Annotated in this window: 31 protein-coding genes and 2 pseudogenes; 22 read left to right on the top strand and 11 right to left on the bottom strand. The window is 71.1% G+C overall.

The window, feature by feature from the left end; translation table 11 throughout:
* Window positions 1–560: 560 nt before the first annotated feature.
* Window positions 561–968: pseudogene (rsgA, locus tag ACZ7HT_RS19735) on the top strand (GTPase RsgA); the annotation flags it as partial.
* 145 nt (window positions 969–1,113) lie between these two features.
* Window positions 1,114–1,290, top strand: a pseudogene (locus tag ACZ7HT_RS19730) (IS256 family transposase); the annotation flags it as partial.
* A 77-nt stretch (window positions 1,291–1,367) separates the two neighbouring features.
* Here the strand turns inward: ACZ7HT_RS19730 and ACZ7HT_RS19725 are convergent.
* Together ACZ7HT_RS19725 and ACZ7HT_RS19720 are read right to left on the bottom strand one after the other, a co-directional pair.
* The gene (locus tag ACZ7HT_RS19725) at window positions 1,368–1,601 is read right to left on the bottom strand and encodes a hypothetical protein (protein WP_471167734.1); all 234 of its coding nucleotides are present in this window, start codon (window positions 1,599–1,601) and stop codon (window positions 1,368–1,370) included.
* A 206-nt stretch (window positions 1,602–1,807) separates the two neighbouring features.
* Entirely contained in the window at window positions 1,808–6,037 is a 4,230-nt protein-coding gene (locus ACZ7HT_RS19720) for a LamG-like jellyroll fold domain-containing protein (protein ID WP_471167245.1), read from the bottom strand.
* A gap of 1,029 nt (window positions 6,038–7,066) precedes the next feature.
* Here ACZ7HT_RS19720 and ACZ7HT_RS19715 point away from each other — a divergent pair.
* The 4 genes from ACZ7HT_RS19715 to ACZ7HT_RS19700 all read left to right on the top strand — a co-directional run bounded on the left by ACZ7HT_RS19715 (window position 7,067) and on the right by ACZ7HT_RS19700 (window position 18,107).
* Window positions 7,067–14,587 carry a ricin-type beta-trefoil lectin domain protein gene (locus ACZ7HT_RS19715; RefSeq protein ID WP_471167242.1) on the top strand — a complete coding sequence of 2,507 codons (7,521 nt, stop codon included), beginning with the start codon at window positions 7,067–7,069 and terminating at the stop codon, window positions 14,585–14,587.
* Window positions 14,572–15,045, top strand: coding sequence for a hypothetical protein (locus tag ACZ7HT_RS19710; protein WP_471167239.1), 474 nt, complete (start codon window positions 14,572–14,574; stop codon window positions 15,043–15,045). The genes ACZ7HT_RS19715 and ACZ7HT_RS19710 overlap by 16 nt, the downstream gene beginning before the upstream one ends.
* Window positions 15,046–15,501: 456 nt before the next feature.
* Window positions 15,502–16,671: a ribosome small subunit-dependent GTPase A gene (rsgA, locus tag ACZ7HT_RS19705; protein ID WP_471167236.1), complete on the top strand. Its 1,170-nt coding sequence runs from the start codon at window positions 15,502–15,504 to the stop codon at window positions 16,669–16,671.
* A gap of 77 nt (window positions 16,672–16,748) precedes the next feature.
* Window positions 16,749–18,107 (top strand): DNA-3-methyladenine glycosylase 2 family protein, encoded by a 1,359-nt coding sequence (locus ACZ7HT_RS19700; protein WP_471167233.1) that lies wholly within the window; start codon window positions 16,749–16,751, stop codon window positions 18,105–18,107.
* Window positions 18,108–18,299: 192 nt separating this feature from the next.
* On the opposite strand, the gene ACZ7HT_RS19695 is transcribed toward ACZ7HT_RS19700, so the two are convergent.
* The 3 genes from ACZ7HT_RS19695 to ACZ7HT_RS19685 all read right to left on the bottom strand — a co-directional run bounded on the left by ACZ7HT_RS19695 (window position 18,300) and on the right by ACZ7HT_RS19685 (window position 20,330).
* Window positions 18,300–18,782, bottom strand: coding sequence for a DUF456 domain-containing protein (locus tag ACZ7HT_RS19695; protein ID WP_471167231.1), 483 nt, complete (start codon window positions 18,780–18,782; stop codon window positions 18,300–18,302).
* 60 nt (window positions 18,783–18,842) lie between these two features.
* Window positions 18,843–19,277, bottom strand: a complete 435-nt coding sequence (locus ACZ7HT_RS19690; protein WP_471167228.1) for a hypothetical protein — start codon at window positions 19,275–19,277, stop codon at window positions 18,843–18,845.
* Window positions 19,278–19,346: 69 nt separating this feature from the next.
* Window positions 19,347–20,330: a helix-turn-helix domain-containing protein gene (locus ACZ7HT_RS19685; protein WP_471167225.1), complete on the bottom strand. Its 984-nt coding sequence runs from the start codon at window positions 20,328–20,330 to the stop codon at window positions 19,347–19,349.
* 232 nt (window positions 20,331–20,562) lie between these two features.
* Between ACZ7HT_RS19685 and ACZ7HT_RS19680 the strand changes: the two genes are divergently transcribed.
* From ACZ7HT_RS19680 to ACZ7HT_RS19665, 4 genes are all read left to right on the top strand, one after another.
* Window positions 20,563–24,333, top strand: coding sequence for a S8 family peptidase (locus ACZ7HT_RS19680; protein ID WP_471167223.1), 3,771 nt, complete (start codon window positions 20,563–20,565; stop codon window positions 24,331–24,333).
* A gap of 123 nt (window positions 24,334–24,456) precedes the next feature.
* The gene (locus ACZ7HT_RS19675; RefSeq protein WP_471167221.1) at window positions 24,457–26,259 is read left to right on the top strand and encodes a protein phosphatase 2C domain-containing protein; all 1,803 of its coding nucleotides are present in this window, start codon (window positions 24,457–24,459) and stop codon (window positions 26,257–26,259) included.
* A gap of 27 nt (window positions 26,260–26,286) precedes the next feature.
* Window positions 26,287–28,029: a pyruvate dehydrogenase gene (locus ACZ7HT_RS19670; RefSeq protein ID WP_471167218.1), complete on the top strand. Its 1,743-nt coding sequence runs from the start codon at window positions 26,287–26,289 to the stop codon at window positions 28,027–28,029.
* 52 nt (window positions 28,030–28,081) lie between these two features.
* Complete coding sequence (locus tag ACZ7HT_RS19665; RefSeq protein WP_471167215.1) at window positions 28,082–28,531, top strand: ATP-binding protein; 450 nt, start codon at window positions 28,082–28,084, stop codon at window positions 28,529–28,531.
* 36 nt (window positions 28,532–28,567) lie between these two features.
* On the opposite strand, the gene ACZ7HT_RS19660 is transcribed toward ACZ7HT_RS19665, so the two are convergent.
* Together ACZ7HT_RS19660 and ACZ7HT_RS19655 are read right to left on the bottom strand one after the other, a co-directional pair.
* A complete protein-coding gene (locus ACZ7HT_RS19660; protein ID WP_471167212.1) occupies window positions 28,568–29,680 on the bottom strand; it encodes a DUF2637 domain-containing protein in 1,113 nt (370 codons plus the stop codon).
* A gap of 213 nt (window positions 29,681–29,893) precedes the next feature.
* Window positions 29,894–30,760 carry a (2Fe-2S)-binding protein gene (locus ACZ7HT_RS19655; protein WP_471167209.1) on the bottom strand — a complete coding sequence of 289 codons (867 nt, stop codon included), beginning with the start codon at window positions 30,758–30,760 and terminating at the stop codon, window positions 29,894–29,896.
* 329 nt (window positions 30,761–31,089) lie between these two features.
* Here ACZ7HT_RS19655 and ACZ7HT_RS19650 point away from each other — a divergent pair, with 329 nt between their 5' ends.
* Both ACZ7HT_RS19650 and ACZ7HT_RS19645 read left to right on the top strand, forming a co-directional pair.
* Window positions 31,090–31,887 (top strand): GntR family transcriptional regulator, encoded by a 798-nt coding sequence (locus tag ACZ7HT_RS19650; protein WP_471167699.1) that lies wholly within the window; start codon window positions 31,090–31,092, stop codon window positions 31,885–31,887.
* Between the two features lie 111 nt (window positions 31,888–31,998).
* On the top strand, window positions 31,999–33,651 hold the full coding sequence (locus tag ACZ7HT_RS19645; protein WP_471167206.1) for a hypothetical protein: 1,653 nt from the start codon (window positions 31,999–32,001) through the stop codon (window positions 33,649–33,651).
* Between the two features lie 92 nt (window positions 33,652–33,743).
* Here ACZ7HT_RS19645 and ACZ7HT_RS19640 read toward each other — a convergent pair whose 3' ends face one another.
* Complete coding sequence (locus ACZ7HT_RS19640; RefSeq protein WP_471167204.1) at window positions 33,744–34,547, bottom strand: hypothetical protein; 804 nt, start codon at window positions 34,545–34,547, stop codon at window positions 33,744–33,746.
* Between the two features lie 354 nt (window positions 34,548–34,901).
* A complete protein-coding gene (locus ACZ7HT_RS19635) occupies window positions 34,902–36,596 on the bottom strand; it encodes a PucR family transcriptional regulator (protein ID WP_471167201.1) in 1,695 nt (564 codons plus the stop codon).
* Window positions 36,597–36,901: 305 nt separating this feature from the next.
* On the opposite strand from ACZ7HT_RS19635, the gene ACZ7HT_RS19630 reads away from it, so the two are divergent.
* The 6 genes from ACZ7HT_RS19630 to ACZ7HT_RS19605 all read left to right on the top strand — a co-directional run bounded on the left by ACZ7HT_RS19630 (window position 36,902) and on the right by ACZ7HT_RS19605 (window position 46,025).
* Entirely contained in the window at window positions 36,902–37,792 is an 891-nt protein-coding gene (locus tag ACZ7HT_RS19630; protein ID WP_471167198.1) for an FAD binding domain-containing protein, read from the top strand.
* 2 nt (window positions 37,793–37,794) lie between these two features.
* A complete protein-coding gene (locus tag ACZ7HT_RS19625) occupies window positions 37,795–38,382 on the top strand; it encodes a (2Fe-2S)-binding protein (protein WP_471167195.1) in 588 nt (195 codons plus the stop codon).
* A 2-nt stretch (window positions 38,383–38,384) separates the two neighbouring features.
* The gene (locus tag ACZ7HT_RS19620; RefSeq protein ID WP_471167192.1) at window positions 38,385–40,772 is read left to right on the top strand and encodes a xanthine dehydrogenase family protein molybdopterin-binding subunit; all 2,388 of its coding nucleotides are present in this window, start codon (window positions 38,385–38,387) and stop codon (window positions 40,770–40,772) included.
* Window positions 40,773–40,974: 202 nt separating this feature from the next.
* Complete coding sequence (locus ACZ7HT_RS19615; protein ID WP_471167189.1) at window positions 40,975–42,447, top strand: NCS2 family permease; 1,473 nt, start codon at window positions 40,975–40,977, stop codon at window positions 42,445–42,447.
* Window positions 42,448–42,486: 39 nt separating this feature from the next.
* Window positions 42,487–43,623 (top strand): XdhC family protein, encoded by a 1,137-nt coding sequence (locus ACZ7HT_RS19610; protein ID WP_471167186.1) that lies wholly within the window; start codon window positions 42,487–42,489, stop codon window positions 43,621–43,623.
* 224 nt (window positions 43,624–43,847) lie between these two features.
* Entirely contained in the window at window positions 43,848–46,025 is a 2,178-nt protein-coding gene (locus ACZ7HT_RS19605) for a discoidin domain-containing protein (protein WP_471167184.1), read from the top strand.
* A gap of 33 nt (window positions 46,026–46,058) precedes the next feature.
* Here the strand turns inward: ACZ7HT_RS19605 and ACZ7HT_RS19600 are convergent, their stop codons facing one another.
* A complete protein-coding gene (locus tag ACZ7HT_RS19600; RefSeq protein ID WP_471167181.1) occupies window positions 46,059–47,369 on the bottom strand; it encodes an ROK family transcriptional regulator in 1,311 nt (436 codons plus the stop codon).
* Window positions 47,370–47,570: 201 nt separating this feature from the next.
* On the opposite strand from ACZ7HT_RS19600, the gene ACZ7HT_RS19595 reads away from it, so the two are divergent.
* From ACZ7HT_RS19595 to ACZ7HT_RS19580, 4 genes are read left to right on the top strand one after another with little or no spacing between them, the layout of a single operon-like run.
* Window positions 47,571–48,881, top strand: coding sequence for an extracellular solute-binding protein (locus ACZ7HT_RS19595; RefSeq protein WP_471167178.1), 1,311 nt, complete (start codon window positions 47,571–47,573; stop codon window positions 48,879–48,881).
* Between the two features lie 14 nt (window positions 48,882–48,895).
* Window positions 48,896–49,903 carry a carbohydrate ABC transporter permease gene (locus ACZ7HT_RS19590; RefSeq protein WP_471167176.1) on the top strand — a complete coding sequence of 336 codons (1,008 nt, stop codon included), beginning with the start codon at window positions 48,896–48,898 and terminating at the stop codon, window positions 49,901–49,903.
* 19 nt (window positions 49,904–49,922) lie between these two features.
* The gene (locus ACZ7HT_RS19585) at window positions 49,923–50,762 is read left to right on the top strand and encodes a carbohydrate ABC transporter permease (RefSeq protein ID WP_471167696.1); all 840 of its coding nucleotides are present in this window, start codon (window positions 49,923–49,925) and stop codon (window positions 50,760–50,762) included.
* Between the two features lie 26 nt (window positions 50,763–50,788).
* Complete coding sequence (locus tag ACZ7HT_RS19580; protein ID WP_471167173.1) at window positions 50,789–52,150, top strand: GH1 family beta-glucosidase; 1,362 nt, start codon at window positions 50,789–50,791, stop codon at window positions 52,148–52,150.
* A gap of 82 nt (window positions 52,151–52,232) precedes the next feature.
* Here the strand turns inward: ACZ7HT_RS19580 and ACZ7HT_RS19575 are convergent, their stop codons facing one another.
* A complete protein-coding gene (locus ACZ7HT_RS19575) occupies window positions 52,233–52,844 on the bottom strand; it encodes a TetR/AcrR family transcriptional regulator (protein WP_471167172.1) in 612 nt (203 codons plus the stop codon).
* Between the last annotated feature and the right edge of the window lie 52 nt (window positions 52,845–52,896).

Below are 52,896 nucleotides of genomic sequence, written 5' to 3'. Positions count from 1 at the left end.
GACGCGACGGATAGGCGTGCCGCCGGCGCCCCCCCCTCCCCCCCCCCCCCCCCCCCCCCCCCCCCCCCCCCCCCCCCCCCCCCCCCCCCCCCCCCGCGTCAGTTTTGTCGCCAACCGCTATCTCAACTGCAAGGTTCCTGAGAAGTGGCGGTTTCGCCGCCAGACCAGCCTCAGCTGCACGAACCGTACGGTGCTGCGCCGCCGGTATGCGCCGGGAGGCTGCGGACGTTGCCGTCGCCGACGAGCCGTCTGAGCAGTCCTTTCGATTTTAATTGGTGGTGACGTGCCCTGGGCGGCGCTATGGTGCTGCTCATCTGCTCCCGAACAGGGGACGGTGTTGGTTCGTTGAGAAGAAGCAGGAGGTGAGGACATTGATGACTGTCACGGTGACGGGCTCTGCCCGCATTCAGGAGTTCATCGTTCCCACCCCTGTGGTCTCCGGCTGACACCCACTCGATCCGCGCGCTCGGAGCGCGCCGCCGGGGCCACCCTTCGAAGGGTCCCCCTTGTTCAACGCTCCGCTCCACCCGTCTTCCTCTTCCGCTGTCCAGCACCAGCACCTGCTCGACGCGCACGGCTGGGACTCCGGCTGGGCCGTCGGCTTCGCGCCCTACGCCGCCCAGGGACTGATCCCGGGGCGGGTCGTCCGCGTCGACCGCGGTCAGTGTGACGTCGCCACCGCCGAGGGCGTCATCCGTGCCGACACGGCGTTCGTGACCCCGCACGACCCGCTGCGGGTCGTCTGCACGGGCGACTGGGCCGCCGTCGACCCCGAGGGCGCGGACCCCCGCTACGTGCGCGCGTGCCTGCCGCGCCGTACGGCCTTCGCGCGGTCCACCTCCTCCAAGCGGTCCGAGGGCCAGATCCTCGCGGCCAACGTCGACCACGCCGTCATCACGGTCTCCCTCGCCGTCGAGCTCGACCTCGGCCGGATCGAACGCTTCCTCGCCCTGGCCTGGGAGTCCGGTACGAACATGCAGCGGAGAGAGATTTCCTCAGAGCGCAACCCAGGCTCGTGCGGACCTCACCTTGTGCGGGCGGGAAGCCGAGATCGAGGCCGGTGACGGTGAAGGACCGCACCGCGCGGGCCTCGTGTCGGCCGTGCCCTGTCTAGCGGTCAAGGCTTGCGGCCACTTCCCCAACGAGCAGGCCGCGTTGAAGAGCGTCTACATTGCGATCATGTCGTTCGACCCCACCAGCAAGGGCCAGGCCCGCTGGACCCTGAACTGGAAGACCGCTCTGAACGCCTTCGATATCACCTTCGATGGCCGTCTCTCCGCAGTCCGCCAATACCCCCACCACCCCGGCTACACCGTTCGCTTGGCAGACCGTCGACCACTCTGCCATTGGGTAAAATTTTCGGGTTGTCAGCCTCGCAGCTTCGAGGTGCGGCGTGCTGCCTTACGGGCCTGCAGGCTTGCCACACGCTCAGGGCTGGAGTTGTACCAGAACGAGTACGTGACCAGCGCGAGCGTTGGGATCGTGAAATAGACAGGGAACGTCCAGCTTCCCGTCTTTATCTTGTGATGCAGAGCGAGCGCGAAGCTGCCGATAACCGGAACGGAGTAGAACCTCAACGCCAGCACGAATTTCGAGGACATGAGGCGGCATTCTACGGAGAGTGCTGTGCCGAGGGAAGTCCCGGGAAGGAATGATTCGAATCATTGCCTGATGGAAGAGTATTGCACAATTGGGGCGCTTTGGTATATTCTCGGTGGCTGCGTTGGCTTCGCTTCTCACGTTACAGAGAACGGATCGCTGATTGCGGTGGGTGGTACGTGGTTGCGCACCATCCACCGCTGCCCGGTCAGTCGAGCTGGGTGATTCCCGGCAACTCACCCGTGGCCGCAGCGTTCGCTGCGGGTAGAGCGGTTGCGTAGATCCGTATGTCGCTCACAGCGCCGTTGGCGTACTCGGCGTATACAGTGCCGGCTACCTTGCGGCCTATCTGCACCGCATTGTCTGCGTTCCAATCGACACCTGTGTACGCTTGCGTCCCGGCGAGACGGCCGTCCACGTACACCAGCATCTCGTTCGCTGCGGCGTCAAAGACGCCGACCAGATGAGTCCAACGCCCAGCCACAACCGGAGCTCCGGACCCGTAAGCGGCGGAGAATGAGGAGGTTGCGGTGCCGTCGGTGTGGCGACCGAAGGCCCACGCCTTCGCGCCGGAGGAGTAGTAGAGCTGGAATCCGCTCACGTTCCCGACGGAGCCCGATTGGGAAACGAAGGTGGAGTTGCTGGTCAGCGATCCGAGTTTGACCCAGGCCGAGACGGTGAAGCTGCCGGCGGTATTCACGGCCGGGCCGGTGGTGGCGGCGTACCCGGTAGTCCCGGAGAGTTGGAGCACCTTCCCGCGCGTGGTGTCGTTCGTCCACGCGTACGCGCCGGCCAAGGTGGCGTTGAGGTTTCCCGGGTCATCGGCTGCGGTGGCGCCCGTGCCCTCGTTGAGGCGCCAGCCGTGGGTGGCGGTATTGCCCACCGCACCCAGCGAGGCGGGAGCGGCGAATGCAGCGACTGTGCCCTGAGGAGCGGTGCCCGGGTACTCCAGGAGCTGACCGGAGTTGTCGACCGCGTACATTTCTGGGTGACCGTCCGGGCCGCCAACAGTGCTGTTGAGGTCTCCTGGGGACATCACCGCTGGATACTTCGCCTCTGGAAGGGTGAGGCCCAGTGGTGTCGCCAGGTTCTTGTCCCACCCGTCGACAGCCCCTGTGGTCCAGTTCTGTGGTGCTCCCCCGTTGCAGGTGAAGATCTGTAGTTGGGTTTCGGCAGTGGTGCTGCCATTCGGGTCATCCAGGCACTTGCCGGATTGCCGATTGACCAGGCTGCCGGAGGGCCCGGCGGTCCACTGCTGGGAGCCGAGGCCGTGACAGGTCCACACCTGGACCTTGGTTCCGTTTGCCGATCCACCGCCATACACGTCGAGGCAGAGATTGCCGCCACCGGGCACGGCCAGGGCGGATGTGAACGTGGTACGCACCGGGGCGTGGAGCAGCGCGGGAGTCAGTGTGTTGAAATCCACGGTGATCGGAAAGGTGAGAACTGCGCCGCTGGTGTCGTCGCGGGCCCACAGGACGCGGGATCCGCCGGTGACGCTGCCGGTGACGTTGCCCTTCTCGTCGACGCTCTTGGTGAGTGTGCCTCCTACCGTTCCTGGTCCGATCAGGGTGTATCCGGACCAGTCGCCGTCGCCGAGCAGCAAGGGGTGCGCGAGTTGCTGCCCACTGTCGATCTGGTAAATCCAAAGCTTCTTGTCCTCGACGGTGATCACCGCCGGGAAGTTGGTGGTGTTGCCGTACAGGTTGCCGGGGATAACGAGCTGTTCGATGTTCCACGCGGTCTTGTCGTATCCGGCACTACGGCAGCGTGTGTCGTCCGCGTAATCCTCCTTTAGCTCGCAGTCTTTTTTGGGTACAGGGGTGGAACGGCCGCCCATGAAGCCGCCGTAGGTGGAGTACTTCGTGCCCGGCCAGCCGCTGCCATCGGCCGGGTCGAGGTCATTTCTGACGATGTACAGCTGGTGGCTCTGCTTGTTGTAGGCGAGCAGGTCGTCCACGTTGGCGCTGTGGAGGTTGCCGCGGTGGGCAATGAGGTAGTTGTTCCATCCCGTGCCGTCTGGGGATTGGGCGGGAGTCGAGACCGTGACCGGGCCCCTGGCCGGCGTGGTGGGCGCGGTTTGCGGGTCGGTCTGCGCCGGCGCCAGGGGCTGTGCCGAGTCTGTGTTGCCGGGCAGCAGGACCAGGTCGCCGGTGCGGGTGGTGGCCAGGAGGTCGGGGATGCCGTCGCCGCCGATGTCACCGGGTGTGATCTTGGTGTCGGGATTCCACGGGACCGTGTATGTGTAACTGGTCGGAGCTTGCGAGAGGTTTCCTGCGTTGTCAACAGCGGCCACGTAGAGGGTGTGCACTCCCCAGGCTGTCATGTGGATCTCGAACGTCGCGGTCGAGGTTCCGGTGGCGTCAGGGTTGCCGGCCGGTACAGAAGTACCAACCTGCGCGGTCGGTTGACTGTCCAGCCGCCAGACGAAGTGGTCGATGCCACTGCTCAGGCAGGCGCTAGGGGCGCAGGTGTCGGCAGGTGCCGTGTCGGTGGCGGAGACGCTGAAAGTGGTTTTGTTTTTTTCGGGGTCAGGTCCAGCGTAGATCACCGGATTGCCAGCGCCTTCGCCGACGGGCGGGAAGGAGGGGTTGACAGCGATGTCCGGAGTTTTGGGTGGGGTGAAGTCCGTCCGGAACCAGCAATGCGCTGAGACGGGGGAGGGCAGGTGGGCTGCCGAGTTGGTCTTGGCGTAGACGTCCCAGCCGTACTCGTGGCCGTCCTTGAGGGTGACCCCTATGGGGACATCGGCGTCGGTACCTGATGCCACGTATGGGCTGGTGGGTGATGCGACGGTAGCGAAGTTGCCGTCGACCAGAACGGTACGGTCCCAGACGTCGTAGATCGCGTTGGCGAGTTCGCCCTGGATCTGGGTCGCGACGGTGGCGTGCAGTTGGAGGTTGCTTCCTGCGGCTGAGTAGGTGGTGGCTCCTACCCAGCCGATTCCGCTGGTGACGCAGGGCCCGGAGGCCCCGGTGGCGGAGGGGGTGGTGTACAGGTTGCCGGGTGTTTTCGGCGGAATGTCGAAGGTTGTGATCAGAGTGATCACGGTGGAAAGCCGTAGGTAGTTGTCGTTGGCGCTGGACAGCGTCTCGTCGCCGTAGAGCCCGACCGTCCACCAGTCCGCGCCCGAGTCGGCGATCTTCTGCGCCTGGGCCGTCACGGTGAAGCTGGCAGTGTGGTTGCTGCAGCTGCTGCCGGGGTTGGCTGCGCTGGGGATGGTGGTTCGCACGGCCGCGTAGGTGCCGTCCTGGGCAGCCGGCTTGCTGTTCCAGTCGGTGGTCGCGTTGATCGCGCCTGTCGTGTGCAGGGTGATGGGCTGGTCTTTGGAGCAGTCCCAGCTCGCGGCGTACGTCGACGGGACGGACATGATGGCCTTGGAGACCATCATCTCGGGTGCGAGACCGGTGGTGTTGATGGCGTAGTACGAGCGTTCCAGACCCACGCCGCAGGCTCCGCCCCAGCGCTGGTAGCCCACGCCTTCACCGTTGCTCTGAGGCTTGTCGTACTGGGGACTGTTGGCGCACTGCGAGCTGGAGTAGACCTCGGTGTAGTGGCCGGAAGTGCTCGAGACCGGGTTGGTGTACGGGTCGATGTAGACCGGGTACACGGTGTTCGGGTCGGCGAGTACGGCCGGGTCCGGGTGCAGCGTGACGGCGGACGACGAGGCAGTCATGGGCACCAGGTCGACCAGGGCGCCCACACCGGGACCCTCGACCGAGGAGACCGCCTCAGGTGTGGTGGCAGGATCGCCCCCGTCGGTTTGGAGAGCCTGGTCGGCACTCGAAGCGGTTAGGCTCGGTGCGGCCGTGGCAGCGGTCGTGGAGACGGTCCCCTCGCTAGGCGACGCGGAGTCCCACATGATGGGGCGAGGTGATACGTAGTCCAGGGACCCGTCTGCAGTCTTCGCCTCCATGCCGCCGGAATCGGTGGGGGTGAGTTCAAGGCCCTGGGTTGCGGCCCCGAGTCGCAGCTCCTTCACGCGGGGATCGGTGGCCGCCGCAGCGTCGTGGACGATCAGGACATCGCTGAATCCGCCTTGGTCCGTAACAGACACTGACAAGTCAACGCCGGGCAGGACCTCGCGATAGAACGCAGTGTCGCCGGAAATTGTCGGAGTCGGCAGCGGGAACGGCGTGGCCAGGGCCAGCGTGGCGCCATCCTCGTGGCTCAGGCGGACCATCGGCCCGGTGCCGCCTCCGGAGAGCGCAACTCCATGGGGGGTTGCCTTCGGCGACCACGTGCCGTCGTCATTCTGACGCAATGTGGCATCGACCGGTACCCAAGCACCGTCCTTGCGGACTCGGACGGGCATGAGGTTCGTGGTGCTTGTGAATGAGCCGTCCGCGTTGGCCACGATTGCAGTGGTCTCGGTGGTGAGCGCATCGACCGGCACCTCCTGGCCCGTAGCCATGGCCTCTTGCTGCGCGCTGAGCATGCTGCTGCCGGCCGTGGGTTCCGGGTCCTGGGCCCACACGGGCGCGGCCGGTGCCGAGAGGGCTGCAGCGATCAGCGCGCAGAGAAGCTTTTGAGGCGGACTCAGACGCTTCCGGTTGTTGGATATCTGGATGGGTTGGTAATGCGTGAGTCAAGTTCCTCGCAAGGGTGAGTGAGTGGAAGAATGGATTCCCCCATGTGTGGCTGAGGTGGCACCACAATGCGCCAGTCTCCAGGGGGAGCGATTTGTGAAAGCAATAGGCCGTTCGTCCTCCGCAAAGCGGGACATAGTGCACCGTTGCGCTCGCCTCGCTTTGGTCGAACTGGCGGGCGAGTCACGGTATTGATTAAGCCCCAACAACATCAATAGCCTCCCGTTGATCATGCACATGGTGTGGTCGTGAGCTGCGGCATCCTGATCGGGCTGCCGGATGTGCGGGGGAGCCAGGTGGCAAGTCGACGTCGAAGGTTTGTAGGCAAGAGACTCCGGCTTTGGGGTGGAAGGCCGCTTCTGGGCATAGCACTTCTCACCACTCTGGCTCTGATTCTGCCGCTGTCGTCCGCTCAGGGGCTCACGCTCAGGCTGCCGGGAGGCGGTGACAGGGACGACTGGGAGGGCCGTGGGGGGCAGGCCGGGCACTACACCTTCAAGGGGCAGGTCTGGAACCCGAAGCCGGTGCCCTTGATTGCCGGAGTGACCGGACATGAACTGTCGAAAGGCCCGACGCCGGGACGCCCAAGTGGCTACCGGCCGTTGAAGCCCTACCAGGCTCCTCGGCCTTCCTGGCCGAAGGCCGGCTCCGTAACAGTTCAGCTCGGTGCCGGCATGGCGCCAAGTAACGGCGCCAAGTCGACTGAGAGCGCAAAAAGGTCCGGGAACGGTCTCATCAAGGCGGGTTCCCTGCCCGTCTGGGTGGCACCCAGCAGAGCTGGGAAGGCCTCCGCGTCTGGTAAGCGCCCCGCATCGCCAGACGGTGTCCGTGTCCGAGTAGCCCCGCACGAGCGAGTCCTCGAAGCCGGCGTCAACGGCATGCTGCTCGCAGTGGCCCCCTCCAAGTCGACGGAAGCATCTGGCGAGGTCCAGGTCGTCATCGACTACAGCACCCTTGCCAAGGCGTACGGCGGCGGATACGGCTCTCGCCTCCAGCTCGTCCAGATGCCTGCCTGTGCTCTTACGACTCCACAGCTGACCCAGTGCCGCACCCGCACCGCGGTCCCGTTCACCAATAGGGCCACGGCAGACCAGCTCACCACCACCATCAGGCTCGATGCGGCCGCCACTGAGGGCGCCGGCACGACGTCGATGACCGCGGCTTCCGCCCAGGCGTCCGAGGGCACAGCCCTTGCGGTGACTTCTGGCAGTGGCGGCTCGCAGGGTGACTACGCAGCCACCTCCCTTAACCCCTCGGGCAGTTGGCAGGCCAGCGGAACCGGATCCTTCACCTACTCGTATCCGATCTCGGTCCCTGCCGGTCTGGGCGGCAACGCGCCCTCCGTAGCACTTTCATACAACTCCCAGGCCGTGGACGGCGAGACCTCGGCCCGCAACTCCCAGTCCTCCTGGATCGGCGACGGCTGGAGCTACGACCCCGGCTTCGTCGAGCGCACCTACCGAGGCTGCGGCAGCCTCCGCGACGGCAACGGCGACAAGATCCTCAAGGGCTCCGCCGACAACTGCTGGACCGGCGCCAACGCCCAGATCTCCTTCGGCCCGCACTCCGGAGTCCTCGTACCGGACACCAAGGATCCGGACGTCCCCGGGCTTCTGCGCCAGTGGAAGCTGGGTGGCGACGACGGCACCATCGTCCAGGAGCTCTCCGGCGCCGCCAACGGTCTTCAGGACGGCACGTACTTCCGTGTCCTGACCACCGACGGCTCGGCCGCTTACTTCGGCTCGAACCATGCGCCCGCAGGCGTGGGCACCGCAGCGGTCCCGCAGTCCGGCACCCCCACGGACGACAGCACCGACTCAGCCTGGGGCGAGCCGGTCTTCCACCCGCAATCGGGTGACCCGTGCTACGACTCGGCCAAGGGCAAGACATCTCGGTGTGCCAAGCCCGAGGGCTGGCGTTGGAACCTCGACTTCGTCGTCTCGCCCAACGGCCTCATCCAGCGATACGACTACTCCACGGAATCCAACTACTACAGCCTCGGCGGAGGTCAGGCAGCCGACGGCGACTTCGGCACGCTGACTTCCTATATCCGGGGAGGCACGCTCACCTCGATTTCGTACGGCTACACGCTCGACGACGCTCTGGCCAAGCGCACCCCCTCGGCCCAGGTTCTCTTCAATTCCAAGCAGCGCTGCCAGCCGACGGATACTTTCACGGACTGCTCCGCCGGAAACCTGAAGGACGAGACGTCTCCGCACTGGCCCGACACGCCATGGGACCTGCACTGCGACTCCACGGACACCACGACGATTCCGGACGGTGCTACGACCGTTCCCAAGGACGTGTGCGTGATCGCGGGTCCGACGTTCTGGTCGACCACCCGTCTGGACAGCATCACCACCCGGGTCCACGTCAAGGACGGCACGACTGACCAGCTGTTGCCGGTCGACTCCTACCAGCTCGGGCACGTTTTTTCCGACGCGGGCGGAACTGCCGACCCGGTCACCGGAACCTCCGTAGACCCGGAGCACTCCGGCTTCCTCCAGGCGGTCATGTGGCTCCAGACGGTCCAGCACACGGGTAAAGACACCTACGGGAACGGCAACAGTGACATCACCTTGAACAAGGTGGCGTTCACGGGTACGGAGATCGACAACCGCGTCAACGACGTGATGCCGTCAGCCCCGCCGCTGTATCACCCCCGCATCTCGAGCATCCAGACGGAGACCGGCGAGTCGATCGCCGTCGACTACAACCTCGCTCCCTGTGCGGGCAAGACGCTGTCCTTCGCCGCTGCGGACTCGAACACCAACTCCTGCTACCCGGTGCCCTGGACCGTTCCGGGCGCCTCGAAGCCGATCGAGGACTGGTTCAACAAGATCACGGTCCGCCAGGTCACCACCTCGGATCTGACGATCGCGTCGACGTACAAGCCGAACGGCACGGCGGCCCCAGCCGGTTCCGCGGCCCGCGTGGCTACCTACAGCTATGCGGGCGCTGCATGGCACCGCGACGATTCGGCCTTCACGGACGACCAGTACCGCACCTGGAACCAGTTCAGAGGCTTCCGCACGGTGACGGTCCAGACCGGCCGGGCCCCCGAGCCCGTCACGCAGACGGTCTCCACATACCTCCAGGGCATGGACGGCGACTACAAGGCTGACGGCACCCGCCGCTCAGTGACCTTGGACGCCAAGGTCGGCGGTGTGGTCGTCCAGACCGTCACCGACGCCGACCAGTTGGCGGGTACCGAGCTCCAGAAGGACATCTACACGGCGGCCGGCGGCTCGATCGCGTCCACGAGCGTGAACGGTCCGTTCACCTCCACCGACACCGCGACCGTTCCCCAGACCGCGTGGAGCGGCTGGGAGCAGACGGAACACCCGGGCGAGACCAAGCCGGCCCTGTCCGCCTTGCCCCCGCTCGTGGCCCGGCGGATGCAGAGCATCCAGAGCCACGGCTACGCGAAGCTCGCGGACGGGACCTGGCGGCACACGCGTACGGACACCACGTACGACGACCAGGGGCGGGTCTCCAGCACGGATGCGCACGGTGACGTGAGCGATCCGAGCCAGGAGAAGTGCTCGACGACGGTGTACGCGAGCGCCCCGTCCACCAATCCCCAGATGCTCTCGTACCCGGCCCAGGTCACCGTGGTCAAGGGGCCCTGCGGCACGGCCGTGGATGCCTCGAACCTGCTGTCCGACCGGAAGATCTACTACAAGGGCGACGGCACCCTCACGGGACTCGGGACGTTTGGCCAGGTTTCGGCCACGGCCGCGGTCACGGGCACGCAGATGGCCACCGGCTTCACTGGCACCACCGAGAACTGGCAGACAACGGCCGCCATGAAGTACGACGGCATCGGCCGGATCACCGACGCCCTCGACGCGACCGGACAGAACACCCACACCGACTTCACCCCGGCGTGGAGCGACGCCGGTAACATCACCAACCCCACCACGGTCAAGACCACCAACAGTCAGAACTGGGTGGTCAGTTCTACGCACTCCCCGCTGCGCGGGCTGGAGACCCAGCACGTCGACGTGAACGGGCGCAAGACCGACGTCACGTACGACGCTCTGGGCCGACGCACCGCTGTGTGGCTACCCGGCCGTGACAAGGGAGCCGGCCAGAGCGCCGACCGCACCTTCAGCTACTCGGTGAACCCGGGCGCCGTCGCGGCCCCTGGTGGCACGGTCACCCAGCCCGGCGCGCCGACCTCGGTGACTACCAAGACCCTGCGCGAGGACGGCACGTACGCCACCAGCATCTCGATTTACGACGGCATGCTCCAGCCGCGTCAGTCGCAGAGCATGCCGCAGGGCGACAACAACACCGGCCGGATCGTGGCCGACACGTTCTACGATTCGCACGGCTGGCCGATCACCTCGTACGCCCCCTACTACGAGCCGACCAGCGGACCCTCCAGCACGCTCTTCGCGGCCAACGAGAACCAGATCCCGGCCGAGAACACCACGACCTACGACGGCCAGGGCCGGTTCATCAGGTCGACCCTGTGGCACCAGGCCATCGAGCAGTGGCACACCTCGACCACCTATCCCGGCGCCGACGAGACGGACAGCGTCCCCTCCGCGGGCGGGCGGTCCACGGCGGCCTTCACCAACGGGCTGGGACAAACAGTCCGCAGCGTGGTCAAGAACACCGGCACGACGGTGATCCTCCGCAGCGGAGACATCATTCCCTCGGGTACCTCGATCGCCTCGAACACCGTGCGCCTGGTCATGCAGGCGGACGGCAACCTGGTGCTGAGCGGTCTGGCCACCGGCAAGACGATCTGGTCCAGCGGCACCGCGGGCAACCCCGGCGCCTACGCCAAGTTTGGCAGCGACGGCAACCTCGCGGTGTACACCACGTCCAACGTCTCGAAGTGGACGACGGGCCTGGTGGCCACGACCGGCTCCACCTTCCGGGTGCGTGCCGACTCCACAGTGGTCGTGGTAGCCAGCGACAGCAGCACCGTGCTGTGGAAGCAGGGCACGGTCAACGCTGTCCCGGCGGCCAACGCGACGACGAACTACACGTACACGCCGGGCGGCCAGGTCGCCACGGTCAAGGACAACGCGGGCAACACCTGGTCCAACACGTACAACTTCCTGGGCCAGAAGGTCTCGCAGACCGACCCCAACACCGGTACCGGAACATTCGACAAGTACGACCTCGCCGGCAACCTGCTCCAGACCACCGACCCGCGCGGCCAGGTGCTGTCCTTCACCTACGACTGGAACAACCGGCGCACCGGCGAGTACTCCGGTGCGTGGCAGGCGACCCCGGACCCGGCCAAGCAGCAGTCGAGCTGGGCGTACGACACCCTGGCTAAGGGCTACCCGACTTCCTCGACCCGCTACGTGGGCGGTGCATCCGGCAAGGCGTACACCAAGGCCGTCACCGGCTACAACACGGCATACCAGCCGACGGGCAACACCCTGACCATCCCCGCGGCGGAGGGCTTCGCAGCCGCGGGGCAGTCCGCCGCACCCGCGAGCGGCACCGTCACATACACGATGGCCGCCGACTACACACCCACGCTCGGCCTGCTGTCCACCACCCACTACCAGGCCGACGGCAACCTGCCGAGGGAAGACGTCGACTACGGATACACCCAACAGGGCAACCTGGACACCTTCGGCGGATACATCAACGCGGCCAACACCCCCGCCTACCTCTCCACGAGCGTCCACGACGCATTCGGCCGCGTCCAGCAGACCAACTACGGTCCTGGTGGCAAGCAGCTGGCCACCTTCGCTCAGTACGACGGCACGACCGGCAGGGTCCTGCAGACCAGCAGCATGGCGCAGACCTCAACCACCGCTCTCGATGTCGTGAATTACCGCTACAACCAGGCCGGCGAGATCACCGCGATCGACGACCTGCAGAACAACACCACGCACGACACGCAGTGCTTCACCTACGACTCCTTCCAGCGCCTGACCCAGGCCTGGACGGACACCGCGGGGATCACCTCGCCATCGGCGGCGCCGGTGGGCGCAGTTGGCGGCTGCAATACCGCCAAGGTCCAGACCACCAGCTCCGGCCAGATCAAGACCACCACGGTCGGCGGCCCGGCGGCGTACTGGCAGACGTACACCTTCGACCAACTCGGTGACCGCACCGGCATGGTCAACCACGACCCGGGCGGCAACGCGCTCGCCGACACCACCCAGTCCATCGCGTACACCGGCGCCGACGGCACCGCGGCCGCCAACCTGCCCAACCAGGCGGGTACCACGGTCAACAACAACCCCGCCACCGGGGCTGCCACCTGGACGAACGGCTTCGCCGACCCGGCGTACGGCAACAAGAACGCCGGCAACACCGTCAGCCGGAAGGTCTCCACGACCGGCCCGCTGACCACCGGCTTCACCCTCACCGGCGGCGGCAAGCTCTGCATCGAGGCCGCGGGCGGCGCCACCGCCCCCGGCACCAAGGTCCAGGTCAACGCCTGCTCGGGCACCAGCACGGCGCAGAAGTGGACCGTCGGCACGGACGGCACCGTCAAGGTGCTCGGCATGTGCCTGGACACAGTGGCCAACGCGACCGCCGCGGGCACCCTCGTGGTGATCGACACCTGCAGTGCGGACGCCACACAGAAGTGGAAGGCAACCACCACCGGCACCCTGGTCAATGCGGCCAACAGCGCGGTCTGCCTGACCGACCCGGCCGCCAGCGCCACCACGGGCACCCAGCTCAAGCTGGACGCCTGCGGCAGCGCCGGCCAGGTGTGGACCACCTCCACCACCGGCGCCGTCCCGGCCGGCCAGACACAGACGCTCACGTACGACGCCGAGGGCCGGACGGCCGCGGTCACCACTCCGACCGGAACCACCAGCAACACCAGCAAGTACCTGTACGACGCCGACGGCCAGCTACTCATCCAGACCAGCACGGCCGGCAGCACCGACAAGGCTCGCATCCTGTACCTCTTCGGCGGCGCCGAGCAGATCACCCTGAACGTCGCGGCCAAGACCTGGACCGGCCTGCGCCACTACTCGGGCCCCGACGGCACCGACATCACACGCAGCAGCTCGGGCAGCGTGACCTACCAGGTCGCCAACGCGCAGGGCACATCAACGACAGCCGTCGACGCAGGCACTCTGCTGGCAACCCGGCGGTACTACGACCCGTACGGCAACGCCCGAGGCCCGAAGCCCACATCATGGGTGTCCCCGGACGAGAACCGCGGATTCCTCGGCCAACCGCTGGACACCTCCACGGGCCTAAACCTGCTCGGTGTCCGCAACTACGACTCCGCCACGGGCCGGTTCCTGAGCCCGGACCCGGTCTTCCAGGCCGGCGACCCCAACCAGATGGGCGGCTACACCTACGCGGCCGACAACCCCGCCAGCGGCAGCGACCCCAGCGGCTTGGACGCCTGGTACACCGACCCGAGCATGAACAAGTGCGTGATCGACTGCGGGGCGTCGACCACGACCACAGCAACCACGACGACGACAACCACAACCACAACCTCGTCCGGTGGCGGAGGTGACGACGACTCTGGGTGGGGCTGGGACGATATCGGCGACATCGTTGAGGATGTCGTGGCCGTCGTTGTCGTGGTCGTCGTTGTGGTCGTCCTTGTTAGCGCTGTAGTTGCCTGCACCGACGGGAGCCTGGGCTTCCTCATGCCAGCATGTGCTGAGGAGGCCGGTGTTGCTTTCGTAGGCACCTGCAGCTATTTCTTTGGCGACTGCGGGCCAGGACCGGAAATCACTTCCCCCAGGGCCGAATTTAGGCGCAATGGTGCCAAGGCTTCGGCGGAGGCTGACATAGCGGGCCCCAAGGGCGCAGCCACAGCGGGCGGCGCGGCCAAGGCCGCTACCGAGGAGGCGGCGGGCGCTAACGCAGCGGCCTCCAAGAGGGGCAGCACTCCCCAGGATGCGGCCGAGTCCACGTCGAGCGCGGCCTCAACTCCAGATGCTCCCGCGACCGGTGCTTCCGGAACGTCCAACCCACAGCGTGGTTCACACGGTTACCGATACGGCGATGCCAAAACCGGCACCCGGGGTCCCCGAGCGGGTTCCATGCCCAACGTGGAGCGTGAGCAGGCATCCGGCAACTGGACCCTCGAACAGCGCCTCGGCGATGCTGCCGCTCTCCGCGACAGCGAGGCAGGGAAGGCCACGGGCGCGGCCAAGGCGGGAACCTGGACGGCCGCGGTTCACCGTGAGACCGGCGAGATCGCTACGAGCTGCTCCGGCCACGGCAGCTGCGCGGAGATCAACATTCTGGAGGTCACCAACTGGGACCCGAACCTTGTAGTTTTCACCCGTGCCATGCGGGTGGAGAACCTCAAGGACGGCATGGGTAAAATCTGGCAGGAGAAGGCCATCTGCGATGTGTGCGAGGTCCTGCTGCCTGAGTCGAGTAAGCTCGAAGGCGCATTGCGGAAGGAACGGCCTTGGCCCCCTGGGTAATCGAAATCGACCGGATCGACTGGGATGCGTACGAATGCCGGTGCGGTGAGCGCGGCCATGTCGGCCAGGACCTGCGTCGGATCATCTCCGCCCGGTCCGCCGCCGAGATGGGCGGGGTGACGCTGGACGGGCATGTCGAAGATCAGGCGATGCTCGCCCCGGTCGCCGCCCCGGCGGCGGGCGTCATCATGGCCGCGCTCCAGGAGGAGCTGTCGGCCGACACCCGCGACGAGCTGATGCTCACGCTGTGGCGTGTCGTGCTCGGCGAGGCAGACGAGAGCGTGAAGACGGAGGTCTACGACCGGGTCCGCGACGGCATCTGGACTCTCTACCAGGAAGCCACCCGCGGCGACACCGAGGCCGCGCTCGACATCCTTGAGTACGTCGAACACGACAGCGCACGCCTGGAGCACTTCCGCAGGGCTGTCGCGCCCCGTCTGGCCAAGCGCACCCGCTAACGCGCCACGGCGAGGCGGCGCCTGAGGGGCGGTTTCACGCTGACACGCTGAGCAAACCGAAGGGGCTGTGACCGGGAAAACCGGTCACAGCCCCTTCGCCGTTTCAATGCTCCCACGCACCGTAGGGAGGAGCACGGGGCAACACTGTGGGTAGTCTGTACGACTCGCGGCGTGACGGCGGAGCGCCCGCAGCCGATGTCGGCGGGTGAGGTCTCGGATTTAATCGGTGGTGCCGTGCCCTGGGGCGGCGCTAGGGTGCTGATCATCCGCTCCCGAGGGGCGGTGTTGGTTTGTTGAGAAGAAGCAGGAGGTGAGGACATTGATGACTGTCACGGTGACGGGCTCTGCCCGCATTCAGGAGTTCATCGTTCCCACCCCTGTGGTCTCCGGCTGACACCCACTCGACTTCCGCGCGCTCGGAGCGCGCCGCCGGGGCCACCCTTCGAAGGGTTCCCCTTGTTCAACGCTCCGCTTCACCCGTCTTCTTCTTCCGCTGTCCAGCACCCGCTCGCCGTCTACGGCTGGGACGAGGGCTGGGAGGCCGAGTTCGCCCCGTACGCCGCGCAGGGTCTGGTCCCGGGCCGGGTCGTCCGGGTCGATCGCGGCCAGTGTGATGTGGCCACCCCTGACGGTGTCATCCGTGCCGACACCGCGTTCGTCGTTCCCCATGACCCGATGAAGGTCGTGTGCACGGGGGACTGGGTCGCCGTCGACCCCGAGGGCAGTGATCCGCGGTACGCGCGGACGATCCTGCCGCGCCGGACCGCGTTCGTGCGGTCGACGTCGTCCAAGCGGTCCGAGGGCCAGGTGCTGGCCACTAACATCGATCACATCGTCATCTGTGTGTCGCTCGCGGTCGAACTCGACCTCGGGCGGATCGAACGCTTCCTCGCGCTTGCGATGTCCAGTTCGAGCGGCGAGGCACTGCTGCGTACGTCGGCTGACTCCTGGGAGTCCGGCGCCCAGCCGACCGTCGTCCTCAGCAAGGCCGACCTCGTGCCCGACCCGGTCGGGCTGTCCTACCTCGTCGAGGACGTGGAGACGGTCGCGCCCGGCGTGCAGGTGCTGCCCGTCAGCTCCGCCAGCGGAGAAGGCGTCGACGTGCTCGCCGCGACGATCGCGGGCGGCACGACCGTGCTGCTCGGCGTCTCCGGCGCCGGCAAGTCGACCCTCGCCAACGCGCTGGTCGGCGAGGACGTGATGGACGTCCAGGCCGCCCGCGACGTCGACGGCAAGGGCCGCCACACGACGACCACCCGCAACCTCTTCGTCCTGCCCGGCGGGGGAGTCCTCATCGACACCCCCGGACTCCGCGGCGTCGGACTCTGGGACGCCGAGACCGGCGTCGGCCAGGTCTTCTCGGAGATCGAGGAGCTGGCCGCGGACTGCCGCTTCCACGACTGCGCCCACGAGTCCGAGCCCGGCTGCGCGGTGGCGGCGGCGATCGAGGACGGCTCGCTGCCCGTGCGCCGCCTGGAGAGCTACCGCAAGCTCATCCGCGAGAACCGGCGGATCGTGGCCAAGACCGACGCCCGCGTCCGCTCCGAGATGCTCAAGGAGTGGAAGCGGATGGGCGCGGGCGGCCGGGCCCAGATGGAGTTCAAGCGCCAGGGCCGGCTCGGCTAGCGCCGGTCCGCCCCACCCCGATCGCGGTGTCCGAAAACCGCGAGCCGGGGTGGGGCGCCTCCCGCACACTGGAAGCCATGAGGGACGACGACACCCGCTACGAGGCGGTCAGCAGCAGGGACGCGCGGTTCGACGGAGAGTTCTTCTTCGCCGTCCGGACCACCGGCATCTACTGCCGGCCCAGCTGCCCCGCCGTCACCCCCAAGCGGCAGAACGTCTCCTTCTACCCGACGGCCGCCGCCGCCCAGGGCCACGGCTTCCGCGCCTGCCGCCGCTGCCGGCCCGACGCCGTGCCCGGCTCCGCCGAGTGGAACGTCCGGGCCGACCTCGTCGGACGCGCCATGCGCATGATCGGCGACGGCGTCGTCGACCGCGAGGGCGTGCCCGGCCTCGCCGGGCGCCTCGGCTACAGCACCCGGCAGGTCCAGCGCCAGCTCACCGCCGAGCTGGGCGCCGGGCCCGTCGCACTCGCCCGCGCCCAGCGGGCGCACACCGCCCGCCTGCTGCTCCAGACCACGGGGCTGCCCGTCACCGAGATCGCCTTCGCGGCCGGGTTCGCCAGCATCCGCCAGTTCAACGAGACGATCCGTGCCGTATACGCCCGTACCCCCACGGCCCTGCGCGCCGAGGCGGGCAGCGGGGCGGGGGCCCGTACCGCGCTCGCCGCCGGGGTGCCGCTGCGGCTCGCCCACCGGGGACCGTACGCGGTCGGCGAGGTCTTCGACCTGCTCGCCGCCGAGGCCGTGCCCCGGGTCGAGGAGGTCGTCGGCGCCCCCGGCGCCCGCACCTACCGGCGCACCCTCCGCCTCCCGTACGGCACCGGCGTCGTCTCCGTCGACGAGCGCTCCGGCGGCCGCTGGCTGGAGGCCCGGATCCACCTCACCGAGCTGCGCGACCTGACCACCGCCGTGCACCGGCTGCGCCGGCTCTTCGACCTCGACGCCGATCCGTACGCGGTCGCCGAGCGCCTCGGGGCGGCCCCCGGGCTCGCCGCCCAGGTGGCCGCGAGGCCGGGCGTGCGCTCCCCGGGCACGGCCGAGCCCGAGGAGTTCGCCCTGCGCACGGTCCTCGGCGCCGAGGAGTCGGCCCGGCTCGTCGAACTCCTCGGCACCCCGCTGGCCACCCCCTGCGGAACCCTCACCCACGTCTTCCCTGAACCCACCGCCCTGACGGACCACCCCGTCGCCGGGCCGCTGGCCCGCGCCCTCGCCGACGGAGCCGTACGCCTCGATCCCGGGGCCGACCGCGACGAGGCCGAGCGCGCCCTGCTCGCCGTCCCCGGCGTGACCCCCGAGGCCGCGGCACTCATCCGGATGCGGGCCCTCGGCGACCCCGACGTGGCCCCCGAGGGCGCCCCGGAGGCGGAGGAGTGGCGTCCCTGGGGCTCGTACGCGGCGCGCTACCTGGGCGTCGGGGTGGGGCCTTCCGGGACGTAGCCTGCTGCGGCGGCCGTACATGGGGCCTTCTGGGACGTAGTCCGCTGTGGCGCCCGTGCGTGCGGTCTACCGGGGTGTAGCCCGCTGCGGCGCCCGTGCGTGCGGCCTTCTGGGGCGTAGCCTGCTCCGGCGCCCGTACGTGGGGCCTACCGGGACGTAGCCCGCGTCGCCGCTCGGTCCGGCACCTGGTCCTCAGCCCCAGAGCACCGCCCCCGCCCACGCGCCCACGATCAGCAGGCAGGCGAAGAGTTCGACGAGCACGCTCGTGCCCGCCGCCCGCATCACCGTCCGTGTCGCCGCCCTGGCCTGGCCGTGGCCGCCGAGGCGGAGCCGCTCCGAGAGGTAGATCCCGCCGACGAAGCCGGGGATCGCGCCGACCACCGGGATCAGGACGAAGCCCAGGACGGCGCCGACCCCCGCGTACGTCACCATGCGCCGGGTGATGCCCACGCCCCGGAAGCGGCGCGGCGGCAGCTGCCAGACGATCACCTGGGTGAGGAGCAGCAGGCCGGTCGAGGCGGCGAGCAGGATCCAGGCCAGGTCCGTGCGCTCGTGCAGCGACCACCAGAGCATCGCCGCCCACACCAGCCACGTCCCCGGCACGCCGGGCGTCAGCACCCCGAACAGGCCGAGCAGCATCACCGTCGCGATCATCAGGAGCTGCCACACACCCACGCTGCCCAGGGTGCCGGACGGCGCGGGTTCGCGCAGGTCGCGGCAGGCGGACGGGGTACGTCAGGGCACGACGGGGAGCGCGGCGGCCACCAGGTCGCGCTCCTTGCGGCCGAGGAGCGCGAAGATGATCTTCAGGCCCTCCCCGCCGGCGGCGGGGGAGACGACGAAGGAGGAGTTGACGAACCGCTCCTTGACCTCCGAGCGGACGAGGCCCGCGCGTGGAACCGTCAGGGTGAGCTCCACCGGCTTCGCGAAGACCGGGTCCGCCCGGTGGATGATGATCCGGCGGTCCGTCATCGTCAGGTACATCGGGACCGGCGTCGGTATCACGGTCATCGCGCCACCGGACGCGATCGCGGAGGCCACCGCGAACGCCGCCGTCCGCCGCACGGACACGCTGCTCAGATTCACGACGGTCGTGACCTCGACCCGCTCCCCCGGCTCCAGCATCGGGGTCACGGTGGCCAGCAGGGCACGACGGCGTCGTCCGTTCATGGGGGCTGAGCTCCAGAAGATCGAAAGTGCAAGCGGAACAGGCCGCTCACCTTCCCATACGCCCCGGAGTCAGCCGCGGGCCACCCACCCCTTCTCGTACGCGTGCCAGCCCAGCTGCAGACGGGTCGTCACCCCGGTCAGCTCCATCAGCCCCTTCACCCGCCGCTGCACCGTCCGCAGCCCCAGGTCCAGCTGCTTGGCCACGCTCGCGTCCGTCATCCCGGCGAGCAGCAGCGACAGGATCTCCAGGTCCATCACGTCCGGGCCCGGCGCCTCGTCCTCGGTGATCTGCGCGCCCGCCCCGAGCCGCAGCGGCAGCGCCTCCCGCCACACCGACTCGAAGAGGCCCATCAGGGACTCCAGGAGCCCGCTCGCGTGCACGACGATCGCCGCCGGCTCGGCGCCCCGGCCGGTCAGCGGCACCATGGCCAGGGACCGGTCGGCGACGACCAGCTTCGTGGGGACCCGGTCGGCGACCCGGATCCTCTCCTCGCGGCTGAGCGCCGCGGACAGTTCGAGCAGTCCCGTCGGGAGGGTGAGCACCTCGCGCTCGATCACCACCCGGTAGCGGACCCCGCGCCCGGCCGCCTGCTCCTCGGCGTCGTTCTCCAGACCGGAGACCGCGATCGGCTTGCCCGTCACCAGGGCGCAGACCTCCTCCTGCGCGCCCAGCTGGAGCTGGAGGAAGCGGTGGGTGACCGCGCTCGCGCCGGTCACCACCTCCACCAGGTCGTGCACGGCGGCCTCCTGCGCCTCCGCCCGGTACTCCTCGGCGAGCAGCTTGGCCGCCAGCTCGGCCTGCTCCAGTTCGTGCCGCTGCTGGGTGAGGAGCGCGCCGAGCGCGACCCCGGGCGGCGCCGCGACCCAGCGGCCGGTGCGGGCCGAGGACTGGGCGGCGAGCCCCTGGGACTCCAGGCGGCGCAGCGCCCGCTCGGTGTCCTGCTCGGGCAGGGCGAGCCGGTGCGCGAGATCGGTGACCTCGGCCGCGCCCAGCGCGACCAGGGCGCGGTACGCGGACTCCTGGCGTTCGTCGAGTCCTATCGCTCCCAGCATGACTGCCCCACCCCTCGCCGCACCTCCGGCGGGCACCCCGGATCTTCCGGGGACGATCGCCGGAGGCTTTCGTTCCGTTGGTGACCTGGCGGGAAACGGCCACGGCGTATTCCCGCCTCTCCCATCATCCCTGTACCGCCCTCACCTCTGCCAATGTGGCGCCACCGCAGCACCAACAGCCTCCGGCGAGGGGCGTCTTATGCCCTTTTTCCGGATTCAGATGGGGAGAGCGATGCGTCCGTTTTCGCGTACGGCCCTGGGGGCGGCGACCGCCGTCGTCCTGGCCGTCACCGCGGTCGCGCCGTCCATGGCCGAAGAGCCGCAGGACGACACGACCGCCAAGCGACCGCTGGTCGGCAGCGAGGCCTGGGCCCGCGAGGGCCACGGCACGAAGAGCGCCACGGTGACCCTGGTCACCGGCGACCGCGTCCTGGTCACCCGGGACGCCGAGGGGAACCCGGCGGCCACGGCCCTGCCCGGCGAAGACGGGACCGTCCCGCTGGTCCAGACCCGCCGCTCCGGCCAGGACCTCTACGTCTACCCCGAGAACGCCACCGCCGCGCTCGCCGCCGGACGCGTCGACGAGGAGCTCTTCAACGTCACCGGCCTGATCCGCCAGGGCTACGACGACTCCGCCACCGCCACACTGCCCCTCATCGCGGTCTACGGCTCCGATCTCGCCCGCTCCGTCCCCGCCGCCCCGCGCGGCGCGAAGCGCGGGCAGGTCCTCAAGGCCGTCGACGGCGTCGCGCTCAAGGCGGACAAGAAGCAGGCCGCCACCTTCTGGTCGGAGATCAGCACCCCGGCCGCCCGCTCCGCCTCCTCCGGCCTGAAGAAGCTGTGGCTCGACCGCAAGGTCGAAGCCACCCTGGAGCGGTCGACGAAGCAGATCCACGCCCCCGAGGCCTGGGCCGCCGGCTACGACGGCAAGGGCACCAAGGTCGCCGTCCTCGACACCGGCGCCGACGCCGAGCACCCCGACCTCAAGGGCCGCATCGTCGCCGCGGAGAACTTCACCGACTCCGAGACCACCGGCGACCGCCAGGGCCACGGCACCCACACCATCTCCACCGTCGGCGGCTCCGGCGCCGCGAGCGACGGCAAGAAGAAGGGCGTCGCCCCCGGCGCGGACCTCCTCAACGGCAAGGTCCTCAACGACTCCGGCTCCGGCGCCGCCTCCTGGATCATCGCCGGCATGGAGTGGGCCGTCGCACAGGGCGCCGACGTCGTCTCCATGAGCCTCGGCAGCTCCGTACCCACCGACTGCACCGACCCGATGAGCGCCGCGGCCGAGGAACTCGCCCGGAACAAGGGCACGTTGTTCGTCATCGCCGCCGGCAACTCGGGCCCCGCCCACAACACGGTCTCCTCGCCCGGCTGCGCGCCGAGCGTGCTCACCGTCGGCGCCACCGACCGCGACGACTCCACCGCCTGGTTCTCCAGCCGCGGCCCGACGATCGTGAACCACACCCTCAAGCCCGAGATAGCCGCCCCCGGCGTCGGCATCTCCGCCGCCGCGGCCGGCGGCCGCGGCGTGTACGCCTACCAGTCCATGTCCGGTACGTCGATGGCCACCCCGCACGTCGCGGGCGCCGCCGCCATCGTGAAGCAGCGCCACCCCGACTGGACCGCCCAGCAGATCAAGTCCGCGCTCGTCGCCTCCGCCGACAGCGCCGTCCCCGGCGACGTCCGCGAGGTCGGCGGCGGCCGCCTCGACGTCAAGGCCGCCATCGACCAGACGGTCCTGAGCGCCCCCGCCGTCCAGGGCGGCAGCTCCTCCTGGCCGCAGGACAAGACCGACCGCACCACGGTCTCCGTCCCGTACACCAACACCTCCGACGCGCCCGTCACCCTGAACCTGGCCGTCGAGAAGGTCACCGGCAACGACGGCTCCGCCGTCACGTCCCCGGTCGCCCGCCTCGGCGAGCACACCGTCACCGTCCCCGCCGGCGCCACCGTCGAGGTCCCGCTCGACCTCGCCCCCGACGCCCGCCTGGAGCGCGCCCAGTACGGCGACGTCACCGGCCGCGTCGTCGCCACCGGCCAGGGCGGCATCCACGTCTCCACCCCGTTCTCGCTGTACGTGGAGCCCGAGACCGTCACCCTGCGCGTCAAGCTGATCGACCGTCAGGGCAAGCCCGCCTCCGGCGCCTCCTCCCTCGACGTCATCGGCACCGACACCGCGAGCGGCGAGCGCCGCTTCAACGACGGGGCCGCCGACCAGGTCTACCGCCTGCGCCCCGGCAGCTACTTCCTCTCCTCCTTCGTCACCACGCCCGACACGGGCGAGGGCGCCACGCTGAACGACTCGCTCAGCTACCTCGGCCGCCCGCAGGTCGAACTGAAGAAGGACACCACCGTCGTCCTCGACGCCCGCAAGGCCCGCCGGCTGTCGGTGAAGACCGACCGGACCACCGAACTCCGCGGTGCCACCCTCGCGTTCTCCCGCTCCTGGGACGACTTCTGGCTGCACGCCGGAACGGCCGCGGGCCCGCGCAGCATCCGCGGCTACTACGCCTCGGTCGAAGGGGCGCCCGAGGACGGCGACTTCGAGTTCGGCAGCTACTGGCGCGCCGCGGCCCCGCAGATCACCTCGCTGCGCACCGGCGACGGACTGGCCCTGCACCCGCTGACCGGCTCCCCCGGCTCCGACAACCTCGACGGCACCGGTTCCGCGCGCCTCGTCGACGCCGGTACGGGCACGCCGGCCGAGCTCGAGGCCGCCGGGGTCCAGGGCCGCATCGCCCTGGTCAGGCTCCCGGACACCGACGACTACGTGGGCACCCTCGCCCGGAACGCCAAGGCCGCGGGCGCCGTCGCCGTCATCACGTACCACTCGACCCCCGGCCGCTGGTACCCGGCGGGCGGCTTCTCCGGCAACGGCCTGCCCGTCCTCTCGGTCCCGTCCACGGAGGCGACCGCGCTCCTCGGCAAGCTCGCGGCCGGCGAGGTCACCCTCGCCTGGAACGCCACCGCGAAGAGCCCGTACCTCTACAACCTCGCCTTCCCCGAGACCGGCGCCCTCCGCGACGACAAGGAGTACCGCGTCCGCGACGCCCAGCTGGGCCGCACGGACTCGGCCTACGGCTCCGCCGGCATCACCACCGACTTCACGGAATTCCCGGCCGCCTACCGTCCGAACGGCGTCGGCGTCGGCTTCGGCTCCCTGGAGACGGTCCCGGCCCCCGGCACCCGCACGGAGTACTACTCCGCCGGTGACACCGCCTGGCTGCAGATGGTCAACAGCAGCTTCCCGTTCGGCGAGATCATGATGGGCGCCCGGCACGCGTACACGGCCGGCGAACGGCGCACCGAGAAGTGGTACGACGGCGTCATCGCGCCCACCGCGCCCCGCGACACCACCGGGAAGCCGGTCCTCGCGGCCGAGCGGCAGGGCGACTACATCGGCTTCGCGGACGCCATGTGGGGCGACGGCACCCACTACGCCGAGCCCGGTTCCTTCGGCGACATCGGGAACCTGAGCCTCAGCCGTGACGGCGAGCTGATCGGTCAGAGCAGCTGGCCGTCCGGTGCCTTCGAGGTACCGGCCGAAGCCGGGACGTACACGCTCGAACAGAACGTCATGAAGATCGGCAGCAAGGTGTGGGCCCGCTCCACGTCCGTCAACTCGGTGTGGAAATTCACCTCCAAGCTTGACGAGAGCGTCTATTCTCAGGGCATCCCGATTCTCTTCCCCCGGTACGACCTTCCGGAGGACGGACTCAAGACCCTCGCCGCGACCGACGGCCAGCACATCGGCCTCACCGCGACGGGTCACGCGGGCTACACCCCCGCGGCGCTCACCTCGGCGAAGCTCTCGTACTCCTACGACGGGGGTACGACCTGGACCGAAGCGCAGGTCTCCCAGCAGGGCGACGGCTGGACCGCGACCGTGAACCACGCGGGCGCGACCGGAAAGCAGGTCACCCTGAAGACCGAACTGACGGACGCCAACGGCAACTCCGTCACCCAGACCGTGGTCCGCGCTTACGACGTGCGCTGATCACGCCGGTCCGCCGGGCGTCCTTCCCGTGGGGGGTGGGGTCGTCCGGCGGACCACCCATTTGCAGCAACGGTTTTCCTGGTGTCCCGTTTTCTGACGCCGTGAGCGGTGGACAATAAGGGCATGACTCAGCAGGGGGACAACTGGTGGGACAAGCTCTACGACGAGTCGGCGCCGGACACGGCCCCGACGGTCTCGGGTGACACACTCGACGACCACTTCGCCACGACCCCACGCACGCCATGCCCGGGCGACCCGCCGCCGGCCCCGGACCTGCCGCCCGCACCGCCGCCCCCGGACCTGCGGCCCGCACCGCCGGTCCCGGTGACGGCACCGGGGCCGCGGAGCGCGCCTCCGGCCCGCCCCGCACCCCTGGTGCCGCCCCCGGCAGCCTCCCGCCCGAGCGGTCCCACGGCGCCGCCACCGCGCCCGGCGCCGCCGGAGCCACCCGGGGCCCCGACGCCGGCCAAGCCACCGGCGGCTGCCGCCGCCGCACCGCCCGCGCCGACGGCGCCTGGTGCCGCTGCGCCGAGCACGCCGCCCGCGCCCCCGGCGCCGCCCGCGCCGCCCGTGGTCCCCACGCCGCCTGCGGCCCCGGCGCCGCCCGTGGCACCTGGGGCGCCCGCGCCGCCTGTCGCTTCCGCGCCGAGCGCGTCTCCCGCGCCGCCCGTGGTCCCCACGCCGCACACGCCGCCTGCGGCCACCACGCGGCCTGAGCCGCCGACGACCCCCGCGCCGCCCGCTGCCCCCGCGCGCCCGGCGCCGAGCGCGCCCCCCGCCGCCCCCAAGGCGTCGGCCGGGGCCGCGCCTTGGGAGGCGCCTGCGGGCGTCGGGCCGCGGACCTTCCCCGCCCCGCCCCCGCCGGCCCAGGCGCCCGTCGACACGCCCACCGTTCAGGTGCCCCTGCCGGAGGAGCCGGCGCCAGACCCCGACCTCACCGTCCAGGTGCCCGTGCCCCGGCCGCGGACCGGGTTCGTCGGGAGTCGGCCGCCCACCTATGAGGCCGAGCCCACCGCGTTGCCCGTCGCGCGGCCCGGGGAGCTCGGGGAGCTCGTCGCCGACACCGTGCTCGACGGGGCCCGGTACGGGACCTGCACGCTGCGGGCCGCCTCCGTGCGCGGTGACTCCGCCCGCTTCCGGGGCGAGCCGCGCCGCGACGCCCTGCTCACCGCCCGGTTCGGCCACGACGACACCGCGCTCGTCCTCGTCGCCGTCGCCGCCGGTTCCCGCGCCGCCGAGGACGCCCACCTCGCCGCCGCCGACGCCTGCCACTGGATCGCCGAGGCCGTCGGCCGCAGCCACGCCCGGCTCTCCGAGGACATCAGGTCCGGCCGCCGCGGCGACCTCAAGTCCGGACTGCACCGGCTCACCGACCGGACCTACGGCAGGCTGCGGGCCCGCGCCGCCGAGCGGGGCCTCGCCCCCGACGAGTACACCGCGACCCTCCGCTGCCTCCTGGTCCCGGCCGATCCCGAGTGCCGCACCCGGGTCTTCTTCGGCATCGGCGGCGGAGGACTCTTCCGGCTCCGCGACGGCTCCTGGCAGGACCTCGAACCGCTCCTGCCCGAACCGGCCGCCGTCACCGGCGCCCCCGTCGTCGGCTTCGGCTCGCCGCCCACCGAGGAGGACAGGCTCACCATGGACCTCGGCATCACCACCGCGCCGCCGCTCATCGAGGAGCCCGTGCCGCCGCCCGCCGAGCCGTTCCGTTTCCGCGCCTCCGTGGCCCGCGCCGGCGACACCCTGCTCCTCGCCTCGCCCGGCCTCGCCGACCCGATGCGCGGCGAACCGGCCCTCGCCCACGAGCTCGCCGCCCGCTGGGCCGACCCAGAGCCGCCCGGCCTCGCCGCCTTCCTCGCCGACACCCAGCTGAGAGTGACCGGTTACGCCGACGACCGTACGGGGGTGGCCGTCTGGGAGGCGTAACCCATCGGGCCGTGTGTTGATGGAGCCATGGCCAAACAGAACGTTGCGGAGCAGTTCGTCGACATCCTCGTCCGCGCGGGCGTCCGGCGCCTGTACGGAGTGGTCGGCGACAGCCTGAACCCGGTGGTCGACGCGATCCGCCGTACCCGGGCGATCGACTGGATCCAGGTGCGGCACGAGGAGACCGCCGCGTTCGCCGCGGGCGCCGAGGCCCAGGTCACCGGCGCCCTCGCCGCCTGCGCCGGCTCCTGCGGTCCCGGCAACCTCCACCTCATCAACGGCCTGTACGACGCCCACCGTTCCATGGCCCCGGTCCTCGCGCTCGCCTCGCACATCCCGTCCAGCGAGATCGGGCTCTCCTACTTCCAGGAGACCCACCCCGACCAGCTGTTCCGCGAGTGCAGCCACTACAGCGAGCTCATCTCCAACCCGAAGCAGATGCCCCGGCTGCTGAACACGGCGATCCAGCACGCCGTCGGCCGCGGCGGCGTCAGCGTCGTCTCGCTGCCCGGCGACATCGCCTCCGAGCCGGCCCCGGAGAGGAGCGCGGAGACCGCGCTCGTCACCACCCGGCCCACCGTCCGCCCCGGGGACGCCGAGGTCGACGCCCTCGTGCGGATGATCGACGCCGCCGACCGGGTGACGCTCTTCTGCGGCAGCGGCACGGCGGGGGCGCACGCCGAGGTGATGCAGTTCGCCGAGCGGATCAAGTCGCCGGTCGGCCACGCCCTGCGCGGCAAGGAATGGATCCAGTACGACAATCCGTACGACGTCGGGATGAGCGGTCTGCTCGGGTACGGCGCCGCCTACGAGGCCACCCACGAGTGCGATCTGCTGATCCTGCTCGGCACCGACTTCCCGTACAACGCCTTCCTGCCCGACGACGTCAGGATCGTGCAGGTGGACGTACGGCCCGAGCACCTCGGCCGCCGCTCCCGGCTCGACCTGGCCGTCTGGGGGGACGTCCGCGAGACGCTGCGCTGTGTGACCCCCCGGGTCCGCGCCAAGACCGACCGCCGCTTCCTCGACAAGATGCTGAAGAAGCACGCCGACGCGCTGGAGGGCGTCGTCAAGGCCTACACCCGCAAGGTCGAGAAGCACGTCCCGATCCACCCCGAGTACGTCGCCTCCGTCATCGACGACCTCGCCGACGACGATGCGGTCTTCACCGTCGACACCGGTATGTGCAATGTCTGGGCCGCCCGTTACCTCTCGCCCAACGGGCGGCGCCGGATCATCGGCTCGTTCAGCCACGGCTCCATGGCGAACGCCCTGCCGCAGGCGATCGGCGCCCAGTTCACGGACCGGAACCGCCAGGTCGTCTCGCTCTCCGGCGACGGCGGCTTCTCCATGCTGATGGGCGACTTCCTGACCCTCGTCCAGTACGACCTGCCCGTGAAGGTGATCGTCTTCGACAACTCCTCGCTCGGCATGGTCGAGCTGGAGATGCTGGTCGCCGGGCTCCCCTCGTACGGGACGACGAACAAGAACCCGGACTTCGCCGCCATCGCCCGCGCCGCCGGGGCCTACGGCGTCCGCGTCGAGAAGCCCAAGCAGCTCGCGGGCGCGCTCAAGGACGCCTTCAAGCACGAGGGACCCGCCCTGGTCGACGTCGTCACCGATCCGAACGCGCTGTCCATCCCGCCGAAGATCAGCGCCGACATGGTGACGGGTTTCGCGCTCTCCGCCAGCAAGATCGTCCTGGACGGAGGAGTCGGTCGCATGCTCCAGCTGGCCCGCTCCAACCTCCGCAACGTGCCCAGACCCTGACGAGGGGTGTCCGGAAAGTCCCGCCTCATGAATGCGGACGGTGATGCGGGGCATGCATCCCCGTGAGCCTGTTCGACGCGACCTGTGGGTGGGGGATATGGCCGGGGAGGCACGACAGCCGACTCAACTGCTCAGAAAGGTGGGATGCGCCGATCTCACCGCGGTGCCGGAAGTGCGGCATGCCCTGCGTGAACTGCTGCGGAAGTGGGGCGGACCGGGCGCCTCCGACGTGGCCGAACTGCTCACCAGCGAACTGGTGACCAATGCCCTGGTCCACACCGAGCACGGGGCCGTCGTGACCGCGACGGTCGTCCCCGAGCAGTTGAGGGTCGAGGTCCGTGACTTCGTGCCGGGGCTCAAGCAGCCGGACGTACCGCCCGCCGACGACGGTACGCACGGCCGGGGACTCGTCCTCGTCCAGGCACTGGCCGACTCCTGGGGGGTCGAGGACCACGGGCTGGGCAAGGTGGTGTGGTTCGAACTGAACGGCGGGGCCGCCTGAGAGGCGGCCCCGCCGGTTTCCGTGACGTTCCCGTGCTCAGCCGAACTGCTGCTCCAGATCCTTGAGCTTGCGCTCCAGGGAGTCGAGACGCGGCAGCGCCTGGGTGTCGTCCTCGGCGGTGAGGTCCACCGTCCGGGACTCGCCGGGGCGGGGCTCATCGCCCCTGACGGCTTGCAGGGAGGGCCGGTGTCGAAGCGGCAGCTGTCCGGGGTCCGCTATGGCGGGCTCCGCGACGGCGGCCTGCACGGCACCCGTCGCGGAGCCCGAACCACCGCCCGCACCCGAGCCGGCACCCGCGCCGGCCGAGGTGCCGAGCGCCGCCATCTCGACCTGGCGTCCGCCGCCCCGGCCGAGCCCGAAGGCGCGGTGCTGACGGTTGATCGCCTTGAGTCTCGCCCGGTCCAGCTTGACCTGGTCGCGCCGCCGGAGCCGGTTCTCCTCCTTCTCCCGCCGGTCCTCCCGCACCTCGTCGACCGCCTCGTCCAAGGTGCGGACGCCCTCCAGGAGCATCAGCGACCAGGCCGCGAAGGTCTCCCGGGGCGCCCTCAGCCACCGCACGATGCGGATCTGCGGCAGCGGACGGGGCACCAGGCCCTGCTCGCGCAGCGCGGCCCTGCGGGTCTGCTTCAGCGCCCGGTCGAAGAGGACCGCGGCCGAGAGGGACATGCCGGCGAAGAAGTGCGGAGCGCCGTCGTGGCCCATGCCGCGCGGTGCGTGCACCCAGTTGAACCAGGCGGCCGCGCCCGCGAACAGCCAGACGAGCAGGCGCGAGCCGAGGGCCGCGTCGCCGTGGCTGGCCTCGCGGACGGCGAGCACCGAGCAGAACATGGCGGCGCCGTCGAGACCGAAGGGGACGAGGTACTCCCAGCCCCCGGACAGGTTCAGGTTCTGCCGGCCGAAGCCCACCAGGCCGTGGAAGGAGAGCGCCGCCGCGACGGCCGCGCAGAGGAACAGCAGCCCGTACGAGGCGAATCCGTAGACGGCCTCCTTGCGTCTGCGGCGCTCCTCGCTCCGTTCCCAGGAGTCGTCGGCCGCGGCCTGGTCACCGGCGCGCTTCCCGCGCGCGAGCACCGCCACCGCCGTCAGGACCCCGGCCACCATCACGCCGCCCGGAAGCAGCCAGTCCAGCGATATGTCGGTCAGTCTCATGCGGTGTCCCTTGCATCGCAGTAGGGCGTTTGGCGGCCCATACTGGCCTGCCCCGTGGGGTGCTCAAGGGGTTTCGGGACAAGAGCACGCCATCGGGGCCGCAAGGCATGCGAATAGGTGCGATCTGATCGAACGTCCGTGCAGGGAAAGGGAATTGAGTTCGATTAGTGCCACCCGAAAGGGTGGCGTAAGTGCGGCCGCGTCCCGGGGGTCTCAGGCGGCCGCGGTCAGCCGGCGGACGCGCTCGGCGTCACAGGTGCGCGGGCAGGTGAGGCAGGTGTCCTCGGGGCGCAGCGTGTAGAAGAAGCAGCAGCCGGCCCGGTCGCGGGTGGCGGCCGGGGCGCCGTCCGCCCCCTCGGTGCCGGCGAGCTCGCGGAAGCCCGCGCCGCCGGCGTAGGGCTTGTACGCCTCGGGGGTGCCCGGCAGGAGGAGTTCGAGCTCGGCCATCGCCCGCCGCTCCTCGCCGAGCAGGGTCCCGACGTACCAGAGGCCCTCGACGATCTCGTCCGTGGCCATCCCCCACAGGGCCCGGCGGCCGCGCCGCATCCGGGGCCCGAAGCCGTCGAGGACGGCCTCGAAGTGCTCGGCGAGCGAGGCGCGGACCTCGGCCCGCAGCGCCTCCTCGCCGTCGACGACCCGGGCGCCGGGCAGGGCGGCCGCGGGGTCGCCCGGCAGGCAGGCGAACTCCTCCACGCGGACCGCCATGCGGCCCCGCACCCGCTGGAAGGCCACGTTCCGGACGGGCAGCCGGGGCACCCGGCGGTCCAGGAACCAGGGGACGGTGACGAGGAGGCAGGCGGGCCAGGCGTACCGGTGCAGCCCGAAGCCCGCGACGACGTCGGGGCGGGCGCGGGCGCCGTGGTCGCGCAGCACCTGTGCGTCGTCCCAGGCGAGGAAGGCGTCGAGGGCGGGGCCGCCGGCCGCGAGCTCGTCCGCGCCGACCCAGCCCGCGCCGCGTGGCAGCCGCCCGCCCCGGGCGGGCTCCTCCGCCCGCAGGCCCGGAAAGACCTCGGCGAGCCGGGCGTACGAAGCCGCGACGGGGGAGGTCAGGGGTGTGGGCAACAGGGCGGGGACGGTCATGCGCACCACCGAATCGCGAGCATTGAAAGGTTAGCCTTACCTTACCCGATTCGAGTGGCCCTCATATCCGGGGACCCCTCCCACCTGCGGAGGCGGCCCGTATGCCCCGGATGTCGGTCCGTTCGCCTATGGTGCACAGAGGATCCGGGCGACGCGAGCCGGGTCCGGCACGAGGCCGCAGGAGGACCCGGGTGGAGCAGGGCGCAGCGCGCGAGCGGTCGACGGAGAGGCCGTCCCCGCCCTTCGGCGACGCCGCACGCGCGGAGACCGCACGCGCGGAGACCGTGCGAACGGAGGCGGTCCGTGCGGAGGCGGTCCGTGCGGAGCCGGTGCGCCGGGAACCGGCGCGGTCGGAGTCCGCACGCGCGGAGACCGTACGAGCCCCGTCCATACGTCCGGAGCCGCCGCGCGCCGCATCCGCACGGGTCCCCGAGCAGGCGCGCGGTGCCGAGTACGTCCGCGGCGAGCACACCCACGGCGAACCGGCGCCCCTCGCCCCCCGCACCGTGCGCCGGCACTCCGTCCGCGGCCAGATCCTCGAAGCGCTCCGCACCGCCCTCGTCGGCGGCGAACTCCGCCCCGGCGAGGTGTACTCCGCGCCCGCCCTCGCCGAGCGCTTCGGCGTCTCCGCCACCCCCGTCCGCGAGGCCATGCAGCGCCTCGCCGTCGAGGGGGCCGTCGAGGTCGTGCCGAACCGCGGCTTCCGCGTCACCGAGCGCACCCCCCGCGAGCTCGCCGAGCTCGCCGAGGTCCGCGCGCTCATCGAGGTCCCCGTCATGCTGCGGCTCGCCCGCACCGTCCCGGCCGCCCGCTGGGCCGAGCTCAGGCCGCTCGCCGAGGCCACCGCGACCGCCGCCGCCCGGGGCGACCGCGCCCACTACGCCGAGACCGACCGGGCCTTCCACCGGGCCGTCCTCTCCCTCGCCGGGAACGAGCAGCTGCTCGCCGTCGCCGACGACCTCCACCGCCGCTCCCAGTGGCCCCTGATCAGCGCCCCCGCCCTCCGCCACGGCGTCCTCGTCGCCGACGCCGCCGAGCACACCGCCCTGCTCGACGCCCTGATCGCCCAGGACCTGACCGTGGTCCAGACCCTGGTGCGGGAGCACTTCGCGGGATCGGACTGCTGAGCACCCGGCACCGGGCACGAGAACACTTCACCGGAACGGAGTCTTGATCGCCCCGGACGACTAAGGTCGAAGACGTCAGCCGTTCGTAGTGCGTCACGCGTGAGGTGTCCGATGCCGACCGTGAGTCCGTCCCCGGCATGGGACGGTACGCAAGCCGAGGCCGCCGCGCTGCTCGGCTGGCTCACCGATCCCGAGGCGCCCCGGCTGTGCCTCGTCACCGGCGCCCCCGGCAGCGGGAAGACGGCGCTGCTCGGCTGGCTCGCCGCGTACGGACCCCGGTCCGGCCGCGCCCGCCGCCGCACCGCCCGGGTGCTCGTCCCGCTCGCCGGGCAGAGCGCGCTCGGCGCGGCCTGGACGATAGCCGACCGCCTCGGCGTCGTGGCCCGGTCGCCCGACGACCTCGTCCACGCCCTCGCCACGAGCGAGCCGCGGCCCGCCGGCCGGGCCGTCCTCCTCCTCACCGACCTCCACGCCGCCGCCGAGCCCGCCGCGCTGACCCGGCTGATCGCGGAGCTCGCCGGAGTCGGCCGGATCCGGCTCGTGGTCGAGGCCCGGAGCGGCACCCCGGCCCCCGCCGCCCTGCGCGCCGAGCGCCGGGTCACCGTCGTCGACCTCGACGGCGCGCCCGACACCGCCGACAGCGCCCGGCCGGAGCCGGCCCCGCCGCTGCCGGACCTCTCCGACCCGGCGGCCGTCTGCGCGGCCGACCCGCTGCTCGTCACCACGGCGTACGTCACCGGCGCGGCCCTCGCCGGGGTGCCGGGCACCCCCGACGGGCCCGAACCGTCCGCCCGGCCCGGCGGGAGCGGTGTCGACGAGCACGGCGGACTCCGCACCGCCTGGATGCGCGCCGGACAGTCGCTCTGTCGCGAACAGGCCCCGGAAGAACGGGCGTTGGTGCTCCTCACCGCGCTCGGCGACGGTGCCGACCCGCGGCTCCGCCCCGCGCTCGCCACGCTCGCGGAGGGCGCGCCCTGGCGGGTCAGGTGGGCCCGCCACCGCGGCGACCTGAACCCGCCCTGGCCCGGTCCGGTCACCGTGCTCGGCGCGGCGGGCGGACCGCTGGAGGGCACCCTCCTCGTCGGCGACCCCACCGGCACCGTGCGGCTGCTCCACGAGGCCGACGCGAGCCCCGCCGGGCGCCTCGCGCACACCGTCCCGGGCCGGATCACCGCGCTCGCGCCCGCGCCGGACGGGACGGTGCTGCTCCTGGACGACCGGGGCCGGCTGCACGCCGTACGGGGCACGGCGCCCCGGCCCCCGTACCTGGAGCGGCTCACCGAGGCGGTCTCGGCGACCCTGGCCCGCCACCCGGGCACGGCGCTCGCGGCGATCGCCGGCTCGGTGGTGGTGGGGGACCGGCTGGGCTCCGTGCACGCCTTCGGCCTGACGGGCCTTCACCAGTCCGCCTCGCACAGCGGCCGGGTCACCGCCGTGGCCGCGGTCGAGTCCGAGACCCCGTTCGTCTGCTCGGGCGGCGCGGACGGGAGCGTCCGGCTGTGGACCCCCGGCGGCGAGGTGCGCCCCGAACCCCTCGCGGAACGCCCCTCGCCGGTCGTCTCCCTGCACGCGACCGAGACCCCGCACGGGCCGCTGGTCGCCGCGGCCTGGGCCGACGGCCTCGTCGAGCTCCACCGGCCGGAGGGCGGCCCGACGCTCTCGTTCCGCCCGGGCCCCCCGGTCCGCGCGGTCGCGGTCACCGCCGCCGGCTCCCTCCTTGTCGGAACCGACGACAGCCTGGTGCGCCTCGCGCCCCGGGAGTAGACGGTGACGGGACGTCAGGGACCCTCCCGTACCCGATACTTCAGGAGCCGTCCCGTACCCGCGACGTCAGGAGCCGCCCCGTACCCGCGACTTCAGGTGGCCGCCTGGGGTGTCAGCTGGGCCGACAGCCAGGTCGGCACCCCGCCGAGCAGCTGGAAGAGGCGTCGCGCCTCGGCGCGCAGGCGCCCCGCCTCCGGCTCGGTCTCCGTGGTCGCCAGGGCCGTGAGCGCCGGGGCCGTGCCGACCAGATAGCCCAGCTCCTCGCGGATCCGCAGCGACTCCGAGAAACCGTGCCGCGCCTCCGCCAACTCCCCCTCGCGCAGGGCGAGTCCGGCGAGGTGCCGCCAGGTGAAGGAGAGCAGCAGCGAGTCGCCCTGGGCGGTCGCCCCCGCGTGCGCCCTGCGGTACGCGGCGCGGGCCGCCTGCGGGGAGTCGCCGAGGTTCTGGGCCATGAGCCCGCGCCGGAAGTCCAGGAGGGGACGGCCGCCCGCGGAGGGGCCGATCAGCGCCGCCGCCCGGCCGAGCGCCATCCGTGCCTCGTCGGCCCGGTCGCGTACCCCCAACAGGGTGGAGGCGTAGGCGAGATAGCCGCGCTCGCAGGCCGCGGCCCCGCGCTCCTCGTCCGTGCCGGCCACCGCCTCGGCCGCCCGCAGCGCCTCCTCGGCGTCGGCCCAGCCCTTCTCGGTGTAGAGGCAGCGCTCGATGAGCAGCGCGGCCCGTTCGAGTGCGGCCGCCGGTTCGGCCGCGTGCGGCGCGAGCAGCGCGGCCGCGTCCGTCCAGCAACCCCGGGAGCGGAGACGCCATATGGCCGTCTCCACGGGTGTCTCCTTGCCGTAGGCGAGGGACGGATCTTCGCCACCCCTTGATTCGGAACCAGACATGGCGGTATCCGCCACATTGCCCTCCCCGAGCGCGCCATCGAGCTGTTGAGTAGGACGGCATCTCAGCACGGATGGGAGTACCCGGCCAAGGGGTCGGGTGAAAAATTTCACAAGACGCGGAAGGGGGCGCGGTCCCCCGCCGCGGCCCGTTTCCGTCGTGCGCCGGAGGGCCGAACCGCCCGTGATCACGCCGGTGATCAGGCGCGGGCCGCCTCGGCGGGACCCTGCGCCGAGGGCCCGCCGCGGCCCCGTTCCCCACTCCTTCGGACTCGCCCGAACGAGTGAAACACCGGGACCCCGCCGGGCCCTCGCGCATCCGCTCCTGTTCGCCCGAACGGTGTAGTGCGGGCGAGCGGAGCCACTTCGTACTCAGCTCATCCGCAGCGCCAGGAAGAAGTCGAGCTTGTCCTCCAGGCGGGAGAGGTCACGGCCGGTGAGCTGCTCGATCCGGCCCACCCGGTAGCGCAGCGTGTTCACGTGCAGGTGGAGGCGGGTCGCACAGCGGGTCCAGGAGCCGTCGCAGTCCAGGAAGGCCTCCAGGGTCGGGATGAGCTCCGCCCGGTGGCGCCGGTCGTAGTCCCGCAGCGGGTCGAGCAGCCGGGCCGTGAAGGCGCGCCGGACGTCGTCCGGGACGAACGGCAGCAGCAGGACGTGCGAGGCCAGCTCGTGGTGCCCGGCGGCGCAGACCCGGCCGGGGCGGGCGGCGGCCACCCGGCGGGCGTGCCGGGCCTCCTCCAGGGCCCCGCGCAGGCCCTCCGCCGAGTGCACGGCCGCGCTGACGCCCAGGGTGAGGCGCCCGTCGCCGTCGAGACCCGAGGACAGCGGAGCCCGTACGGAGGCGAGCAGCGCGTCCGCGTGGAGGCCGAGGGCGGGGGCCGGGCCCTCGTCCTCGCTCTCCGGCAGCGGGCCCGCGGCCAGCGGGACCAGGGCGATCGCCTCGTCGCCGCTGTGCGCGACCGCGATCCGGTCGGCCGACTCGGCGCCGACGGTCACCGGGTCGACGAGGATCTCCTCCAGGAGCGCCTGCGCGACCGGACCGCTGTCCACGGGCGCCTGGCCGGCCTCCTGGTCCCACTCCACGCGGGCGACGACGACCTGCCAGTGCGGGGCCGTGCCGAGCCCGGGCAGCAGCACCGGGGCGGCGACCCGCAGCCGGGCCGCGATCTCGGCGGGCGCGGCGCCCGTCTGCACCAGCTCCAGGACCTCCTGGGCGAGCCTGCGCCGTACCGTACGGGCCGCGTCGCGCCGGTCCCGCTCGACGGCGATCAGCTGGGTGACGCCCTGGAGCAGGTCGAGCCGGGCGGCGGGCCAGTCCCCGGCGTCCGCCTCGACGGCGAGCAGCCAGTCGGACAGGACCGTCTCGCGCACGTCACGGGAGGCCGGTGCGGCGCCCCGGCCCGCGTTGCGGATCGGGAAGAGCGAGTACGTGGTTCCGGCCACGCTCAGCCGGTGCGGGCCGCGCCGGCCGGTCCGGGTGGCGGCCAGGTGCTCACCGGCCAGGGTGGCGGCGAGCACGGCCTCCAGGGGCTCGCCGGCACCCGCGATCTGGCGGCCGGTGGGGGAGAGGACCCAGGCCCGCAGGTCCAGGTCGGAGCCGAGGAGGTCGAGGACGACCTCGGGCCCGCCGCCGGCCGGACCGGAGGTCATCAGGCGCCGGTGGCGGTCGACGACGGCCGCCAGGTCGCCGGCCCGCTCGCCGGAGACCTGTCGAACAACGTGTTCGGTGATCGTCGCGAACGCAACGGATTCGTTCACTGCGAAGAGCGGCAGCCGATGGCGCAAACACGCCTCTACGAGATCGTCCGGGATGTCGCCGAGCTCGGCCTCACCCGCGGCGAGGGCCGCCACCCCGGCCGAGGCCAGGATCCGGACGAAGGGCTCGGCGTCGGCCGGCTCCGTCCGCCAGGCCAGGCCGGTCAGCACCAGCTCGCCGCCGGACAGGTACCGACTGGGGTCCTTGAGGTCCGTCGTCATCACGCCTCGGACGGTCCGGTCCAGCTCGTCCTCGCCGCCGAGCAGGCGCAGCCCGAGCGCGTCGTTCTCCAGCAGTGCGCGCAGCCGCATCGTGTCGCCGCCGTTCCTTCGTTCGGTGATGGTGGGTGTCGCGTTGTCGACGGTGGAGTGGTGCCACCGTTTCCAGGGGAAAACAGCGAGGTTTCTGTTTCCCCTCGTTCGTTCGAATCTACAAGACGACGACGGGCACCAGCCAACTCCTTCATGTTTTCGGTGACTGCACCTGGGCGATCGTGGCTTGTGTACTAGGCCACACACCGCGTGAACAGCACATGAACACGATGACGAGGGCCGGCCGTCCCCCCGGACCCACTAGCTCGACCCCCGATCACCAGAATCACTAGAAGAGAGCCACCATGGACTTCCTTCGCCCCGCCAGCTGGGAGGAGGCGCTCGCCGCCAAGGCCGAGCACCCCACGGCCGTGCCCATCGCCGGTGGTACCGACGTCATGGTCGAGATCAACTTCGACCACCGGCGCCCCGAGTACCTCCTGGACCTGAACCGTATCGAGCTGCTGCGCGAGTGGGAGGTCGGCGAGGAGAACGTCCGCCTCGGCGCCTCCGTGCCGTACACGCAGATCATGGAGAACCTGCGCGCAGAGCTCCCCGGTCTGGCCCTCGCCTCGCACACGGTCGCCTCCCCGCAGATCCGCAACCGCGGCGGCGTCGGCGGCAACCTCGGCACCGCGTCGCCCGCCGGTGACGCCCACCCGGCCCTGCTCGCCGCGGGCGCCGAGGTCGAGGTCGAGTCGGTGCGCGGCACCCGCCTCATCCCGATCGACGAGTTCTACACGGGCGTGAAGCGCAACGCGCTGCAGCCCGACGAGCTCATCAAGACCGTCCACATCAAGAAGGCGGACGGCCCCCAGCAGTACTCCAAGGTCGGCACCCGCAACGCGATGGTCATCGCCGTGTGCGCCTTCGGCCTGGCCCTGCACCCGGAGACCCGGACCGTGCGCACCGGCATCGGCTCGGCCGCGCCGACCCCGATCCGCGCCAAGGAGGCCGAGGCCTTCCTGAACGCGGCTCTCGAGGAGGGCGGCTTCTGGGACAACGGCAAGATCATCACCCCGTCGGTCGCGAAGCAGTTCGCCGACCTCTGCTCGGCCGCCGCCAACCCGATCGACGACGTCCGCGGCACCGCCAAGTACCGGCGCCACGCCGTCGGCATCATGGCTCGCCGCCAGCTCGGCTGGACGTGGGAGCAGTACCGCGGCGCGGGCCGCACGCTTGAGGGAGCTGCATAACCATGCGCGTCAATTTCACGGTCAACGGTCGTCCGCAGGAAGCCGACGACGTCTGGGAGGGCGAGTCCCTCCTCTACGTTCTGCGTGAGCGCCTGGGTCTGCCCGGCTCCAAGAACGCGTGCGAGCAGGGCGAGTGCGGTTCCTGCACCGTCCGTCTCGACGGCGTGCCGGTCTGTTCGTGCCTGGTCGCCGCCGGTCAGGCCGAGGGCCGCGAGGTCGTCACCGTCGAGGGCCTGGCGGAGTACGCCAAGGAGCGCGAGGCGCACAGCGGTTGCGCCTCCGGTGCCTGTGGCACCTCGATCGACGAGGCCAAGCGCTGGGAGGCCAAGCCCGCCCAGGACTCGCAGACCGGTGAGGGTGTCGAACTCTCCCCGATCCAGCAGGCGTTCATCGACGCCGGCGCCGTCCAGTGCGGCTTCTGCACCCCCGGTCTGCTCGTCGCGGCCGACGAGATGCTGGAGCGCAACCCGTCCCCGACGGACGCGGACATCCGCGAGGCGCTCTCCGGCAACCTCTGCCGCTGCACCGGTTACGAGAAGATCCTCGACGCGGTCCGCCTCGCGGCCGCCCGTCAGGGAGAGGCGGTCTGACCATGGCTGGCACCACCACGGGTATCCCCAGGGACGTCACCCAGAACCACACCCAGGGCGGCATCGGCGCGTCCACGCTCCGTCCCGACGGCACCCTCAAGGTCACCGGCGAGTTCGCCTACTCCTCCGACATGTGGCACGAGGAGATGCTCTGGGGCCAGGTCCTGCGCTCCACGGTCGCCCACGCCGAGATCGTGTCCATCGACACCTCCGAGGCCCTCGCCGTGTCGGGCGTCTACGCCGTCCTGACGCACGAGGACCTGCCGGCCGCGAAGAACTACGGCATGGAGTTCCAGGACACCCCGGTCCTCGCCTACGGCAAGGTCCGTCACCACGGTGAGCCGGTCGCCCTCGTGGCCGCCGACCACCCGGAGACCGCCCGCCGCGCCGCCGCGAAGATCAAGGTCGAGTACCGGGAGCTCCCGGTCATCACGGACGAGGCCTCCGCCCTCGCACCGGACGCGATCCTGGTCCACGAGAACCGCGACGACCACCACTCCGGCCACGTCCCGCACCCGAACATCGTGCACCGCCAGCCGATCATCCGCGGCAACGCCGACGAGGCCGCCAAGCGCGCCGACGTCATCGTCAAGGGCGAGTACACCTTCGGCATGCAGGACCAGGCCTTCCTCGGCCCCGAGTCCGGCCTCGCCGTACCGTCCGAGGACGGCGGCGTCGACCTGTACGTCGCCACCCAGTGGCTCCACTCGGACCTCAAGCAGATCGCGCCCTGCCTCGGCCTGCCCGAGGACAAGGTCCGCATGACGATGGCCGGCATCGGCGGCGCCTTCGGCGGCCGCGAGGACATCTCGATGCAGATCCTCGCCTCCGTGCTGGCCCTGCGTACCAACAAGCCGGTCAAGATGGTCTACAACCGGTACGAGTCCTTCTTCGGGCACGTCCACCGGCACCCGGCGAAGCTCTACTACGAGCACGGCGCCACCAAGGACGGCAAGCTCACGCACATGAAGTGCAAGATCGTGCTCGACGGCGGCGCGTACGCGTCGTCCACGGCCTCGGTCGTCGGCAACGCCTCCTCCCTCTCGGTCGGCCCGTACGTCATCGAGGACGTCGAGATCGAGGCGATCGGCCTCTACACCAACAACCCGCCCTGCGGCGCCATGCGCGGCTTCGGCGCGGTCCAGGCCTGCTTCGCCTACGAGGCGCAGATGGACAAGCTCGCGGCCAAGCTGGGCATGGACCCGGTGGAGCTGCGCCAGCTCAACGCCATGGAGCAGGGCACGATCATGCCGACCGGCCAGGTCGTGGACTCGCCGGCCCCGGTCGCCGAGCTCCTCCGCCGGGTCAAGGCCCGCCCGCTGCCGCCGGAGCGCCAGTGGGAGACGGCCGGCGAGGGCGCGGACGTCCGCGCGCTGCCGGGCGGCCTGTCCAACACCTCGCACGGCGAGGGCGTCGTACGGGGCGTCGGCTACGCCGTCGGCATCAAGAACGTCGGCTTCTCCGAGGGCTTCGACGACTACTCGACCGCCAGGATCCGCATCGAGGTCATCAACGGCGAGGCCGTCGCCACGGTCCACACCGCCGCGGCGGAGGTCGGCCAGGGCGGCGTCACCATCCACGCCCAGATCGCCCGTACCGAGCTCGGCGTCCAGCAGGTCACGATCCACCCCGCCGACACCCAGGTGGGCTCGGCCGGTTCGACCTCCGCGGGCCGCCAGACGTACATGACCGGCGGCGCCATCAAGAACTCCTGCGAGATCGTCCGCGAGAAGGTCCTGGAGATCGGCCGGCGCAAGTTCGGCTCGTACCACCCGGCCTGGGCCAACGCCGAACTCCTCCTGGAGGGCGGCAAGGTCGTCACCGACGGCGGCGAGGCCCTCGCGTCCATCGCGGACGTCCTGGAGGACCAGGTCGTGGAGGTCGAGGAGGAGTGGCGCCACCGGCCCACGCAGGCCTTCGACCTCGTCACGGGCCAGGGCGACGGCCACGTCCAGTACGCCTTCGCCGCGCACCGCGCGGTGGTGGAGGTGGACACCGAGCTCGGCCTCGTGAAGGTGATCGAGCTCGCCTGCGCCCAGGACGTCGGCAAGGCGGTCAACCCGCTCTCCGTGATCGGCCAGATCCAGGGTGGCACCACCCAGGGCCTGGGCGTCGCGGTGATGGAGGAGATCATCGTCGACCCGAAGACCGCGAAGGTGCGCAACCCCTCCTTCACGGACTACCTGATCCCGACGATCCTCGACACGCCGACCATCCCGGTCGACTACCTCGAACTGGCCGACCCCAACGCGCCGTACGGCGTCCGGGGCATCGGCGAGGCCCCGACCCTGTCGTCCACCCCGGCCGTCCTCGCGGCGATCCGGGCGGCGACGGGCCTGGAGCTCAACAAGACGCCGGTCCGCCCCGAGGCGCTCACCGGCACCCTGTAGGACTCTCCGGGCGGTGTGTGCCTCCCAGGAACGTCACACTTCCCCGCCCGCACCGCCCGGAGCAGCAGTACCCGCAGTACCCGCAGTACCCCGTTCGTCTCGGGCCGTCCCCCGGGTCGTGCAGCCAACAGCAGTTCCCAAATCCCGCTGATACGAGTCCCCCCTCGTGCGGGTGCCCCTTTGAACCTTGGGAGTAGGCCCCATGACCCAGTCGTCTGTGGAGCCCAAGACCGCCTCGGAGGACGCGGGCTCCGGCTCCAACGTCCCCGCCGGCCGTTCTTGGCTCGACCGGTACTTTCACATCTCGGAGAGAGGATCCTCCGTCGCGACGGAGATCCGCGGCGGCGTCACCACCTTCATGGCGATGGCGTACATTCTCCTGCTCAACCCGATCCTCCTCGGAGGCCCGGACGTCGACAAGCACGTCCTGGCCGCCTCCGCCGTCATCACGGCGACCGCCTTCGCGGCGGCGGTGACCACCCTGCTGATGGGCTTCGTCGGCAAGGTCCCGCTCGTCCTCGCGGCGGGTCTCAGCGTCTCCGGTGTGCTCGCGACCCAGGTCGTGCCCAAGATGACGTGGCCGCAGGCCATGGGCATGTGTGTCGTCTACGGTCTGGTGATCTGCCTCCTGGTGGTCACCGGTCTCCGCGAGATGATCATGAATGCGATCCCGCTGCCGCTCAAGCACGGCATCACCATCGGCATCGGTCTCTTCATCGCCCTGATCGGCTTCAACAAGGCCGGCTTCGTGGGCGCGGGACCGCAGTTCGGCCCGCCCATCACCCTCGGCGCAGGCGGCGAGCTCGTCGGCTGGCCGGTCCTGATCTTCGCGGTCACCCTGCTCGCGATCTTCGCGCTCCAGGCCCGCAAGATTCCGGGCGCGATCCTCATCGGCATCGTCGCCGGCACCATCGTCTCCCTGATCGTGAACGCGGTCGCGGACATCCCGGCCAAGGGCCCGGGCTCCTGGGCCAACGGCGCTCCGGAGCTCAAGGGCAGCGCGGTCTCCAGCCCGGACTTCTCGCTCTTCGGCGACGTCTCCTTCGGCGGCTGGGGCGACGTCGGCTTCATCACCGTCGGCGTCATCGTCTTCACCCTGGTCCTCGCCGGCTTCTTCGACGCCATGGCCACCATCATCGGCGTCGGCACCGAGGCCAACCTCGCCGACGACAAGGGCCGGATGCCCGGCCTCTCCAAGGCGCTGTTCATCGACGGCGCGGGCGGCGCGATCGGCGGCGTCTCCGGCGCCTCCGGCCAGACCGTCTTCGTGGAGTCCGCCACCGGCGTCGGCGAAGGCGCCCGCACCGGCTTCTCCTCGGTGATCACCGGTCTGTTCTTCGCGGCCGCCATCTTCTTCACCCCGATCACCCAGATCGTGCCCCGTGAGGTCGGTTCCGCCGCCCTGGTCGTCATCGGAGCGATGATGATGATGAACGCGAAGCACGTGAACTGGGGCGACAGCTCCGTCGCGATCCCGGTCTTCCTGACCGTCGTCCTGATGCCGTTCACCTACAGCATCACCCCGGGCGTCGCGGCCGGCGTCATCGCCTACACCGTCATCAAGGTGGCGCAGGGCAAGGCGCGCGAGGTCGGTGCGTTCATGTGGGCCCTGACCGCGATCTTCATCGTGTTCTTCGCCCTCCACCCGATCGAGGGGTGGCTGGGCGTCAGCTGACGCCCGACCCGCCCTCCGTACACACCCAAGGAGACCGACATGCTGGACATCGCCGAAGAGCTGCACCGGTGGGTCGAGCAGGGACGCACCTTCGCCGTCGCCACCGTGGTCGCGGTCGGCGGCAGCGCGCCCCGGCAGCCGGGAGCCGCACTCGCCGTCGACAGCGACGGCACGGCGATCGGATCGGTCTCCGGCGGGTGTGTGGAGGGCGCGGTCTACGACCTGTGCGTCCAGGCCCTCGAAGACGGCAAGACCGTCGTCGAGCGCTTCGGCTACAGCGACGAGGACGCCTTCGCGGTCGGTCTGACCTGCGGCGGCATCATCGACATCCTCGTCACCCCGGTCCGCGGCGGGGTCTTCCCCGCCGCGCTGGCCGCCGCCGTCTCGGGGGAGGCGGCGGCCCTGGCCCGCATCGTGGACGGACCGGAGGAACTGTTGGGGCAGGCCCTGCTCGTCCGTCCCGACGGCTCGTACGAGGGGAGGCTCGGCGGCCACCCCGAGCTGGACCGCACCGCGGCCGCCGAGGCCCGGGCCATGCTCGACGCGGGCCGCACCGGCACCGTGGAGATCGGCGAGGACGGCAGCCGCTGCGGACAGCCGCTGAGCCTCCTGGTCGAGTCCTCCGTCCCCGCCCCCCGCATGATCGTCTTCGGCGCCATCGACTTCGCCGCCGCCCTCGTCCGGGTCGGCAAGTTCCTCGGCTACCACGTCACCGTCTGCGACGCGCGGCCCGTCTTCGCGACGCCGGCCCGCTTCCCCGAGGCCGACGAGATCGTCGTCGACTGGCCCCACCGCTACCTGGAGTCGACGGAGGTCGACGGCCGGACCGTCCTCTGCGTCCTCACGCACGACGCCAAGTTCGACGTGCCCCTCCTCCAGGCCGCCCTGAAGCTTCCCGTCGCGTACATCGGCGCGATGGGCTCCCGCCGCACCCACGAGGACCGCAACGAGCGGCTCCGCGGGGTCGGCGTCACCGAACTCGAACTCGCCCGCCTGCGCTCCCCGATAGGCCTCGACCTCGGCGCGCGCACTCCCGAGGAGACCGCCCTGTCGATCGGCGCCGAGATCGTCGCCAACCGCCGCGGCGGCACCGGCGTCTCCCTCACGGGCGCCCACACCCCGATCCACCCCGAGGGGCCCCGCGAGCCGGACGGGCGCATAGGGTCCGTCGCGTAGTCACAGGGCCGGTCGCGCAGTCACCGGACCCTCGCGCGCCCCGGAGCAGGACGAACCTGCCCCGGGGCGCGCTCCGTTGTGCCCCGCTCCTCTCTCGACACTTAATGCAAGTCAAAAGAAAAGTGGTCCCATGGCTTGACCCGGATCCGGGCAGCCGTGAGCATCTGTTGCGGAGTGCGCGCTCCCCATCCCCAAACCCCCCTCGTACATGAGGAGTTCGAGCCATGCCCGCATCCGGCACCCGACTCGCGCCACCCCCACGCCCGGGCCCACGCGCCACCGCCGCCACCCTCGTGACCGCGCTCCTCGCCGGTCTGCTCGCGCTCGTCGCCGCGCCTCCCGCCGCGGCCGCCCCCGTCCTGCTCTCGCAGGGCAGGCCCGCCACCGCCTCCAGCCAGGAGAACGGCGGCACCCCCGCGAGCGCCGCCGTCGACGGCGACCCGGGGACCCGCTGGTCCAGCGCCTTCGCCGATCCGCAGTGGATCCAGGTGGACCTGGGCGCCCCGGCCGCGCTCAGCAGGGTCGACCTGCGCTGGGAGACCGCCTACGGCAAGGCGTACCGCATCGAGCTCTCCGGCGACGGGACCGACTGGACGACCGCGTACAGCACGGCGAACGGCCCCGGCGGCAACGAGTCGCTGCCCGTCACCGGCACCGCCCGCTACGTCCGCGTGTACGGCACCACCCGGGCCACCGCCTGGGGCTACTCCCTCTGGGAGTTCCAGGTGTACGGCACCGCCGACGGCGGCCCCGCCCTGCCCGGCGGCGGCGACCTCGGGCCCAACGTGCACGTCTTCGACCCGGCCACGCCCGGCATCCAGGCCAAGCTCGACGAGGTCTTCGCCCAGCAGGAGTCGGCCCAGTTCGGCGGCGGCCGGCACGCCTTCCTCTTCAAGCCCGGCACCTACAACGGCCTCAACGCCCAGCTCGGCTTCTACACCCAGATCGCCGGCCTCGGACTGCGCCCCGACGACACCACCATCAACGGCGACGTCACCGTCGACGCGGGCTGGTTCAACGGCAACGCCACCCAGAACTTCTGGCGCGGCGCCGAGGGCCTCGCCCTCAACCCGGTGAACGGCACCGACCGCTGGGCCGTCGCCCAGGCCTCCTCCTTCCGCCGCATGCACGTCAAGGGCGGGCTCAACCTCGCCCCCAACGGCTACGGCTGGGCCAGCGGCGGCTACATCGCCGACTCGAAGATCGACGGCCAGATCGGCAACTACTCGCAGCAGCAGTGGTACACCCGCGACAGCTCGATCGGCGGCTGGTCCAACTCCGTCTGGAACCAGGTCTTCTCCGGCACCGAAGGCGCACCCGCGCAGGCCTTCCCCGAGCCGAGGTACACCACCCTCGACACCACCCCGATCTCCCGCGAGAAGCCGTATCTGATCTGGGAGGACGACCAGTACAAGGTCTTCGTCCCGGCCAAGCGGACCGACGCCCGCGGCACCACCTGGGCGAACGGCATCCCGCAGGGCGAGAAGATCCCGCTGAGCCGGTTCTACGTCGTCAAGCCCGGCACCACCGCCGCCACCATCGACCAGGCGCTCGACCAGGGCCTGCACCTGCTGTTCACGCCCGGCGTCTACCACGTCGACCGGACGATCACCGTGAACCGCGCGGACACGATCGTCCTCGGCCTCGGCCTGGCCACGATCGTTCCGGACAACGGCGTCACCGCGATGCGCGTCGCCGACGTCGACGGCGTCCGCCTCGCCGGCTTCCTGATCGACGCCGGAACCGTCAACTCGCCGACGCTCCTCGAAGTCGGGCCGCAGAACGCCTCCGCCGACCACGCCGCCGACCCCACCACCGTCCAGGACGTGTACTTCCGCGTCGGCGGCGCCGGCGCCGGGAAGGCGACCACCGCCATGGTGGTCAACAACGACGACACGATCGTCGACCACACCTGGGTCTGGCGCGCCGACCACGGTGAGGGCGTCGGCTGGGAGACCAACCGCGCCGACTACGGCGTCCGCGTGTACGGCGACGACGTCCTCGCCACCGGACTCTTCGTCGAGCACTTCAACAAGTACGACGTCGAGTGGTTCGGCGAGCGCGGCCGCACGATCTTCTTCCAGAACGAGAAGGCCTACGACGCCCCGAACCAGGCCGCCGTCCAGGACGGCCCCTACAAGGGCTACGCCGCCTACCGCGTCGACGACTCCGTGACCACCCACGAGGGCTGGGGTCTCGGCAGCTACTGCTACTACAACGTGGACCCGACGATCCGTCAGGACCACGGCTTCCGGGCCCCGGTGAAGCCCGGCGTCAGGTTCCACGACCTGCTCGTGGTCTCGCTCGGTGGCAAGGGCCAGTACGAGCACGTCATCAACACCACCGGCGCCCCGACCTCGGGCACCGACACCGTGCCGTCCACGGTGGTCTCGTACCCCTGATCCCCGCGGGGCGGGGCGGAGGGCGGCGCGCGGTCAGTGCGCCGCCCTCTCCCGTACGGTCGACGCCCACGCCGGCTGCTCCTCGGCCGGCTCCGCCTCGGCCCGCCGGCCGCCCCGGGCGAAGAAGTCCGCGAGCGGCAGGATCGCCGCGCCGACCGTCACCGCGTCCGGGCCCAGGGTCCCCATGCCGATGGAGACCCGCGCCGCCGGGTACGTCAGGGCGTACTCGGCGGCGTACCCCTTCACCGTCTCCAGGAACCGGGCGCCGAGCTGGAGGCCCGCCCAGCCGCCGACGAGGATCCGCTCGGGCTGGAAGAGGTTGATCAGGTCGCCGAAACCGGCGCCCAGGTACTCGGCGGTCTCCTCCAGGACCGCGAGCGCCGTCGCGTCCGGCTCCCTCCCCGCGTCGGCCGGGTAGGCGGCCGCCAGCATCGAGGTCAGGGCCGTCTCCTCGTCCGCGCCCGCCGGGGGCCGCCCGCCCGCCTCGCGCCAGCGTTCGAGCAGGGCCTCGGCGCCCGCGTACGCCTCCAGGCAGCCCCGGGCGCCGCAGCGGCAGCGGCGCCCCCGGACCCGTACCGTCAGATGGCCCCATTCGAGCGCCCGGCCGGGCCCCATCGGGTCGGTGACCACGCAGGCGCCGACGCCCGAGCCGAAGAGCACGACCACGGCACTGCGCGCGCCCCGGCCGGCACCGAACCACATCTCGGCCTGGCCGAGGGTCTTGGCGCCGTTGTCGATCCAGTACGGCACCGAGGCCGGCAGGTCCACGCTCCCGCGCAGCAGACGCTCCAGCGGGACCGCGTCCCAGCCGATGGTCTGGCCGTGCACGACCGCGCCCTCCTCGGCCGTACGGGCGACGATGCCGGGGACGCCGACGCCGACGCCGAGCAGCCGCTCGGCGGGGACGCCCGCGGTCAGGAGCACCTCCGCGATGCCCGCCCGCACGTGCTCGACGACGACCCCGACCTCGTACCGGTCATGGGGGTTCGGCCGGTCGACCGCCAAGGGGCGCTCGGTGCGGGCGAGTTCGGTGAGGGTGAGGTCGAAGAGCTCGATCCGGACGCGGGTCTCGCCGACGTCCACGCCGATCATGCAGCCGCTGCCGGGGGTGATCCGCAGCAGCGTGCGGGGGCGGCCGCCGGCCGAGTCGACGCTGCCCGCCTCCTCCACGAGGCCCTCCGCGACGAGCTCCGCGACCACGTTGCTGACGGAACCGGAGCTCAGTCCGGTGGCGGGCCCCAGGGAGAAGCGGCTCAGGGGGCCGTCGAAGTACAGGCGCTGGAGGACGGCGGTGCGGTTCTCGCGTCGCAGGTCACGCACGGTGCGGCCGTTCCGCATGGTCACTTGGGCCCCCAGGTGAAGTAGTCCTGACCGCAAGATACCGCTGCCAGGACCCTTGACGCGACCTTCTCTTGAGGTTTAACTCACGTCCTGAAATAAGCCGGGGAGAGGCCCTCCGAGCCTTCACCTCCTGAACGCGGGACACCCCCACGGACCCCGCGCTCCCCAGCTCCCCGCCACCTCCCGAAAGGGTCATGAGGAGCCATGCGCACAATCAGAGCCGCGGCCGCCGGTGCCGTCACCCTCTCCCTCGCCCTCACCGCCGCAGCGTGCGGAGGCGGCTCCTCGGCCGACGGCTCCGGCGGCGGCAAGACCCTCACCTACTGGGCCTCCAACCAGGGCGCGAGCCTGGAGGTCGACAAGAAGGTCCTCCAGCCCGAACTCGACCGCTTCGAGAAGGAGACGGGCATCAAGGTCAAGCTGGAGGTGATCCCCTGGTCCGACCTGCTCAACCGGATCCTCACCGCCGCCACCTCGGGACAGGGCCCCGACGTCCTCAACATCGGCAACACCTGGAGCGCCTCGCTCCAGTCCACCGGCGCCCTGCTGCCCTGGGACGCGAAGAACTTCGAGGCCATCGGCGGCAAGGACCGCTTCGTGGACTCCGCGCTCGGCTCCACCGGCGCCACCGGCCAGGACCCGGCCGCCGTCCCGCTCTACTCCATGGCCTACGCGCTCTACTACAACAAGAAGATGTTCAAGGACGCCGGCATAGCGAAGCCGCCGGCCACCTGGGACGAGCTGATCGCCGACGGCAAGAAGCTCAGCAAGGACGGCAGGTCCGCCATCGGCGTCGAGGGCGGCAGCCTCGCCAACAACATCCACCAGGTCTTCGTCATGGGCAAGCAGCACGGCGCCGACTTCTTCACCCCCGACGGCAAGGCCGACTTCACCTCCGACGGTGCCGTCGCCGCGGTCAAGCAGTACGTCGACCTCATGGCCGCCCACAAGATCGTCGCCCCCGGCAACGCCGAGTACGCCCAGAACCAGTCCCTCGCCGACTTCGCCAAGGATCGCACCGCCATGGTCCTCTGGCAGACCCCCGGCACCACCTTCCAGGCCCAGGGCATGAGCCCCGACGCCTGGGGCGTCGCCCCCGCACCCGTCCCCTCCGGCACCCCCGGACAGGGCAAGCGGATCAACTCCATGGTCGCCGGCATCAACCTCGCCGTCTTCAAGAACACCGGGAACAAGGACGGCGCCCTGAAGTTCGTGAAGTTCATGACCGGCGACCAGGAGCAGAAGACGCTCAACAGCGCCTACGGCTCCATCCCCCCGGTCAGGACCGCCCAGCAGGACCCCGCCTTCGACACCCCCACCGTCACCGTCCTCAAGCAGACCCTCGCCACCAGCGCCGCCGCCCTGCCGCAGGTCCCAGAGGAGTCCCAGTTCGAGACCGTCGTCGGCACCGCCGTCAAGGAACTCTTCGCCGACGCCGCCGCCGGACGCCCCGTCACCACCGAGTCCGTACGGGCCAAGCTCGACAAGGCCCAGCAGCAGATGCCCAAGAAGTGAGCCCGGACGCCACCATGACCACCACCGCCATCGAGAAGCCCCACGGGTCGACCGGGCAGCGGCACACCCCCGGGGCGGCCCCGCGCAGGCGCCGCCCCGGGCGGCTCCGGGCCCGCGGACTGCCCTACCTGCTGCTCCTCCCGGCCCTCCTCCTCGAACTCCTCGTGCACCTGGTGCCGATGCTCATCGGCATCGTCATGAGCTTCAAGGAGCTCACCCAGTTCTTCATCCGCGACTGGACGGCCGCCCCCTGGTCCGGACTCGGCAACTACGCCGTCTCGGTCGACTTCGACGCCCCGGTCGGCCAGGCGCTCCTGAAGTCGTTCGTGACGACCTGCCTCTTCACCCTCTGCTCCGTCGGCCTGTGCTGGATCCTCGGCGCCTCGGCCGCCGTCTTCATGCAGGAGACCTTCCGCGGCCGCGGCTTCCTGCGCGCGCTCTTCCTCGTCCCGTACGCCCTGCCGGTCTACGCGGCCGTCATCACCTGGGCGTTCATGTTCCAGCGGGACAACGGCCTGGTGAACCACGTCCTCCACGACCAGCTCGGCATCGGCGACAGCCCCGCCTTCTGGCTCATCGGCGACAACGCCTTCGTCACCCTGCTCGTCGTCTCCGTCTGGAAGGGCTGGCCGTTCGCCTTCCTCGTCCTGATGGCCGGACTCCAGAACATCCCGAGGGAGCTCTACGAGGCCGCCGCCCTCGACGGCGCCGGCCTGTGGAAGCAGATCCGCCACATCACCCTGCCGTCCCTGCGGCCGGTCAACCAGGTCCTCGTCCTCGTGCTGTTCCTGTGGACGTTCAACGACTTCAACACCCCCTTCGTGCTCTTCGGCAAGGCCGCCCCCGAAGCCGCCGACCTGATCTCCCTGCACATCTACCAGTCCTCGTTCCAGACCTGGAACTTCGGCACGGGCTCGGCGATGTCGGTGCTGCTCCTGCTGTTCCTGCTCGTCGTCACGGGCGTCTACCTGCTGCTCACGACCCGGGACCCCCGGAAAAGGAAGGCCGCCGGTGGCCGCTGACAAGAAGCCCCGCTCGCCCATGGCCGCCCCCCGCTCCTTCCTCTGGAGCCGCCGGATCTTCCTCACCCTCCTCACCGGCTTCGTCCTGCTGCCGGTGTACGTGATGGTCTCCAGCTCCCTCAAACCCCTCGCGGACGTCTCGGGGAAGTTCCAGTGGATCCCCTCCGGGCTCACCCTCCGCCCGTACGCCGACATCTGGCAGACCGTCCCGCTCGCCGACTACTTCGTGAACTCCCTGGTCGTCGCGGGCACGGCCACCGTCTGCTCCCTTGTCGTCGCGGTCTTCGCCGCCTACGCCGTCAGCCGCTACGCCTTCCGCGGCAAACGCGTCTTCACCGTGACCGTGCTCTCCACCCAGATGTTCCCCGGCATCCTCTTCCTGCTGCCGCTCTTCCTCCTGTACGTCAACATCGGCGACGCCACCGGCATCGCGCTCTTCGGCTCGCGCGGCGGTCTGATCCTCACCTATCTGACCTTCTCGCTGCCGTTCTCCATCTGGATGCTCATCGGCTACTTCGACGCCGTCCCCCGCGACCTCGACGAGGCCGCCAGGGTCGACGGCTGCGGCCCGCTCGGCGCCCTCTTCCGGGTCGTCGTCCCCGCCGCGGTCCCCGGCATCGTCGCCGTCGGCGTCTACGCCTTCATGACCGCCTGGGGCGAGGTCCTCTTCGCCTCCGTCATGACCACCGACACCACCCGCACCCTCGCCGTCGGCCTCCAGGGCTACGCCACCCAGAACGACGTGTACTGGAACCAGGTGATGGCCGCCTCCCTCGTGGTGAGCGTCCCCGTCGTCGCCGGGTTCCTGCTCCTCCAGCGCTACCTCGTCACCGGCCTCACCGCGGGCGCGGTCAAGTGACGAACCCCCGGCCCGAAAGGACTTCCGTGTCTGCACCGCTCGACCTCGCCGCCTTCCCCCCGTCCTTCGCCTGGGGCACCGCCACCTCCGCGTACCAGATCGAGGGCGCCGTCGCCGAGGACGGCCGCGCCCCCTCCATCTGGGACACCTTCTCCCGTGTCCCCGGCGCGATCGACCACGGCGACCACGGCGACACCGCCTGCGACCACTACCACCGCTGGCCCGAGGACATCGCCCTCATGAAGGGCCTCGGCACCGACGCGTACCGGCTCTCCGTCGCCTGGCCCCGCGTCGTGCCCGGCGGCGACGGGCCCGTCAACAAGGCCGGGCTCGACTTCTACGACCGGCTCGTCGACGGCCTCCTCGACGCGGGGATCACCCCCTCCGTCACCCTCTACCACTGGGACCTGCCGCAGACCCTCCAGGACCGGGGCGGCTGGACCGTCCGCGACACCGCCGAACACCTCGCCGCGTACGCCGGCGTCGTCGCCGAGCGCCTCGGCGACCGCGTCACCCAGTGGGCCACCCTCAACGAACCCCTCTGCTCCGCCTGGATCGGCCACCTGGAGGGCCGGATGGCACCGGGCCTCACCGACCTCACGGCCGCCGTCCGCGCCTCGTACCACCTGCTCCTCGGCCACGGCCTCGCCACCGCCGCCGTCCGCGCCGCCGCCCCCGGCGCCCAGGTCGGCCTCGTCACCAACCACTCCACCGTCGCCCCCGCGAGCAGCCGCCCCGAGGACGTGGCCGCCGCCGCCCGCATGGACGGCCACACCAACCGCTGGTGGCTCGACCCGGTGTACGGCCGCGGCTTCCCCGCCGACATGCGCGAGCTGTACGGCGTCGAACTCCCGGAGCGGCCCGGGGACCCGGAGCTGATCGCGGCCCCGCTCGACTGGCACGGCCTCAACTACTACTTCCCCGTCACCGTCGCCGACGACCCGGCCGGCCCCGTCCCGCACGCCCGCGAGGTCCGCCTCCCCGAGGTGCCCCGCACCGGCATGGACTGGCAGATCGACGCGGGCGGACTTGAGGCCTTCCTGCTGCGGCTCACCGAGGACTACGGCGTGCCCAGGCTGTACGTCACCGAGAACGGCTCGGCCTTCCCCGACACCGCGGGACCCGGCGGCGAGGTCCACGACCCCGAGCGCACCCGCTACCTGGAGGAGCACCTCGCCGCCTGCGCCCGCGCCCTGCGCAAGGGCGCCCCGCTCGCCGGGTACTACGCCTGGTCCCTGCTCGACAACTTCGAGTGGGCCTACGGCTACGACAAGCGCTTCGGGCTCGTCCACGTCGACTACGCGACCCAGCGCCGCACCGTGAAGACCAGCGGCCGGCGGTACGCGGAGCTGGTCGCCGCCCACCGCGCGCTGCACGCCGCCCGGTAGCGCGCCCGGCTCGTCCGGCAGCCCACGCCCGGCCCCGTCCCGCCAGGGACGGCGCCGGGCGTGCGTGGTTTCTGGGGGTGTCTCAGGCCTTCCGGAGGCCGCTGAGCAGCAGCTCCGCCAGCTGTTCGTACGCCTCGGCGTCGGCGAGACCCGTCGCCGCGGCCACCTGGCGCCGCTGGATGCGGACCATCACCGAGGAGATGACGTCGGCCGCGAAGGTCACGTGCACCTCGCGGAAGACACCGGCCCGCACGCCCTCCTCGATGAGCTGCTGGACCCGGCCCGCCGCCGCGCGGGTGTTCCGCTCGTACACCTCGGCCGCCGGCTCGAAGGCCGCCACGTCGTCGAAGAACGCCGGAGAGACGGGCGCGAGCTCCGCCGAGACCGCCCGCAGATAGGCCGCGAGCCGCTCGGCCGGATCCGTCGCCGCCGCGAGGACCGCCTCGACCCGGGCCGTGGCCCGCCGGAAGAAGTGCACGACCGCCGCCCGGACCAGCTGCTCCTTGCTGCCGGCCAGGCCGTACAGGGTCCGCTTCGAGCAGCGGAGACGCGCGGCGAGGTCGTCGAGCGTCAGCCGGGCGAAGCCCTCCCCGACGAGGAGGGCGACGAGCTCCTCGAACAGGGCGGAGCGGCGCGGGGGGGGGGGGGGGGGGTTCTTGTGGGGTTTTTCGTAGGGTTCTCTCCCCCCGCCCACCTTCCCAGCATACGTTCCTCGGGGGTCCGTTTTCACCCCCCTCCTCTCCCCC

It is taken from the genome of Streptomyces sp. NPDC037410 (genome assembly GCF_055602235.1).
This window is presented reverse-complemented; position numbering and strand designations above follow the sequence as displayed.

What these genes read in the sequence shown, in the direction of transcription:
- ACZ7HT_RS19605 (WP_471167184.1), top strand. Translation starts at nt 43,848, where the DNA reads ATGCCCGCATCCGGCACCCGACTCGCGCCACCCCCACGCCCGGGCCCA.
- ACZ7HT_RS19665 (WP_471167215.1), top strand. Translation starts at nt 28,082, where the DNA reads ATGCATCCCCGTGAGCCTGTTCGACGCGACCTGTGGGTGGGGGATATG.
- ACZ7HT_RS19700 (WP_471167233.1), top strand. Translation starts at nt 16,749, where the DNA reads ATGAGGGACGACGACACCCGCTACGAGGCGGTCAGCAGCAGGGACGCG.
- ACZ7HT_RS19630 (WP_471167198.1), top strand. Translation starts at nt 36,902, where the DNA reads ATGGACTTCCTTCGCCCCGCCAGCTGGGAGGAGGCGCTCGCCGCCAAG.
- ACZ7HT_RS19625 (WP_471167195.1), top strand. Translation starts at nt 37,795, where the DNA reads ATGCGCGTCAATTTCACGGTCAACGGTCGTCCGCAGGAAGCCGACGAC.
- ACZ7HT_RS19690 (WP_471167228.1), bottom strand. Translation starts at nt 19,277, where the DNA reads ATGAACGGACGACGCCGTCGTGCCCTGCTGGCCACCGTGACCCCGATG.
- ACZ7HT_RS19670 (WP_471167218.1), top strand. Translation starts at nt 26,287, where the DNA reads ATGGCCAAACAGAACGTTGCGGAGCAGTTCGTCGACATCCTCGTCCGC.
- ACZ7HT_RS19720 (WP_471167245.1), bottom strand. Translation starts at nt 6,037, where the DNA reads ATGCTCAGCGCGCAGCAAGAGGCCATGGCTACGGGCCAGGAGGTGCCG.
- ACZ7HT_RS19585 (WP_471167696.1), top strand. Translation starts at nt 49,923, where the DNA reads ATGGCCGCCCCCCGCTCCTTCCTCTGGAGCCGCCGGATCTTCCTCACC.
- ACZ7HT_RS19595 (WP_471167178.1), top strand. Translation starts at nt 47,571, where the DNA reads ATGCGCACAATCAGAGCCGCGGCCGCCGGTGCCGTCACCCTCTCCCTC.
- ACZ7HT_RS19620 (WP_471167192.1), top strand. Translation starts at nt 38,385, where the DNA reads ATGGCTGGCACCACCACGGGTATCCCCAGGGACGTCACCCAGAACCAC.
- ACZ7HT_RS19655 (WP_471167209.1), bottom strand. Translation starts at nt 30,760, where the DNA reads ATGACCGTCCCCGCCCTGTTGCCCACACCCCTGACCTCCCCCGTCGCG.
- ACZ7HT_RS19590 (WP_471167176.1), top strand. Translation starts at nt 48,896, where the DNA reads ATGACCACCACCGCCATCGAGAAGCCCCACGGGTCGACCGGGCAGCGG.
- ACZ7HT_RS19685 (WP_471167225.1), bottom strand. Translation starts at nt 20,330, where the DNA reads ATGCTGGGAGCGATAGGACTCGACGAACGCCAGGAGTCCGCGTACCGC.
- ACZ7HT_RS19715 (WP_471167242.1), top strand. Translation starts at nt 7,067, where the DNA reads ATGCTGCTCGCAGTGGCCCCCTCCAAGTCGACGGAAGCATCTGGCGAG.
- ACZ7HT_RS19615 (WP_471167189.1), top strand. Translation starts at nt 40,975, where the DNA reads ATGACCCAGTCGTCTGTGGAGCCCAAGACCGCCTCGGAGGACGCGGGC.
- ACZ7HT_RS19680 (WP_471167223.1), top strand. Translation starts at nt 20,563, where the DNA reads ATGCGTCCGTTTTCGCGTACGGCCCTGGGGGCGGCGACCGCCGTCGTC.
- ACZ7HT_RS19725 (WP_471167734.1), bottom strand. Translation starts at nt 1,601, where the DNA reads ATGTCCTCGAAATTCGTGCTGGCGTTGAGGTTCTACTCCGTTCCGGTT.
- ACZ7HT_RS19635 (WP_471167201.1), bottom strand. Translation starts at nt 36,596, where the DNA reads ATGCGGCTGCGCGCACTGCTGGAGAACGACGCGCTCGGGCTGCGCCTG.
- ACZ7HT_RS19675 (WP_471167221.1), top strand. Translation starts at nt 24,457, where the DNA reads ATGACTCAGCAGGGGGACAACTGGTGGGACAAGCTCTACGACGAGTCG.
- ACZ7HT_RS19610 (WP_471167186.1), top strand. Translation starts at nt 42,487, where the DNA reads ATGCTGGACATCGCCGAAGAGCTGCACCGGTGGGTCGAGCAGGGACGC.
- ACZ7HT_RS19660 (WP_471167212.1), bottom strand. Translation starts at nt 29,680, where the DNA reads ATGAGACTGACCGACATATCGCTGGACTGGCTGCTTCCGGGCGGCGTG.
- ACZ7HT_RS19645 (WP_471167206.1), top strand. Translation starts at nt 31,999, where the DNA reads ATGCCGACCGTGAGTCCGTCCCCGGCATGGGACGGTACGCAAGCCGAG.